This is a genomic window from Corallincola holothuriorum (genome assembly GCF_003336225.1).
Taxonomy (GTDB): Bacteria; Pseudomonadota; Gammaproteobacteria; order Enterobacterales; family Neiellaceae; genus Corallincola; species Corallincola holothuriorum.
Genome location: NZ_QPID01000007.1, coordinates 1 through 57,671, shown reverse-complemented (window position 1 = coordinate 57,671; position 57,671 = coordinate 1). Strand labels below are relative to the sequence as shown.

48 protein-coding genes and 1 pseudogene (1 of these 49 running past the window's edge) are annotated in these 57,671 nt (G+C 48.6%); 28 read left to right on the top strand and 21 right to left on the bottom strand.

Translation table 11 applies throughout. The annotated features are described in order from the left end of the window. Positions 1-393, top strand: the 3' end of a protein-coding gene (gene dinB, locus DU002_RS12240; RefSeq protein ID WP_114338684.1) for a DNA polymerase IV. It extends 681 nt beyond the left edge of the window; only the last 393 of its 1,074 coding nucleotides appear in the window; its start codon lies off the left edge, out of view; its stop codon occupies positions 391-393. Positions 394-474: 81 nt separating this feature from the next. Here the strand turns inward: dinB and DU002_RS12235 are convergent, their stop codons facing one another. After that, entirely contained in the window at positions 475-1,932 is a 1,458-nt protein-coding gene (locus tag DU002_RS12235) for an aminoacyl-histidine dipeptidase (protein WP_114338683.1), read from the bottom strand. Between the two features lie 447 nt (positions 1,933-2,379). Between DU002_RS12235 and DU002_RS12230 the strand changes: the two genes are divergently transcribed. From DU002_RS12230 to DU002_RS12220, 3 genes are read left to right on the top strand one after another with little or no spacing between them, the layout of a single operon-like run. Then, complete coding sequence (locus DU002_RS12230) at positions 2,380-3,678, top strand: NCS2 family permease (protein ID WP_114338682.1); 1,299 nt, start codon at positions 2,380-2,382, stop codon at positions 3,676-3,678. A 26-nt stretch (positions 3,679-3,704) separates the two neighbouring features. Then, a complete protein-coding gene (gene gpt, locus DU002_RS12225; protein WP_114338681.1) occupies positions 3,705-4,184 on the top strand; it encodes a xanthine phosphoribosyltransferase in 480 nt (159 codons plus the stop codon). 20 nt (positions 4,185-4,204) lie between these two features. Next, the gene (locus DU002_RS12220; protein ID WP_114338680.1) at positions 4,205-5,446 is read left to right on the top strand and encodes an alpha/beta fold hydrolase; all 1,242 of its coding nucleotides are present in this window, start codon (positions 4,205-4,207) and stop codon (positions 5,444-5,446) included. On the opposite strand, the gene DU002_RS12215 is transcribed toward DU002_RS12220, so the two are convergent. Continuing rightward, positions 5,427-6,929, bottom strand: coding sequence for a GGDEF domain-containing protein (locus DU002_RS12215; protein WP_114338679.1), 1,503 nt, complete (start codon positions 6,927-6,929; stop codon positions 5,427-5,429). The two genes, DU002_RS12220 and DU002_RS12215, sit on opposite strands and share 20 nt — an antisense overlap. A 363-nt stretch (positions 6,930-7,292) precedes the next feature. Between DU002_RS12215 and proB the strand changes: the two genes are divergently transcribed. Then, positions 7,293-8,411: a glutamate 5-kinase gene (proB, locus tag DU002_RS12210; protein WP_114338678.1), complete on the top strand. Its 1,119-nt coding sequence runs from the start codon at positions 7,293-7,295 to the stop codon at positions 8,409-8,411. A gap of 9 nt (positions 8,412-8,420) precedes the next feature. Next, positions 8,421-9,686: a glutamate-5-semialdehyde dehydrogenase gene (locus tag DU002_RS12205; RefSeq protein WP_407642943.1), complete on the top strand. Its 1,266-nt coding sequence runs from the start codon at positions 8,421-8,423 to the stop codon at positions 9,684-9,686. Positions 9,687-9,741: 55 nt separating this feature from the next. Here DU002_RS12205 and DU002_RS12200 read toward each other — a convergent pair whose 3' ends face one another. Continuing rightward, positions 9,742-10,620, bottom strand: a complete 879-nt coding sequence (locus DU002_RS12200) for a U32 family peptidase (RefSeq protein WP_114338677.1) — start codon at positions 10,618-10,620, stop codon at positions 9,742-9,744. A 13-nt stretch (positions 10,621-10,633) separates the two neighbouring features. Beyond that, positions 10,634-11,629 (bottom strand): ubiquinone anaerobic biosynthesis protein UbiU, encoded by a 996-nt coding sequence (gene ubiU / locus DU002_RS12195; RefSeq protein ID WP_114338676.1) that lies wholly within the window; start codon positions 11,627-11,629, stop codon positions 10,634-10,636. Positions 11,630-11,763: 134 nt separating this feature from the next. Here ubiU and ubiT point away from each other — a divergent pair, with 134 nt between their 5' ends. Together ubiT and DU002_RS12185 are read left to right on the top strand one after the other, a co-directional pair. After that, complete coding sequence (ubiT, locus tag DU002_RS12190) at positions 11,764-12,279, top strand: ubiquinone anaerobic biosynthesis accessory factor UbiT (RefSeq protein ID WP_114338675.1); 516 nt, start codon at positions 11,764-11,766, stop codon at positions 12,277-12,279. A gap of 194 nt (positions 12,280-12,473) precedes the next feature. Beyond that, positions 12,474-14,600, top strand: a complete 2,127-nt coding sequence (locus DU002_RS12185; protein WP_114338674.1) for an alpha-amylase family glycosyl hydrolase — start codon at positions 12,474-12,476, stop codon at positions 14,598-14,600. A 93-nt stretch (positions 14,601-14,693) separates the two neighbouring features. On the opposite strand, the gene DU002_RS12180 is transcribed toward DU002_RS12185, so the two are convergent. The 5 genes from DU002_RS12180 to trhP form a co-directional block, all read right to left on the bottom strand. After that, on the bottom strand, positions 14,694-14,954 hold the full coding sequence (locus DU002_RS12180) for a YfhL family 4Fe-4S dicluster ferredoxin (RefSeq protein WP_114338673.1): 261 nt from the start codon (positions 14,952-14,954) through the stop codon (positions 14,694-14,696). A 220-nt stretch (positions 14,955-15,174) separates the two neighbouring features. Continuing rightward, a complete protein-coding gene (locus DU002_RS12175) occupies positions 15,175-16,635 on the bottom strand; it encodes an efflux transporter outer membrane subunit (protein WP_114338672.1) in 1,461 nt (486 codons plus the stop codon). 1 nt (position 16,636) lies between these two features. Continuing rightward, a complete protein-coding gene (locus DU002_RS12170; protein ID WP_114338671.1) occupies positions 16,637-19,810 on the bottom strand; it encodes an efflux RND transporter permease subunit in 3,174 nt (1,057 codons plus the stop codon). Between the two features lie 9 nt (positions 19,811-19,819). Next, positions 19,820-21,046 (bottom strand): efflux RND transporter periplasmic adaptor subunit, encoded by a 1,227-nt coding sequence (locus tag DU002_RS12165; protein WP_158538045.1) that lies wholly within the window; start codon positions 21,044-21,046, stop codon positions 19,820-19,822. A 307-nt stretch (positions 21,047-21,353) separates the two neighbouring features. Beyond that, positions 21,354-22,766 (bottom strand): prephenate-dependent tRNA uridine(34) hydroxylase TrhP, encoded by a 1,413-nt coding sequence (gene trhP / locus DU002_RS12160; RefSeq protein ID WP_114338669.1) that lies wholly within the window; start codon positions 22,764-22,766, stop codon positions 21,354-21,356. 199 nt (positions 22,767-22,965) lie between these two features. On the opposite strand from trhP, the gene DU002_RS12155 reads away from it, so the two are divergent. Both DU002_RS12155 and DU002_RS12150 read left to right on the top strand, forming a co-directional pair. After that, positions 22,966-23,811, top strand: coding sequence for an HDOD domain-containing protein (locus DU002_RS12155; RefSeq protein ID WP_114338668.1), 846 nt, complete (start codon positions 22,966-22,968; stop codon positions 23,809-23,811). Positions 23,812-23,865: 54 nt separating this feature from the next. Next, on the top strand, positions 23,866-24,711 hold the full coding sequence (locus DU002_RS12150) for an HDOD domain-containing protein (protein WP_114338667.1): 846 nt from the start codon (positions 23,866-23,868) through the stop codon (positions 24,709-24,711). A 73-nt stretch (positions 24,712-24,784) separates the two neighbouring features. Here the strand turns inward: DU002_RS12150 and rdgC are convergent, their stop codons facing one another. The 4 genes from rdgC to DU002_RS12130 form a co-directional block, all read right to left on the bottom strand. Then, on the bottom strand, positions 24,785-25,702 hold the full coding sequence (rdgC, locus tag DU002_RS12145; RefSeq protein ID WP_114338666.1) for a recombination-associated protein RdgC: 918 nt from the start codon (positions 25,700-25,702) through the stop codon (positions 24,785-24,787). A gap of 75 nt (positions 25,703-25,777) precedes the next feature. After that, positions 25,778-26,416: an MBL fold metallo-hydrolase gene (locus DU002_RS12140; RefSeq protein ID WP_114338665.1), complete on the bottom strand. Its 639-nt coding sequence runs from the start codon at positions 26,414-26,416 to the stop codon at positions 25,778-25,780. A 50-nt stretch (positions 26,417-26,466) separates the two neighbouring features. After that, complete coding sequence (locus DU002_RS12135) at positions 26,467-27,105, bottom strand: outer membrane lipoprotein (RefSeq protein WP_199405233.1); 639 nt, start codon at positions 27,103-27,105, stop codon at positions 26,467-26,469. A 428-nt stretch (positions 27,106-27,533) separates the two neighbouring features. After that, positions 27,534-29,228: a sensor histidine kinase gene (locus tag DU002_RS12130; RefSeq protein ID WP_114338664.1), complete on the bottom strand. Its 1,695-nt coding sequence runs from the start codon at positions 29,226-29,228 to the stop codon at positions 27,534-27,536. 471 nt (positions 29,229-29,699) lie between these two features. Between DU002_RS12130 and DU002_RS12125 the strand changes: the two genes are divergently transcribed. From DU002_RS12125 to mgtE, 7 genes are all read left to right on the top strand, one after another. Beyond that, positions 29,700-30,734: a porin gene (locus DU002_RS12125; protein ID WP_114338663.1), complete on the top strand. Its 1,035-nt coding sequence runs from the start codon at positions 29,700-29,702 to the stop codon at positions 30,732-30,734. 165 nt (positions 30,735-30,899) lie between these two features. Beyond that, the gene (locus DU002_RS12120) at positions 30,900-31,904 is read left to right on the top strand and encodes a porin (protein WP_114338662.1); all 1,005 of its coding nucleotides are present in this window, start codon (positions 30,900-30,902) and stop codon (positions 31,902-31,904) included. A 3-nt stretch (positions 31,905-31,907) separates the two neighbouring features. Then, positions 31,908-32,132 (top strand): hypothetical protein, encoded by a 225-nt coding sequence (locus tag DU002_RS12115; protein ID WP_114338661.1) that lies wholly within the window; start codon positions 31,908-31,910, stop codon positions 32,130-32,132. Positions 32,133-32,317: 185 nt separating this feature from the next. Further along, positions 32,318-33,007 (top strand): phosphate regulon transcriptional regulator PhoB, encoded by a 690-nt coding sequence (gene phoB / locus DU002_RS12110; RefSeq protein ID WP_114338660.1) that lies wholly within the window; start codon positions 32,318-32,320, stop codon positions 33,005-33,007. A gap of 13 nt (positions 33,008-33,020) precedes the next feature. After that, entirely contained in the window at positions 33,021-34,349 is a 1,329-nt protein-coding gene (phoR, locus tag DU002_RS12105) for a phosphate regulon sensor histidine kinase PhoR (protein ID WP_114338659.1), read from the top strand. 103 nt (positions 34,350-34,452) lie between these two features. Continuing rightward, positions 34,453-35,424, top strand: a complete 972-nt coding sequence (locus DU002_RS12100; RefSeq protein WP_114338658.1) for a PstS family phosphate ABC transporter substrate-binding protein — start codon at positions 34,453-34,455, stop codon at positions 35,422-35,424. A 264-nt stretch (positions 35,425-35,688) separates the two neighbouring features. Further along, positions 35,689-37,056 (top strand): magnesium transporter, encoded by a 1,368-nt coding sequence (gene mgtE, locus DU002_RS12095; RefSeq protein ID WP_114338657.1) that lies wholly within the window; start codon positions 35,689-35,691, stop codon positions 37,054-37,056. Between the two features lie 3 nt (positions 37,057-37,059). On the opposite strand, the gene DU002_RS12090 is transcribed toward mgtE, so the two are convergent. The 3 genes from DU002_RS12090 to DU002_RS12080 form a co-directional block, all read right to left on the bottom strand. After that, positions 37,060-37,521 carry an NUDIX hydrolase gene (locus DU002_RS12090; RefSeq protein ID WP_114338656.1) on the bottom strand — a complete coding sequence of 154 codons (462 nt, stop codon included), beginning with the start codon at positions 37,519-37,521 and terminating at the stop codon, positions 37,060-37,062. A gap of 76 nt (positions 37,522-37,597) precedes the next feature. Further along, positions 37,598-39,670 (bottom strand): polyphosphate kinase 1, encoded by a 2,073-nt coding sequence (gene ppk1, locus DU002_RS12085; protein ID WP_114338655.1) that lies wholly within the window; start codon positions 39,668-39,670, stop codon positions 37,598-37,600. 113 nt (positions 39,671-39,783) lie between these two features. Beyond that, positions 39,784-40,284: a glycine cleavage system protein R gene (locus DU002_RS12080; RefSeq protein WP_114338654.1), complete on the bottom strand. Its 501-nt coding sequence runs from the start codon at positions 40,282-40,284 to the stop codon at positions 39,784-39,786. A 234-nt stretch (positions 40,285-40,518) separates the two neighbouring features. Here DU002_RS12080 and DU002_RS12075 point away from each other — a divergent pair, with 234 nt between their 5' ends. The 11 genes and pseudogenes from DU002_RS12075 to DU002_RS19635 all read left to right on the top strand — a co-directional run bounded on the left by DU002_RS12075 (position 40,519) and on the right by DU002_RS19635 (position 53,862). Further along, entirely contained in the window at positions 40,519-42,759 is a 2,241-nt protein-coding gene (locus DU002_RS12075) for an ABC transporter permease subunit (RefSeq protein ID WP_114338653.1), read from the top strand. Positions 42,760-42,773: 14 nt separating this feature from the next. Next, complete coding sequence (pstA, locus tag DU002_RS12070; protein ID WP_114338652.1) at positions 42,774-44,426, top strand: phosphate ABC transporter permease PstA; 1,653 nt, start codon at positions 42,774-42,776, stop codon at positions 44,424-44,426. A gap of 34 nt (positions 44,427-44,460) precedes the next feature. After that, positions 44,461-45,285: a phosphate ABC transporter ATP-binding protein PstB gene (gene pstB / locus DU002_RS12065; RefSeq protein WP_114338651.1), complete on the top strand. Its 825-nt coding sequence runs from the start codon at positions 44,461-44,463 to the stop codon at positions 45,283-45,285. A 36-nt stretch (positions 45,286-45,321) separates the two neighbouring features. Further along, on the top strand, positions 45,322-46,032 hold the full coding sequence (gene phoU / locus DU002_RS12060) for a phosphate signaling complex protein PhoU (RefSeq protein ID WP_114338650.1): 711 nt from the start codon (positions 45,322-45,324) through the stop codon (positions 46,030-46,032). Between the two features lie 373 nt (positions 46,033-46,405). Beyond that, positions 46,406-46,612, top strand: coding sequence for a hypothetical protein (locus DU002_RS12055; protein ID WP_114338649.1), 207 nt, complete (start codon positions 46,406-46,408; stop codon positions 46,610-46,612). A 176-nt stretch (positions 46,613-46,788) separates the two neighbouring features. After that, complete coding sequence (locus DU002_RS12050) at positions 46,789-47,226, top strand: DUF3019 domain-containing protein (RefSeq protein ID WP_114338648.1); 438 nt, start codon at positions 46,789-46,791, stop codon at positions 47,224-47,226. 9 nt (positions 47,227-47,235) lie between these two features. Next, entirely contained in the window at positions 47,236-47,958 is a 723-nt protein-coding gene (locus tag DU002_RS12045) for a response regulator (protein WP_233496492.1), read from the top strand. Between the two features lie 9 nt (positions 47,959-47,967). After that, positions 47,968-49,254 (top strand): sensor histidine kinase, encoded by a 1,287-nt coding sequence (locus DU002_RS12040; protein WP_114338646.1) that lies wholly within the window; start codon positions 47,968-47,970, stop codon positions 49,252-49,254. Between the two features lie 194 nt (positions 49,255-49,448). Then, positions 49,449-51,707, top strand: coding sequence for a prolyl oligopeptidase family serine peptidase (locus DU002_RS12035; RefSeq protein WP_114338645.1), 2,259 nt, complete (start codon positions 49,449-49,451; stop codon positions 51,705-51,707). Between the two features lie 5 nt (positions 51,708-51,712). After that, the gene (locus tag DU002_RS12030) at positions 51,713-52,606 is read left to right on the top strand and encodes a hypothetical protein (RefSeq protein WP_114338644.1); all 894 of its coding nucleotides are present in this window, start codon (positions 51,713-51,715) and stop codon (positions 52,604-52,606) included. A gap of 192 nt (positions 52,607-52,798) precedes the next feature. Then, a pseudogene (locus tag DU002_RS19635) lies at positions 52,799-53,862 on the top strand (glycosyltransferase family protein). Positions 53,863-54,075: 213 nt separating this feature from the next. Here the strand turns inward: DU002_RS19635 and DU002_RS12015 are convergent. The 5 genes from DU002_RS12015 to DU002_RS11990 all read right to left on the bottom strand — a co-directional run bounded on the left by DU002_RS12015 (position 54,076) and on the right by DU002_RS11990 (position 57,487). Then, a complete protein-coding gene (locus DU002_RS12015; RefSeq protein WP_114338641.1) occupies positions 54,076-54,381 on the bottom strand; it encodes a hypothetical protein in 306 nt (101 codons plus the stop codon). A gap of 127 nt (positions 54,382-54,508) precedes the next feature. After that, the gene (locus DU002_RS12010) at positions 54,509-54,979 is read right to left on the bottom strand and encodes a hypothetical protein (RefSeq protein WP_114338640.1); all 471 of its coding nucleotides are present in this window, start codon (positions 54,977-54,979) and stop codon (positions 54,509-54,511) included. 500 nt (positions 54,980-55,479) lie between these two features. Beyond that, positions 55,480-55,680, bottom strand: a complete 201-nt coding sequence (locus tag DU002_RS12000; RefSeq protein WP_114338638.1) for a DUF1737 domain-containing protein — start codon at positions 55,678-55,680, stop codon at positions 55,480-55,482. Positions 55,681-55,995: 315 nt separating this feature from the next. Next, a complete protein-coding gene (locus DU002_RS11995; protein ID WP_114338637.1) occupies positions 55,996-56,355 on the bottom strand; it encodes a hypothetical protein in 360 nt (119 codons plus the stop codon). Positions 56,356-56,836: 481 nt separating this feature from the next. After that, the gene (locus DU002_RS11990; protein WP_114338636.1) at positions 56,837-57,487 is read right to left on the bottom strand and encodes a carboxylesterase family protein; all 651 of its coding nucleotides are present in this window, start codon (positions 57,485-57,487) and stop codon (positions 56,837-56,839) included. Positions 57,488-57,671: the final 184 nt, after the last annotated feature.

Genomic DNA, 57,671 nt, shown 5'->3' with positions numbered 1-57,671 from the left:
TTATGGCAAAGAAGCTTTGGTATAGATAACCGTCCGGTGGATGGAACTCATGTGCGTCGCTCAGTCGGTGTCGAAACAACATTGAGTAAAGATATATCTACTTTTCAACAGTGTCAGGAGGTTGCAGCTAATCTGCTACCTGAACTGCTACAACGCTTAGATAAACATGATCCCAAACGCCAGATCCATAAACAGGGTGTGAAGCTAAAGTTTGATGACTTTCAACAAACCACGGTTGAACAAACCACGTCGCAAGTGAGACAGAGCTTGTATCTTGATCTACTGAAGAAGGCTTATGCACGGGCTGAAGGCAGAGGGATCCGTTTAGTGGGGCTCAATATTGGTTTACCGGAAGTGAAAGAAGGTGCCAAACAGTTACAGTTTGAGTGGTGATGCCGGTGGCTTTGTATGCCTTAACTATTAATAGGGCTGGGAATAATCCAAGCCCTATTTGTGTGCCTTAGGGAGCAGAGGTTAGGCCGCAGGGATCGCTGCGAGTACACCTTTGAGCAGTGTCCAATAGTCATCAACACTGGCTATTTCTACTTTCTCATCTGGCGAGTGAGGGAAGCGAATAGTTGGTCCAATGGATACCATATCCCAATCAGGGTAAGCCGCTTTAAACAGGCCGCATTCGAGACCTGCGTGGATCACCATAATGTTTGGCAGTTTGCCAAATAGCGCTTGGTAGGTTTCACGTACCGTGGTCATGGCAATAGAGTTGGTATCCGGCTCCCATCCAGGGTAAGCACCATCAAAACTAACGCTGGCACCGCTGAGTTCGGCGATTGCTGCGTGTTGCTCAGCAATTTGCTGGCGGCCAGTATCGTTAAGCGAACGTATTAGGCATTGCACAGAGACCGTATCTGCCTCTGTCCGAACAACGCCTAGGTTGGTTGAGGTTTCTACCACGCCTTCAATGCTATCACTCATACGAACCACGCCATGGGGCAGCGCGCAAAGTAAATTTATCAGTTGTTGGCTACTGGTCTGAGACAGTGGCACAGTGTCGCTGCTCACCCGGCTGACGGCGAGGCTCATGGTCGGCTCTTTTACTGATAACAGCTGTTGATGCTGACTGAAAAAAGCCTCTGCTTTAACTTGTATCTCATCCTGCTCTGTAGCGAACACCCACAGTTCACAATCTGCTTCACGGGCGATGGCGTTGCGCAGGCTACCACCGCTAAAGTTGCTCACCTGCAGCGTGTGCTGTTGGCCTATATGTCGAAGCAGTTGTGCCATTAGTTGGTTTGCTGTACCGCGACCAAGGTGGATATCACAACCTGAGTGGCCGCCTTTGAGCCCTCGCAGCTCAAACTTCATTGCTGCCATCTGGCCTGATGCAACTTCCCGCTCTATCGGTAAATTGAAGTTGGCATCAACACCGCCAGCGCAGCCCATATAGACTTCACCGTTTTGCTCTGAATCGGTGTTGATCAGGATTTTGCCGTTAAACCAGCCTGGTTGCAGGTTAAAGGCGCCCGTCATGCCGGCTTCTTCATCAATCGTTAGCAGCACTTCGAGTGGGCCATGGGGAACATCGTCACTGTCCAGTATGGCCAGGGCAGAAGCCATACCTATGCCATTGTCCGCACCTAACGTGGTGCCATCGGCAGTGACCCATTCGCCATCAATGTAAGGGCGGATCGGATCCGTGACAAAGTCATGGGTACTGTCACTATTTTTTTGTGGCACCATATCCAGGTGAGCCTGCATCACCACGCCTGCTCGATTTTCCATGCCTGCTGTGGCGGGTTTAGATATCTTTAAGTTGCCTGTGGCATCTTCATCTACTGCCAAGCCTTTCTCTCTTGCCCAATGCTGGATCCAGAGTGACAATTGTTGTTCATGTTTTGATGGGTGGGGAATAGCGCAAATCTGTGAGAAAAAATGCCAAACAGGCCCGGCATTGCTGGTTTCTAATTGTTTCACTGGAGGCTCCTAACTGGCTCTCTGTGTGCCATTTAGATCGATTCTACGTAACCCTTGATCATTGAACCAGAGGGATGAGCCATCTCTGTGGTTAAGAGGGTGTTTACTTTGGTGAACACCCATCGCTTGTTGGCTTACTTTGCTAGTGTTTATTTGGGTCTGCGTGGGTGGCTTTTGGTTGGCTATGCTTTGTTTTATCGTTAAGCAAAAGGGAGCATCTTTTGGCCTTTGTTGACACATGTCAAGCGTGCCTATTGAAGCTCACGGCTAGATCGCGATAATGGCGCACCATCAGCGATGTGTTTTATTACGCTCGCGAAACATTCGATCCTCATCTATATCTAAATCTACACGTTTGGATCGCACATATTAAAACGAATAACAAACCTGACAGCCTCCGGTTGCCGGGATTTTTTTATAACTTAAAGACAGAACAGGAAGCAGACGATGCTGGAGAAGTTGTTCCAACTTAAGGCCCACAAGACCAGTGTGAAAACTGAGGTGGTTGCCGGAATTACGACGTTCCTGACAATGGCATACATTGTTTTTGTGAACCCTAATATTTTGGAACTGGCTGGCATGGACAAGGGAGCGGTGTTTGTTGCTACCTGTCTCGCCGCTGCCATTGGTTGTTTCATCATGGGCTTGTTGGCTAATTATCCTATCGCACAGGCGCCTGGCATGGGGTTGAATGCCTTTTTCACGTTTACCGTTGTGATGGGTATGGGTAAAAGCTGGGAAGTCGCATTGGGTGCGGTATTCCTGTCTGGTGTTCTTTTTGTCCTGCTTAGCTTATTTAAGATACGCGAGTGGATAATCAACTCCATTCCGCAGGTGTTAAGGGTCGGCATTGGTGCCGGTATTGGTTTGTTTCTGGGCCTTATCGCACTCAAAAACGCGGGGATTATTGTTGATCACGGTGCCACGTTAGTAACCCTTGGTGACGTCAAAACACCTGGAGTGATCCTTGCTACGCTTGGCTTCTTCCTCATCGTTGCCCTAGAGTATCGTAAGGTAAAAGGCGGTGTCATGATCGCGATCCTTGCTATCACTGCGATCTCATTCCTGTTTGATGACAAGCAGGTTTATCATGGTCTTGTTTCTATGCCGCCTTCTATTGCGCCGACGTTTGCTCAGCTCGATATAGCGGGGGCGTTTGATGTTGCTATGATCAGTGTGATTTTCGCCTTTTTGTTTGTTGATCTATTTGATACCGCTGGCACCCTCACAGCCGTTGCTCAGCGCGGTAACTTAACTGATGAGAAAGGCAACCTTCCGCGTTTAAGTAAAGCGCTGCTGGCCGACTCCTCAGCGACAGTTGCCGGTGCTGTTCTGGGTACTTCAAGTACGACAAGCTATATTGAAAGTGGTGCGGGTGTAGAAGAGGGTGGTCGGACAGGACTGACAGCCGTAGTGGTTGGTATCTTGTTTTTGCTGGCGCTGTTTTTCGCACCGTTGGCTGGCATGGTGCCCGCGTACGCGACCGCCGCTGCACTATTTTACGTTTCAGTACTGATGCTTTCTGGCTTAGCTAATGTGAAGTGGGATGACCTGACTGAGTCAGCGCCTGCTGCAGTGGTAGCCGTGTTGATGCCTCTTACTTTTTCTATTGCGAATGGTATTGCCTTGGGCTTTATCAGCTACGCAGTTATTAAGGTACTTAGTGGCCGTCATAAAGAGGTCAATGTTGCTATCTGGGTATTGGCTATTTTGTCAGTGATTAAGCTGGCTTTCGTCCCTCACTAATAGAACACTGCGATCAAGAGGACGCTATGAGTTTTAAAACCAACAAAGAATTTTTTGTCTCATGGGAAGAGTTTCATCGTGCCACCAGAGAATTGGCGTTGCGTCAGCTGCCTGCTGACCAATGGAAAGGCATTATCGCAGTGACGCGTGGTGGCCTGGTTCCTGCGGGGATTTTGGCGCGAGAGTTGAATATTCGCTATATCGACACCGTTTGTATCTCCAGTTATGACCATGACTCGCAGCGTGAACTAAAAGTGCTGAAGGGTGCAGAGACCTCTGACGGTGAAGGTTTCTTAGTGGTTGATGATTTGGTTGATACTGGCGAAACCGCGAAAGCGATCCGCGAAATGTTCCCTAAAGCCAAATTTGTGACTGTATATGCTAAGCCTCAGGGCAGCCCTTTAGTGGATGAGTATGTTGCCGATGTGGAGCAAGATACTTGGATCCAGTTCCCTTGGGATATGCAGCTAAATTACATTGCACCAATTGCGGAATCGGAAGCGTAGCCTATTCAGGAGCAAAAGTTATGACGTCGATGATGGATATGAAGGAAGACAATGTTGCCGCAAGAGTGGGTGTGCAACGGAGTAGGGTAGCTGAAACATCGACGGTCAGCGGTGCGCGTGATAAAAGTTGGATCCCACCAGAGGGGTTACATTGGTACCGTGAGCATAGGTTCCTGCGTTGGATCATGGCTGGGGCAGACCCGATTGTGGTTCAGGAAGTGCTGGCGAAAATTGCGGCGTCGGATAACCCCCGTAGTTTTGATGCTTTGCTCGACACCGTTGAAGGGTTTCGTCCCGGAAACTGGGTGTTTGAATGGAGCCAGGAAGCCGCACGTTGTCAGGCGCTGGCCAAAGAGGTCGTAGCTAGCGATCATTTTGCTGCCCGTGACCACCTGTTGCGCGCTTCGCTCTATTACACCATTGCTAGTTACCCTCATCTGCGAGGTGATCAGCTAGCCCAAGAAGCCCGTGTCCGATCTAACCATGCGTACCGTGAAGCGGGGCGCTGGTTTCCTTGTCCCTTGCGGGTGCTAGAGGTGCCTTACAAGGGCCAGAAGATTATCGCCAGTCTTCACCTTCCGCATGACGACTTTCCACCGCCAGTGGTGATTGTGTGTGGTGGTGGCGATGTGTTGCAGAACGGTTTTTTTCATCTTTTCGACGATGTCTTACGCCCCGCCGGTTTTGCTATGTTGACGGTGGATATGCCTGGAGTTGGTTACAGTGAACGCTGGCCAATTAACGAGGATATCTCGCGTTTACATCAAGCCGTCCTTGAGTTTTTGCCATCATGCCCTTGGGTTGATGATAAGAAAGTCGCGATGATCGGTTTGCGAATGGGCGGGAACATTGCTACACGCCTTGCTTATCTTAAGCCTGATTTACTTAAGGCCGTGGTGAACATTGGCGGCCCGCTGCACGAGTTATTTGTCAATGGGCGGATGACGTCAATGTTGTCGCCGATGCTCAAGGATCAGATAGCCTCCCGCCTCTACACTGATGTAAAAGAGATAAGTAACTTTGCTGTAAAAGCGCAAACATTCTCTTTGGTGCGTCAGGGGCTTCTATCACGAAAGTGCAGAGTGCCGATGTTAGCTGTGGGTATGGAAGCGGACGAGCAGTTTCCTGAGGATGATATCAAACGCATGCTTAACGCAAGCCGCGAAAACAAACGCCTAATGGTCGATAGAGCGGATATTATTCACAGCATGGAGCAAGCGTTTACCCAGAGTGTCGCTTGGCTTAAACCTTATTTGACGTAACGCTGACCTGGTTACCGCCCTTGCTTTTCGCTTGTACCAAAGCGTGATTGGCTTGGGCGAGCAGTAGTTCAATGGTGCAATTCCCTTCCGGCAGCATTGGCAGGCAACCTATACTAATCGATAACATTTTATGCTCGGAATCGGCGTGAGGAATGTTTAACTCACTTATTGCTTGCAGCAATTTATCACCAACTACTTTAGCGCCAGCACCATCAGTGTCCGTGAGGATGATGGCAAATGTGGCGCCGCTGAGTCGAGCAACCAGATCTGTGGCTCGATGAAGATTGCCTTCCAATGTTTTAGCCACCTCTTTAAGAGCGGAGTCCCCGAGAGCAACCCCATATCGTTCGTTGAAACTCTTAAACATATCCAGATCGCATAGGCCGAAGCAGAGGTAATTGGAAAGCTGCTTAGCGCGTGACCACTCTTGTTCGAGAAACTCTTCCAACCTTTGCCTATTGGCCAGCCCGGTTAGTGTGTCAGTTTTGCTCAATAACTCGACTTGGTGTGAAAGCTTCAACAGGCGATTATCTTGCTGTTGGATATGGCGCATTAACAAGTTACATTCGCGGGTCAGACCATCGCCTACGGTGATAGTAATTGGGTGGTGGTAGTCACTTTCGATATTTCTTTGTTGTAGTGCTTTTTTTAGTTGTAGTTGAGGCTGGATGAACTGTTTTAGGATGAGCGTGGCAGAGATCACCAAAGCCACGAGCCAGCCTATCAACAGACAGATTTGTGCTTTGGTTAACCCGCTAAAGGGTAGCGTTGTTGGTGCGCTGACCTCCCACAGCATCAAGGGGGTATCACTGCTGTCGGCGATGACCCAACGTAATTTGTCGGACATTCGTACTGGAGAGCGTTCGCTGTAAGGTATCAATGATGCGGCAGCACGTCGCAGAGAGCCAGGGGTGCTGTTGTCATGCAACCAAATAGCATTCAGCGGTAGAGACCAGTGTGTTTGCCAAGTGTTTATTCTGGCGGCTGTCCAAAGCTGTATCGCGACCACTTGTTGTGATAACTCATTTCTTGCTTTTACAACTAGGGCGGCTCCCGATGGTGTATTCAACCAAACAGGATGTTCTGAGCTGCTATCGAAGGGTTGGTTGAGGATCTGACTGAGCAGGAGAGTAAGCCTTTCTGGGGCTATCTGTTGATTGGAAATAGGCTCTTTACCTGCAGTAAGTAAAAGCTGTTGTGTGCTGTCCAGCAGCCATGCTGCATCGAATGTTTTATCATGCCAGCCTTGGTTTATTTGGCGTTGAAAGAAATTGTTATCAAGCTGAGCGGCGTTTTGCTTAAGCTGAAAGGAAGTGGCTTTAAGCGCTAACTGGTAGCGCTCTATGGTTGCGCGATCTAAGGTATCTTGTGTCGCTATTTCGGTGGGCTGCAACCAGAAGTAGCGGCTCGCCAATAAGGTTATTAAGCCAACGGCAAATGCTAAAACGAAAATTCCCAACAGCCTTGTGGTGAGCCTGCTCATTCATTGGATCCTATAAAACCATCATGCTAAATATAGCCTGATATTGGTTTTCTTAAACTAAAACCTGTTGTTAGATCCGAGCGTTAGCAATATCACTGACTATTTTGGCCATTTATCCATGTTTATCGGGAAAAGCCGTCTGTTTCTGGCTCTTTTTAAATTGGGCTGCAACTCGCCCGATAACTCAGCAATTTTATGTCGTAGTGCGGATTGGCAGTTGTTAGCCTGAAGTGGTTGCTGATGCTCTGAAGAGCAATATTTTTTCTCGCCGGCGTTCGCCTATTGCATGCCCCCCTTTAGTCGCAGTATCCTGCACAACTTCCTTATTGGTAAAGTAACCTTTACAGCGAGTAACAGGATTAGATGGGCGAATTAGCATCAAAATACCCAACCATTGTTGTCAAGCTGGGCACCAGTGTGCTTACCGGCGGCAGTCAGTTGCTCGATAAGGCGCATATGGTTGAGTTAACGCGCCAAATAGCTGCTTTGCATAAAGCGGGTTGTGAAGTGGTGTTGGTATCGTCTGGCGCAATTGCTGCAGGCCGTGAACACCTCAACTTCCCCACCATAGCCGATAATGTGGCGTCGAAGCAGATGCTGGCTGCGGTTGGACAGAGCCAGTTGATACTTACTTGGGAGTCTTTGTTCAACTTATATGGCCTGCACGTGGGGCAAATGTTGCTAACCCGTGCTGATTTAGAAGATCGTGAGCGCTACCTGAATGCACAGGACACGCTGAAAACGTTATTGAAGCATCGCATTGTTCCGGTGATTAACGAAAATGACGCGGTGGCGACAGCAGAGATAAAAGTAGGCGACAATGATAATTTATCGGCGTTGGCTGCGATCTTGGCGGATGCCGATCTGCTGCTGCTGTTAACTGATCAACCCGGGTTGTTTACTGCCGATCCTAGGAGTAACCCTGACGCTAAGTTAATTCGGGAAGTCGAGACTATCGACGAAACGCTACGGAGTATTGCAGGCGACAGTGTGAGTGGCCTGGGTACGGGGGGCATGGCAACCAAGCTACAGGCGGCTGATGTAGCAAGGCGCGCGGGGATTGATGTCATTATTGCTGCTGGACACCACCCTGATGTCATTACCGGAGCCTGTGGTGGTGAGTCGGTGGGAACCCGTTTTGTGGCACATCCAGCCCCGTTGGATGCTCGGAAGCAGTGGCTATTTGCCGGACCAAAGCAGAGCGGCTCTATTCATATCGATGCCGGTGCGGTGAAAGCGATATGTAATCAGGGCTCTAGTCTGCTGCCCGCGGGGATCGTCGCTCTTGAAGGGAGTTTTTCCCGCGGTGCCCTGGTCGCTTTGTGCGATGAAAAGGGGTGCGAAGTGGCACGTGGGATCAGCCGTTACGGCATGGAAGAGTTAAAGCAGATCATGGGTTGCCATTCAGAACAGATCAGTGAACGTTTACAAATACATTTTGGCCCGGTTGTTGTTCATCGTGACGACCTGGTTTTGATTTAAGCGCAGAGGATGCAGATGAGCGTATTGCAAACCCTTGGTCAACAGGCCAAGCAAGCCAGTTATGAACTGGCAACCGCCTCAACTCGGGCGAAAAACAAAGCGTTGATGGCGATCGCCGATGGTTTGGTGACACATCAGACCGAGATCTTGACCGCTAATAACAAAGATATTGAAGCGGGGCGTGCTAATGGCTTGACCGAGGCGTTGCTCGACCGTTTGTTGTTAGATGAGTCTCGTCTATCCGCGATCGCTGCCGATGTTCGCAGTGTCGCCGAACTCGCTGACCCCGTGGGTGAAGTGATCGAAGGTCGCTTGCTGGAGAATGGCCTGCGGTTAAGCCGCCGCCGCATCCCTGTCGGTGTCATGGGAGTGATCTACGAAGCGCGCCCTAATGTGACTATTGATGTCGCAGCCTTGGCGTTGAAAACTGGCAACGCTGCGATCTTGCGAGGGGGAAAAGAGACTGTTCACTCAAACATGGTATTAACTCGTGTTGTGCAACAGGCATTGGCTGCCGCTGAGTTACCTATGCAGGCGGTGCAGTATATTGAAAACCCCGATCGTGCTTTGGTTGCTGAGCTGCTGCGCTTGGACAATTATGTAGATATGATCATTCCTCGCGGTGGTGCAGGTCTGCATAAGCTCTGTAAAGAGCAGAGCACTATTCCTGTGATCACCGGTGGTATTGGTATCTGCCACCTATATGCCGATGCATCGGCCGATTTGGAAAAAGTGGTTGATGTCGTTGAGAACGCCAAAGTTCAGCGACCAAGTGTGTGTAATGCCCTCGATACGTTACTGGTACATGAAGCGGCGGCTGCGGAGTTGCTGCCTGCACTGGCCGAGCGTTTGGCACAGTCAGGCGTTGAGCTTCGTGCTTGCGAACAGAGTTTGCCTTTGTTGGCTGGCAGCAGCGCAAATGTGCATGCTGCAGGAGCTGAAGACTTTGATCAGGAATGGTTGGCATTAATCTTAGGGATTAAGGTTGTTGCAGATCTAGAAGCGGCGCTGATGCATATTCGCGAGCACAGCAGTGAACATTCTGATGGCATTCTAACCAACGATATGGCGAACGCGACAGCCTTTGTTAATGGCGTGACGTCGGCAGCCGTTTACGTGAATGCTTCAACACGTTTTACTGATGGTAGCCAGTTTGGCTTAGGTGCTGAAGTAGCGGTTAGTACTCAGAAACTGCATGCCAGAGGTCCAATGGGTTTGGTTGAGCTTACCACCTATAAGTGGGTGATCGAGGGCGACTATACCGTTCGCTCGTAACAGGTATCTGTTATCGTGAATAAGGCAGCGTGAGCTGCCTTTTTTATTGTGCGCTCTATTGGCTTTGCACCATCCCAGCGAGGCGGTGCCAATAGCCATTACACTCATCAGTAGATAAGGGTGAATGAATGGGGGCGGTTAGCTGCTGTTTGAATGCCGAGACCAAAGGTGCAATATCCATCTGTTGCGGGCTGATGCGGGCGATGTCAACTTTCCCCACCATGTTTGGTATTTCGTTGAATAGGTTGTAACTGAGCCCTGATTGGGTTTCCAAGCCATTAAGGGTAAACAGACGTTCACCTTCCTGGCTATGGACTGCACGTCCTTGGGGATAGTTCAGGCAGCATTTTTGACATTTATCTTTGGGACGATCTTCAGAGCGTGCAGTAAAGCAGCGTGCAGAATAGGCTAGGGGAAGGTGGCCATGACTCTGGACTTCTACTTCAAACTGCTGCCTGATACCGGCGTCTTCCGCTTGTTCTAGCAAGGTGTATAGCCAGTCTGATGATAGCTCTACTGGCATCACCCAGCGGCTCATGCCCATGGCTAACAATCGCTGCAGGGCACTGAGGTTGTAACAATTGATCTGGCTGCCCACCACGAATGGAAGTTTGCGCTCGCTCATCTGTTGTACTGCGGCAATATCATTGGCCTCTACCAATAGCTCACCGTTATCGCAGTAGCGTTGCAGCTCTTTCAGTTCCGATTCTGCGGATATCAGTGCCAGTGTCGATAGTACTATCTGCTTGTTGCTGTTATTGGCCAACTCTTTTGCGAGTGAGAACCATTGTTCGCTGTTTAACTCTCGGCGTTTACTGCATACCACCTCACCGAGGTAGACAATATCTGCCTCGCTTGCTATCGCTTGCTGATAGAAGGCTTCTATTTCTGTTTTAGGCCAATAATAACGGACTGGGCCAAGTGAAATCTGCATTGTTCTGTTCCTGTTACTGCCAGGCTTTGTGATAAGGACCCAGGGTGGTTTGATAGCCTTCGGACAACTGGCTAAGTTCGGCCATGCCCTTTGGATCGGGTTGATAGGCTTTGCCAACACGCTTCGCTTGGTCTATCGCCTCGCGCCATACTTGCGTTACCTTTGCCACATAGGCAGGGCTGCGTTGTCGCCCCTCTATTTTTACCGCGGCAATGCCTGATTGCAGTAAGTCTGGTAATAGCTCTAAGGTATTGAGACTTGTGGGCTCTTCCAACACATGATAACGCTGACCATCGACATCAAACCGGCCCTTGCAAAGTGTTGGGTAGCCGGCATTTTCATCTTGACCAAAACGGTCTATCAGTACTTTATTCAGTCGTACGTCTAATTGATCGTCTCTTGATTCCCAGCGAACGAACTTAGCGGGAGAGCAGGCGCCTGCGGTATTTGGGCTCTCTCCTGTCATATAAGAGCTTAAATAGCAGCGTCCTTCAGACATGATGCAGAGACTACCAAAAGCGAAAACTTCCAGTTCTACATCGGTGGCCTGAGCCAACTGTTTTACCTGTTTAATAGACAGGACTCGGGGTAATACGACCCGTTGCACACCAAATTGCTGTTGATACATGCGTATCGCATCGGCGCTCGTGGCTGATGCTTGCACTGACAGATGAAGCTCTGCATCTGGGTATCGATTAGCGGCATAGTCAAGCACACCGATGTCGGCAAGAATAAGGGCGTCAATACCGCTGGCTACGGCCGCATCTACAGCATACTGCCAGCGTTTTTCAGCGCCTGGGTGGGCGAAGGTGTTGATAGCGATCTGAACTCTCTTGCCCCGTTGATGAGCATAGGCGATACCTTGTTCGAGTCGCTTTTCATTAAAGTTCAGACCCGCAAAATGACGCGCGTTGGTGTCATCTTTTAACCCTAAATAGACGGCGTCAGCACCATGGTCAATGGCGGTCTTCAACGCTGGCAAGGTGCCAGCTGGGCACAATAACTCCATGTTTTTGTCTCTATCGAACACAATTGACTGCATTGTAGGGAGCGGCAGCCGTGTTCGGTTTGACCTGAGGCAGCTTTTGCTTGGCTAAAGCTGCTTATACTGCGCAACAGAAAAATCAAATAAGCAGGTTAACTATGTTGCCCCTTAAGTTACGCGACTGGATTGTCAGCCATGGACCGGGATTGGTTCGTCGGCCACTCAGTGTTACTCCCTTTGCTGTTTATAGGCCGTTGCTGGCAAAGGTATTAGATCAGCTGCTGGCTGAACCGCTGGCTGAAGGGGAGTTAGATTTCCTTGAGGGACGTTGGTTAAAGATCGACATTTCAGACCTTGGCATGGAATTCTGTCTTAGTGTGTCGAATGAACAGCTGAAATTGTCGTCAAACATTCCTGATAGCGATGTCATTTTTTCGGCGCAACTAAATGATTTAGTGCTGATTTCTGCCCGAAGAGAAGATCCTGATACCCTGTTCTTTCAGCGAAAGCTGAAAATTGAGGGGGACACAGAACTCGGGTTAGAAGTGAAAAATTTATTGGCCCAGTTAGATATGGAATTGTTGCCTGGCTGGTTGCAAAAATCGTCAGAAACCGCGGCAGACTGGGTTGAATCAGCTAATCGCCGCCAGTTGATAGAGAGTGACCCTGCTTAGTATATGGCTAAAAAAAGCGCAGTTTTATGACCTGCACCTATTGATTTTTGCGTTTTATTCGTTCCAGCATCGATAGTTTTTGCGCCAGCTAGCAATTATTAAATATGAGCTACCTCACATTTACAGTTCATGGTTAAATGGCTGCCAATTTTGTGACAATTGTAATTTTTAGCGGCTAAATCAGAGGACGCAGTATGAAGTTCGAAAAGTCTTTATTAGCATTGGCGCTCGCCGGTGTGTTGACAGCATGTGGTGGTGGTAGCAGTGGCGGTGGTGAAGAGCCGCCGGTTGTAGAGCCGCCTATTGATCCGCCCGTCGGTGACGTGGTTGACATCTCAGTAGAGCTTGCAAAACGTCCTTTAGATGAGCGTCTGTCATGCTATCAAGGAACGGGTGAAGAAACCTGTAACCTGCGCATATATCAAGTGATGGTTGAAGCTTTTATTGATGGCGACACTAACTTTGATTACAACACCGCTTATGGTAACAGCCATCATAAAGGTGATATTCAAGGGATCATCAATTCACTAGACTACATTGAGTCTTTGGGGATGAACGCTATCTGGCTGACCCCAGTGTTTCAATCAAACACCTCCGATGCGCGCTTAAATGGTACCGGTTATTTCGCTGGTGACTACTTCACTGTTGACAACAATTTTGGTACCAAAGAGCAGCTGAAAACATTGGTCGACGAAGCGCATGCTCGCGGCTTGTATGTGTTCTTGGATGGCGTATTTGGCCACCATAGCGGTAATACAGCAGGCTCGCCTGAAGGGCGAAGCCTGAGCACTGACGGTCCTGCGCAGGGCAGTGGTCAGGAAGCTGTTTACCCAGATGATCTGGACTTCTACATCGAAGTTGCTACCTATTGGGTGAACGAAATTAAGATTGATGGCTGGCGTTTAGACCAAGCTTATCAGGTGCCTGTAGAGTATTGGGATAACATTCGTACCGCCGTAGAAACCGCCTCTGCTGGTGTCACCTATACCAATAAAGATGGTGTAGAGGTTAACCCTCTGGGTTACATGGTTGGTGAGATCTGGCGCAGTGCCGGAGAGATTGCTAGCCAAGGTTATGGCACTGAAGCTGCGCCCGCGTTGCTTTCTAATTTCGACTTCCCAGTTCGCTACTCCACCGTGCAAACATTTGCTGTGGATGAAGGTGGTACAGGGGATCGTCCTGCGACTCACCTTGATACAGGTATGATGCAGTTACTGGCATACCCAGATCATGCTCAGCCTAACCTGATGATCGGAAACCACGATATTTTACGTTTTGGCGATCTATTACAGCGTGGTAATTTGGCTGAGCCTGATGAAGCGGAATATTGGGCACGCCACAAAGCAGCATTTGCGTTTATGGCTGCTTACAGTGGTCCTATTACCCTGTATTACAATGATGAAATTGGCTACGAAGTACCGGGTTTTGCAGACCAGGTGAGCAATACGACATGTGCTGACCAAGGGTTATGTGACGATCACGTTGCTCGTACCAGCGGACGCATTGAAGGTGTTCCGACGTTGGTGGGTGAGACACCTGTAGAGTTGACTGCTGAAGAAGCCGATCTTAAGCAATACGTTGCTGACATCATGGCTATAAGAGCCGCTAATCCTGCGTTATATAACGGTTCTCGTACGCATATTCACTCAGATGAATATATCTATATTGATCGTAAAGACGCTGGTGACAATAACGTATTGGTGATGGTTAACACTAAAGGTGTTGAAGCTAACGTTACTATCCTCGGTACTGCGATCGGAAGTGATGGCCAATTGGTCAACTTGATGAGCGATGCTGCAGTTGAGATTGCTGCCGGCGAGTACGCTGTTACTTTACCCGCGTTTGGTACAGCGTTTTTCGATATCACATCACCGACAGCTGAAGGTCCATCGTTAGGTGATGGTGATAACTTGGTTGGTGAAGGTCCGCTGGCTGATTGTTCTGCCGCTGATGCTGGAGAGGTTGGTCCCCTTGGCATGGATATGTTTATCCGTGGTAACTACGAAGGTGGAGATAACTTCGGTGCAACCCCTGATAGCCACAAGTTCGCCTACAAGGGTGATAATATCTATCAAGTTGTTGTTGATGAAGCTCAGCCAGCAGCGTTTGGCTTCAAGTTTGCGGATGCAGGTTGGAGTGCTGAGTTTGCTGTTGAAAATTCTGGTGCAGTAAATATCGGTACCGAACAGACTATGGCTCCAGCTGTGGGTGCAGGTACAGAGTCAACGATCTTCATCCCAGAAGCCGGTGAATACGTTTATAGCTTCCGCATCAATGCAAGCAATGATGGCGGTGAGTTGATGGTTAGCAAGTGTGAGTAATCACTGTCGCTAAACACTAAAAAGGAGGCTTCGGCCTCCTTTTTTAATGCTTGTTTTAGCGTGTCAGATTGATAGCCTAGGCGCGATATTTAGCTAGTTTGGTTCTATGCCGTATAGCTTATCGAATTTTGCCCATAGCTGTTCCTCCGTATCCGGGTGTGCGGGATCAGGAATAATGCAATTTTTAATCGGGCAGACACTGACACAGGTGGGATCATCATAATGCCCCACACATTCGGTACACTTCTCGGGATCTATCTCGTAGATCTCCTCACCCATGGCGATCGCTTCATTCGGGCACTCCGGCTCACACATGTCGCAATTGGTGCAGGTATCGAGGATTTTTAATGCCATATCAATAAACTATGTTCGAATAAAAAACGGTTTGGCGATTTATGTGAGGCATTGTCTCAGATCTACTTAGGCTAATCTCACTTTTTTGATTTTAAGCTGCCGATTGCTCAGGCGAAGAAACTTATCAATGAATAAAACTCACAGTGTTTTCGGCCACATAGGGTAACAAAGCAACCCGCGTGGGGTGGGTTGCTTCAGGCCTGCGTAAACCGAACAGCAACTATAAGATAGGCTGTTGTTCCATCTTTTCTTCTACGTTAACAGTTTCAGTGGCTGTTGCGGCATCATCAACCCAGCCGCCGCCCATTGCTTTGTATATGTTTATCAGCGATGTGTAGTGAGAGACTTGTGCATCCACGGTGATCAACTCAGCATCAAATAGCTCTGTATTGGCGTAGAGTACATCAAGGTAACTCGCGACACCGCTTTCAAACCGCATGGCGGCATACTTTGCATATAGGCGCAGTGCCAACGTTCTTTTCGATTGCGCCTCGTAAGTTCGTTCGTTGCTACTGGTCGATACCAATGCATCATTGACATCGCGGAATGCGTTAATAACCGCTAAACGGTAACTGGCTTCTGCTTGATTTCGTCTGGCTTCTGCTGATTGGATTTGGCCTTCTACCCGTCCGAAAGTAAATATTGGACCGGTGATATTAGCGCCAAGGTTCCATGTCTTTGCCGAACCATCAAGCAAGTCATCCAAGTCGGCACTCGCCAATCCGAGGGCGCCGGTTATCGATATATCGGGGTAGTAGAGGGTTTCTGCTACGCCAACTTCTGCATTTGCGGCGACCAGGTTCTGCTCGGCTTGCATTAGGTCTGGGCGGCGGGTCAGAAGCGTCGACGGTAATGATGAGGGTACTTTGGGTAGCTGCATCTCATCCAGCTCTTTACCCCTGACAATCCCTTCAGGGTTTTTACCTATCAAAGCAGCCAGCAAATTTTCTTGCGCTGCAATTTGAGCTTCAAGTTGCGGTATAGATGCGATGGCTTGTTGATATTGGGAGTCAATTTGCGCCACTTCCATCATCGAAACCGTACCGTACTTATGTCTGAGTTCGAAGATATCTAGGCTTTGCTTGTAGCTCTCGGCTGTTTCATTGGCGATGGTCAATTTGCGATCTAAACCTCGCAGATTGATATAACTGGCAGCTACGCCGGTTATGACAGACATGATCACGCCACGTCGACCTTGCTCAGTTTCATACACTCTCGCGATCGCGGCTTCATTTTGGCGTTGCACGCGGCCAAACAGATCCAACTGCCAGGTAGCCCCCAGTGCAGCTTCGTATTGCGAGTAGTAAGGGTCTGAGCCTGGTGTGAAACCATAGGCTTCTTTGGATATTCGATTGCGTTCGGCACCACCGTTATAGCCTATTTCGGGGAAAAACTGCGAACGGGTTGTGCTGAGTAAGCCCAAGTATTCTTCAACTCGGCTGGCAGCGATCTTTATATCTAAGTTTTCCGCTAAAGCGAGATCGATTAACCGATTTAGTTCGGGATCATTAAATTTTAGCCACCACTTCTGATTGACTAGCTCAGATGCCGAGCTGTAGTCCATTCGCCACGCGTCGGGTAGTACTAAGTCGGGGCGTTGATAATCTGGCCCGAGGGTACAACCTAACAATAAGAACGTAGCTAGCCCGGCACTCAGGTAAAGCTGTTTGAGAGGTCTCATATTAACTCCCCTCCTGTTGACTGGGGGTCAGCTCTTCTGGCGCATCATGCTCTTCTGAGCTCTTCGAGAATTTATGACTCATGGTTTCGATCAGCACGAAGAACAGAGGCACGAAGAAGGATGAAATCAGTGTAGAAGCGAGCATTCCGCCAATCACCCCGGTACCGATAGCGTGCAGGCTATTCGCCCCTGGGCCAGTCGCAATGGCCATAGGTACGCAGCCAAGAATAAACGCCAATGAAGTCATGATGATTGGTCTGAGTCGTGCGCGTGCGCCCTCAACGGCGGCTTCAACTAGATCCATGCCTGAACGGTAATTGTCTAAAGCAAACTCAGTGATCAAGATGGCATTTTTCGCTGAGAGCCCGACTAATGTCACTAGCCCGACCTGAAAATAGACGTCATTTTCCAGCCCTCTGCCCCATGTCAACAGCAGTGCTCCACAGATGGCAAAGGGAACCGCCAGCATTACCCCAATGGGCAGGGTCCACATCTCATATTGTGCTGCCAAGATGAGGAACACCATGATGAGGCCAAAGGCAAAAGCAATAATGGCGGTGTTGCCTGCTTGTTTTTCCTGGAACGCTTGTCCTGACCACGCGTAGTCATAGCCCGATGGCAATACTTCGGCGGCAACGCTTTCCATTGCCGCGATTGCTTGACCAGAGCTATAACCCGGGCTTTGCGCGCCGGTAATTTTTGCTGAGGGGAAACCGTTAAACCTGGGCAACATGTTGGGGCCTGAAATAAAGCGATGGGTGGCAACCGCTGATAATGGTATCTGGACACCGGTCGTTGATTGCACATAGATATTGGAGAAGTCGCTGGGATCATCTCTATATTTCCCTTCGGCCTGAATAATGACCTGCCAGATCCGCCCAAATTGGGTGAACTGAGAGACATATTGGGAGCCAAAGTAGGTGTTAAGCGTCTGGTAGATATCTTCTATTGGCAGCTTCATCAGCTCTGCTCTGGCACGATCGACATCAAGGTAAAGTTGACGCTCTGTTGCTGAGAATGAGGTGTTCATACCCGCCAGTTCCGGACGTTTTCGCAATGCAGTTAAATACTCTTGAACAACCTTTTCTAACGCTTTTGGCGTACTGCCACTTTTGTCCTGAATATAGAGCTCAAAACCACCGGTAGTGCCTAAGCCCGGAAGGGAAGGTGGGTTGACCAATACGCCTATACCATCATCAATACCCGCTAAATTTTTGCGACTTCGATTGAGGACATCAAAAGAGCTCATGCCAGGCTCTTTGCGCTCCTCGAAATTCTTTAATTGCAAAAATAGTACGCCACTATTTGTACGGTATTGGGAGTCAATAATGCTGTAGCCATTGAGCTGTGCGATCGCTTTGAGAGCGGGATCCTTCATTGTCCGCTCAACAATGTCGTCATTCACTTTTGTGGTTCGTTCAAGACTTGCTGCATCGGGTTGCATACTGACCCCAAACAGATAGCCCTGATCTTCTTCAGGAACAAAGCTCGTGGGTAATATTCTAAACAATGCCACGACGGCGAAAATAACCCCAAAAAATATAGCGATGCCTATGATCCGATGATTGATCAACCACCTGACGCCAAGGATGTAGATATCAGTGAATTTTCCGAAGTATTTTTCGAAGCCGACAAAAAATGCATTTTTCTTTTTGTCTTTATCCGGTGGTCGGAGAATGATGGCGCTGAGCGCTGGTGATAGGGTTAAGGCGACAATCCCGGATATCACCATGGCGATGGCTATGGTGATGGCAAACTGTTTATACAGGGTACCCGTCATGCCGCCCAAAAATGCAATCGGCAGGAACACAGAGGAGAGTACAAGTACAATAGAGACAAGTGCACCGGTAAGTTCTTGCATCGCCTCTTTGGCGGCCTCTTTTGGTCCTAAGCCTTTGGTTTCCATCTTATGTTCGACCGCTTCGACCACAATAATAGCGTCATCCACGACTAAGCCGATAGCCAAGATCATGCCAAACAGGGTCAGCATATTGGTGGAGAAATCCAACCCGTAAATACCTATATAAGCACCAATAATTGCTACAGGCACAGCGATGACAGGCACAATCGTTGCCCGCAAGCTTTGCAGGAACAGGAATACCACTAGTACAACGAGTACAACGGCTTCGAAAAAGGTATGAACGACTTTTTCAATGGATGATTTAGTAAATTCAGTCGTGTCTAAAACAATCTCGTATTTTACGCCTTTGGGGAAAGTTGGCTCCAGCTGCGCGAGAACCTCTTTTACCCGCGCAGATGTCTCGAGGGCATTGGCGCCAGGTTGTTGATAGACAACAAGAGACGACGACGTGATGCCATTGGTTTTCGTGGTCAGTGAATAGCTTTTTGAGCCCAGTTCGCTTTTACCTACATCGCGAATTCGGACTATTGCGGCATTCTCTTCATCGCCCGAGCGGATATTGATGTTGTCAAATTCGCTGGGTTTTACCAGCATCCCCTGACTGGTGATCGGGAAGTTTTGTATTGTTCCTTCCGGAGCGGGGTTGGCTCCCAATTGGCCTATACCAAAAGTTTGGTTCTGGCCGCTGATAGCATCAACAACTTCGGGTACCGTAATACCCATCTGTGCCATCCGGTCGGGTTTGAGCCAGATACGCATAGCCACATCTGGCAGAGGAAATACTGTCGATAAGTTAGCCCCTGGCAAGCGCTTGACGGCATCCCAAACGTAGAGATTCACGTAGTTGTCCAAATCTACTTTGGTGATCTCTTCATTCTCACTGGTAAAGCTGATCACCATCATGAAAGATTGCGAGACTTTTTGCGTGGTAACCCCTTGGGCACTGACGGAAGCGGGCAGCTGCGGCAGGGCTTGGCTCACTCGGTTTTGAGTGTTTACCTGGGCAATATCTGGATCCGTGCCAGGCTCAAATGTGACGATTAGCGACATATCACCAGAGGATGAACTACTGGAGACCATATAGATCATGTCATCGACACCGTTGACCTGTTGTTCAATCGGTGCCGCTACCGTATTGGCCACCACTTCCGCGGTCGCCCCTGGGTAGTTTGTTGATATGGTTACTGTTGGCGGCGCAATATCGGGGAACTGTGCGATCGGCGTGGCTGTCATCGCCATCGCCCCCGCAAGCACAATAACAATTGAGATGACCGCTGAAAAAATAGGGCGGTCAATAAAAAAACTTGGTCCCATGGTGACTCCCTATTTACCGGCCGCTGAATCCGCTTTTGGACTACCTGTCTTGCTCTTTGCATCACCCGATTTGGCTTTGGGGATGTAGTGGAGAGCTTTGACTGGCATCCCGGGACGAATAGCTTTAAAACCATCAACGATAAGACTGTCACCTTCGTTGAGGCCGTTCTCTACGATCCAACCATCACCTACCCATTCACCTGTGGTAATAGGTCGCTCCTCGACCAAACTTTGATCATTGACCAATAAAACGGCTTGTCCCTTAGCGCTTTGCTGTACAGCTTGTTGTGGTACGACGATAGCGTTAGGACGTATGGCACCGAGTAGATTTGCCGAAACGAACATTCCGGGACGTAAATGAAAGTCAGGATTGGGAACGACCGCTCTCACTTCAACGGTACCGGTCTTTGAGTCGTAAATTGGCGAGGCAAAATCTAGGTAACCAGTGTGAGGGAAAATTGAACCATCAGCCATGACGATTTCGAAGCTGAATTTCTTACCGGTTGGGGTGGTGATGAGGCCTTCATCTTGTTGTCTTTGGTAGTCTTCCATCTCGTTTTGAGAGATGGCAAAGTTAACCCAGATAGGATCTAGTTGTGCCACGTAGGAGAGGTTTGCTGACTCGCTGACAGAACTTAGATATGCCCCTTCTCTTTGTTCGGCTGCGCCAGTCAGTCCGGTTGCCGGTGCTTTGATGGTGGCATAGCTCAAATCTAAATCTGCGCTAGTGACGTTAGCTTTGGCGGCAAACACGGCAGCTTTTGCGGCTTGCTGTTCGCCAATCGCTGTATCTAGGTCACTCTGGCTCATGGCATCGGCTTCTGCCAGTGGCTGGATCCGTTTCAAATTGGCTTCAGCTGTCCAGAGTCTGGCTTTGGCCGCCTCTAGCTCACCTTTAGCGGCATTCAGCAGGCTAATGAAAGGGCGTTTGTCCATTTCGAACATGACGTCACCCTCTTTTATGAGTGTTCCCTCGTCATAATTTATCTTATCGAGAAAGCCTGATACCCGTGCCACAACGGCGACTTCCCTCGAACTTTCTATCTGTGCTAGGCGGGGGATCTTGAATGGTACGGTCTTGGTGGTGACACTGATAACTTTGACTTCATGGGGAGATGGGGCTGGTCGTGGAGCGTTATCGCTACAGCCCTGTAGCAAGCTTCCTAAGCCAAAAAAAGCAATGAAATAACACCACCGCTGACTGAGACAATTCCTGTTTTTGAGTTTTCTAGCCACGACCTCTTTCCTTGTGCTAATGCCTACACAAATGTTCGTAAATATAAGGTTAGAACAATTTTTCTGTATTTCTCTAAATATTGTTGATTTTTAAAACAAATAAGTAATTTAGAGTCGCTAGGTAAGGGACTTGGCGGAGCAATATAAGGCAAAGAAAAGTGAGTACGGTGTGGAGAGTGCTGAGAAACCGCTGCTGAGAGTATTGGCTACTAGCTTGATATGAATAAGAATAGGAGTGCGGTTGTTAGCGCGCTAACTATTTAGCGCGCTTGCTGATTTAAGTGCTGCAAGTGTTCTTGTTGCCGTATTAAGTTGCCTGAGCGAAAGGTTGGCGGGTGTTTTCGCTCTCTTGCAAGTTGCGCATCAGGATCCCGAAGCTAACATCTATCTCTTCGGGGATCGGCAGGTAGACGGTATATCCTGAGCCAGGTGCAACGCTCATCGCCTCACCTTTCGCATTTTGCATCTCTTCCAGTGTGAAGGTCAGGTTACCCTCAGGTGTCATCAGCTCTATGCTATGGCCGATCTCAAACTTATTTTTGACTTCGACTTCGACTAAGCCTGTTTCTGCGTCGCGGCCGGTTATCTCACCAACAAACTGTTGAGTTGTACTGACTGAATGACCGTACTCGTAGTTCTGCGTTGCACCGTGGCGATGACGTTGAAGAAAGCCTGGTGTATAGCCGCGGTGAGCCAGATGTTCCAGACTCGTCATCAGATTGGGATCGAACGGCTTGCCAGCAACAGCGTCGTCGATTGCCTTACGATAGAGCTGAGCAGTACGGGCAACATAATAGAAGCTTTTGGTACGTCCTTCGATTTTTAGCGAATGTACACCCATCTTGGTTAGTCGTTCGACATGCTCAATGGCACGAAGATCTTTCGAGTTCATGATGTAGGTGCCATGCTCATCTTCAAACGCTGGCATATATTCGCCTGGACGCATCTCTTCTTGTAGCAGGAATATTTCGCTGCTGGCTGGGCCTTCACCTAATGTTGCGTCAGCTTGCTGTGCGGTGATTTCCTGCACTGCAATAGCCTCTTGCTGACGTTGTGCTTCTTTTGGATCTACGGCGACAACATCACCGGTTTCTGTTTCCTTCGCTTCGTGGGCATCGTATTTCCAGCGACAGGCGTTGGTACAGGTACCTTGATTGGGATCCCGTTTGTTGATGTAACCAGACAACAGACAGCGGCCAGAATAAGCCATACATAGTGCGCCATGAACAAAGACTTCTAACTCCATCTCTGGCACATGTTGGCGGATCTCTTCGATCTCATCGAGGGAGAGTTCACGGGACAGAATGACGCGCTCAATCCCTTGGCTTTGCCAGAATTTAACGGTGGCATAGTTCACCGCATTGGCTTGCACCGACAAGTGGATCGGCATGTCGGGAAAGTTCTCCCGCACCATCATGATCAAGCCTGGATCTGACATGATCAGTGCATCAGGCTTTAGTGCGACGACTTCGCCGACATCTTTAATGAAGGTCTTCAGCTTACTGTTATGGGGAGAGATATTGCACACAACATAGAGCTTCTTGCCAAGCGCGTGCGCTTCATCGATCCCTTGCTTCAGAGTTGGAAGATCGAACTCGTTGTTGCGAACTCGCAAGCTATATCTGGGTTGCCCTGCATAAACCGCATCTGCACCATAGGCGAAGGCGTAGCGCATGTTTTTAAGGCTGCCTGCGGGGGAGAGTAATTCTGGAACGAACATGGGCGCAATAACTCGTGTGATGACCGGTTTAGGGCGGCGAATTCTACACCTAAGGCGCATTTTCAGCAACTCGGCTGGTTAAATAATCACCACCTTCATATCCTGTGAATTAGCTCCCGAACCCAGATGTCATCGCTGTGTTAACATGCGCCAAAATCAGCTTTGGCTAACAGTTTCAATAAGAATAGAGAACCTTTGAATGTCCGCAGAAGAAGCCCTGTTTCACATATTGGAAGCCCAGCTGGAAAATGACGAATTGGTGTTACCTTCATTGCCTGAAGTGGCTATTCAGGTGCGTGATGCTGTTGATGACCCTGACAGTACATTGGCTCAGATAGTCGATGTGGTGAGTAAAGATCCTGCGCTAAGTTTACGCCTTATCCGTATTGCTAACACCGCACATTATGCGCGAGCGGCTAATGTGTCGACGTTGAATGCGGCTCTGCATCGCATAGGCATGCGGGCGATTAAGAACATTGCCATTGCCATGGCGCTGGAACAGTTGTTTGTCTGCAAAAATGACATTGTTCGTATTTATATTGAGCGAGCGTGGCATCAAGCTGTCGATGTCGCTGCGGCTTCAACGGCGGTGTTTGCGAACTATCGTGAAGACCATCGTAGTAGCACTGTGTCGGCTGATACTCTGACGCTGATGGGACTCATTCATAATATCGGGGTGTTGCCGATCTTAGCTGAAGCGCAGCGTCATGATGACGTTTTTGCTAATCCTACCTTCTTAGATCGTGCTATTGCTCGATTCGGTGCCAGAATTGGTGGCGCTATCATGAAAAAATGGGGCTTTGGTGAAGAGTTTGCTCAGTTAGTACGTGATTGGCGTGATATGTCTGTTCAGCCAACCGCTATTTCCTATTTGGATTTCGTGCGGGTTGGTGCAATCTATGCCAAGGTTTCGAAGGATGAGAAGTTAGTGGAGAATATTCTGCAACTGACGGCTGAAAAAGGGATTTTCCAAGAGGGTGAGTCGCCGTTTGAACATGAGATGTTCATGACCCGTTTCCGTGAAATAAAAACAGCTTTTGAATAGTACTAAGGTATATCTTCATTCCTTAGCTAAGTTTCTGAATTTCGAGAACTATATATGTCGTCCGAAAATACTTTGTTAGACAACCTGCTTGAGCAGATTAAAACTGACGCACTGGTGCTACCGACGCTACCAGAGATCGCGTTGCGCGTGCGTGATGCGGTTGATAACCCTGAAGCGAGCTTACACAGCATTACAGATGAGATCGCTAAAGACCCAGCGTTAACTGCGAGCATGATCCGTATTGCTAACAGTGCGTTTTATGCTCGAGCGGTGAAAGTAACGAATCTAAATGCTGCGGTGAATCGCATTGGTTTGGAGCAGGTGAAGAATACTGCAACATCGATGGCGATGAAGCAGATGTTTATTTGTCAGAACGACGTGGTGTTTGATTACTTTGATCGCGCTTGGTGTGACTCGGTTGATGTCGCCAGTGCCGCTGGTGCTATCTTTGCCGCTTATAAGCTTAAGCACCCGGGCACGGCATTGGAGAGCGATACTCTCTGTCTGATGGGGCTTGTCCACAATATTGGTATTTTGCCTATCTTGGCGGAAGCGGAGAAAAACGCTTCCGATTTAGCGAACCGTGGTTTTCTCGATCAGGCGATCCGTAAGTTAACTAAGCACATCGGTGTCGCCATCATTAAGAAGTGGGACTTTGATAAGTCATTCGCCATCGCTATCGCCAAATGGAATGCGGATGATTACGAGCCGAAGAGCGTTGATTATATAGACTTTATCCGTATAGGCGCAGTTTATGCTGGCTTGTTAGGGCAGGGTAAAGCGCAGGCCGATTTGTTACAGCCCTATTTGGAAAAAGGGGTGATCGAATCGCTGGAGCTATTTGATACTGACGAGTTTAAAGAGCGTTTTGCTGAAACACAGGAAGCGTTCAGCGCTTAACTACTGTTCTTGGTGACAATAAAAAAACGCGCTGTTCAGCGCGTTTTTTATTGTCTAACGCAGGGCGTTATGACTATTCGGTGTCGTCGCTTTGTTCGCCACCCAGTGCTTCCAGCAACTCAGGAATAAAGTTTGCCAGTTCCCCACACATTAATAAGAAGTCGGCATCAAATTTAGCTGCAGCATCTACATCGTCGCTGTTGCCGCTCTCTTCTCGCAATAGGTCATTGAACTTGAGTCGTTTTATCACTAACTCTTGCTCTAGCAGGCAAGTCAGGCGTTCGCGCCAATCGACAGCTAACTTAGTGACCATCTTGCCCGCTTCGAGATGAGCGAATATCTCGTCGCTGGTTAGATCTTGTTGCTTACAGCGGATAACCCCGCCATCTTCCTGGGTATCTCTTAGCTCTGCTTCTTCAAGCAGGCTAAAGCCTGTTGGCATCGGGCCATTTTTCACCCAATCTGTCATGCAGGCGGCGGGATTGGTGTTGCTGGCTAGAGGGACGACGGGCAATGAGCCGACCGTCTTACGCAGAAGCGATACCAGTTCATCGGCTTTACCGGCACTGGAGGCGTCGACAATCAGTAGATTCTCTTGCGGTGAGACATAGGCAAACGTCTTTTGACTCCGAGTAAAGGCGCGGGGCAGCAGTTGCATCTCAATCTCTTCTTTGAGTGTCTGCTGCTCTTTGCGTGGGACTGGGCGTCCTTGTGCTTCCTCTATCTCGGCGACTTTGCTATCCAGTGCTTCTTTGACGACCGCAGACGGCAGTACGCGTTCTTCCCTGCGCATACATAGCAACAGGTTACCGCTGGCAGCGTGCAATAGGGTGTGACCGTGACGGCCTAAAGGCGCAACCCAGCCTAACTGTTGCCGGTCCTGGCTGCCACATGGAGTGAAGGCAAATTCGGCCAGGGCTTTTTCCAGTGATTCTTCATTCAGCTCGCAAGGGCGGCTGAATCGATATATACGCAGGTTTTTAAACCACATAGTTATTCCAATTCAGAAAGGCTTGTATTAAAAAACGGGGCTTATTGAGCCACAGCAATGCCAGTTCAGCAAGGCTCAGCCTCGCACAAATTGATTTGTCCGGCGTTCTTCGCCAAAGGTTGATTCAGGCCCATGACCGGGAACAAAACGGATATCATCACCCAAGGGCAACAGCTTTTGCTTAATTGAGGCGAGGAGGGTCGGAAGATCCCCTTTCGGAAAATCAGTTCTGCCAATGCTGCCACGAAACAACACATCACCGACCCAAGCGGTGGCGCTAGGCTCATGGTAAAAAACGATATGTCCCGGTGTATGCCCTGGGCAATGTAGGACTTTTAAGGTTTCATTGCCGACGGTGACGGTGTCGCCATCGTCCAACCATCTATTGGGCTCGAATGTATCAACCTTGGCAAAGCCAAACATCTGACTTTGTTGCGGTAGTGAATCGATCCAGAATTTGTCATCCAGGTGGGGGCCTTCAATGGGAAGACCGCTGGTTTGAGTCAATGTTGCAGTGCCACCAATATGATCGATATGGGCATGCGTCAGCAATACCTTGCTTAGTGTCAGATGTTCGTTTTTAACTGCTTCTAACAGACGATGTACATCGCCACCGGGGTCAATGAGGGCTGCTTGCATGGTATCGGTGCACCAGAGTAGCGTGCAGTTTTGGGCAAATTGGGTGACAGGAATGGTTTTGTATTTTAGAGCCATTATTGGTTTCTCATGCGGCAGTCAATGCTGCCGCATGATAACAAATTTGCTTAACCGTTGTTTGATGCTTTCTCTGTGGTGCTGCTATTAGCATCTTGATTTGAGCCGCCGATATCGCCACCCCCAGCATCGTCACCTGTTGTTGGTGTGCCCCCGCCGGTTGAACCGCCTGCGGTGCCTCCGCCACCCGAACCGTCGGCTTTGAAGTTGCTGTAGTTCTCGAGTTTATTGACGCGGGTAGAGCTGCCTTGTTGCAATATCTTTACCCAATCGCCGGATGCCACAGCGTCAGGTTTTTCAGGGTCAAATGCCTGTACCACAGAGATAATATCGCCACTCTCTAAACGTATGGTGTATTCATGACCCTGCTTGGCGGTTAATGATTCCTCCGCCATTGCGCCAACGGTTGCGCCAACGACTGCCCCGACGACAGCAGCGATATCGCTGCCTTTGCCACCGCCAACTGATGAACCTGCGATACCACCTACGGCAGCACCGGCTAAGCCACCTGCACCTGATTTAGTACCTTCAATATTCACCACCTGAACATCGAGGACTTGACCAACGCGAACCTGTTGCACTTTTCGTGCTTCTTCTCGGTTGTAACTGGTACCGGTTTGTGAGCTTGGTGCACACCCCGCTAAGAAAGTGACCAAGGTGGCCATACCAACAATGAGAATTTTACGCATCAGCGTTCTCCTGAATAAATCTATCTAAATCTAGTGTGACCGATTGCAAGCCTCTGTGCTAGCTACAAACTGTTACATTAGTTGTCTATTTTGCTAATTGAACAGTGTCTTTACCTACATCATTTCGGTTGCTTGAACTGCCTGCCGCGCCAGTTGGAACTCGTCATGTATTAAAGTGGTGTTTAAACTGTTCGTTCGTTACATCAAGGTGAAACGACTCAGTTTGAGGGGTGGGGCAAAAATAGCTGTTTGTTAGCCCACTTGTTTATTCCGCGTGCGTATCGGCGTACCTCATTGAATTGTGATGTCGCTGGATATAGCTAGCAGACCTACTTATATGACGCATAATCCAATCGAGCCTCCTTTCCCGTATACCTATCAAAATCGTTCACCACAGCGGGTAGCTCGCTGATTATCAAAAAGGCGTGCTATTCACTGCTGATAGGGAGGGTGATGGTATAGCTTAGCCCCTCACCCTGAGGGCTGGTGGCCTGAACGCTTCCTTTTAGCGATTGCGTAATAAGGTTATAAAGAATATGGGTGCCCAAACCACTGCCGCCGTGTCCTCGGCGCGTAGTAAAGAAAGGATCGAATAGCTTGCGAAGGCTTTCCTGATCTACGCCAGTACCTGAATCGCGATAGATAATTTGTACCTGCCCATCGACCATGGCGATATCGATAAAAATATCACCGCTGCCAGTGTCATTGAATCCATGGATCAGAGTATTCATGATGAGGTTGGTAAATACCTGTGACAGCGCACCCGCGCGGCAATGAAGCACAAGGGTTTCTGGACAATTGATATGAAAACGGGGCGCTTGCCGTTTCAGTTTGGGCTGCAGTGACTTTATGACCTCGTTGATATAGCTTTTTAGATTGAGATCCCGGATCAGCTCGCTGGTTTGGTCGACAGCCACCTGTTTAAAGCTGGCGATCAGTTCTGCTGCGCGGTTGAGATTGGTTGAGAGCAGCTGCGTGCTTTGCTGAGCGTCGGTCAAAAATTCGGCTAGATTGCTTTGTGTTAAGGTTTTGTCGCTAAAACGCTGTTGTAGCTCTTTAACTCTGTCGTCTAGGTAGGATGCTGCGGTAACTCCCACTCCAATAGGGGTGTTAATTTCGTGTGCGACTCCTGCCACTAACCCACCCAATGATGCCATTTTTTCTGATTCAACCAGCTGGGCCTGGGTTGCTTTTAGCTCTTGTAATGAAACGGCCAGCTCCTCTTGTTGCAGCTTCAGCGCAGCTTGATGCTGTTCCAATTCACTTTTTTGCCGGTCGACTTCAACTAAAGTGCGGCTTAGTGTGGAGGTTTTTTTGGCAACATCTTGTTCCAATCTTAGATTTTGTTCATCTAATTGCCGGTTGGCGTCGATCAGCTCTTTCTGCGTCGAATCCAGCCCTTCTTTGTATTCCGCAAGTTGGTCAATCATCTGATTGAAACTGCCCTCTAACAGGGTCAGTTCATTTTTTTCATCACCACTGAGTTTTACTTTAGCGGCACCAATATCTTCTAAGTCCAAATCGCTGATCTGTTGAGTCAGCTCGGAGAGAGGTTGAGTCAAAAGACGATTAAACACCATCATGACAAGGAATATTAAGAAAAGGGTTTTTATCAGGGCGTTGCCGACCAGAAAGATAAGGCTGACCTTAATTCGATCTATCACCACATCTCGGCTGGAGTATATGGTGACATCCCCGAGCAGGGTGGCACGGCCTGAAAATTCAAAAACAAGGGGGAAAGTAAAGCCAAATAGCCCATGGCTGCCTTGTTGTAATTGTGGTGCAGTCAGTTGTTCGGCGAGCGGTAACGCGTTTGCTGTTAGTTGCCTGCCGATCTCAATCATCGCTTTTCCGCTTTCGTCTCTTATCACGACGCCTTCGATCATTGGCATAGCAACAAGGCCCTCTGCGATAGTGCGAGCTTGCTGTACGTTCAGTTCCCAGATCGCCCGGGTCAAACTGGCGCTAAAGGTTTTTTGGATCGTTTCCAGCTCGCCCGTGATATAGGATTTGGTATTGAAGTATTCAACGGCGACCTGGCCGCAGGTCACCAAGAAAGTTAACACGAAGTAGATCGAAAGCACTTGGTGCAGAAGTTTTCGGGAAAGACTGTTGATCTGCATGGCTACATCCATCGCCCAAAGTAATGAAAACGAGTCCTCGTATCTTATTTAATCAATTGTGGATAATATTCTCTGTTTCGCCAAGGGAAGAATGTTAAAAACAGCTAGTTGATCAAACCCTTGCAGCCTTTTATCCCGAACGAGGACAATACAGCCTAACGGTTCCCCTATCAGCGCTATTGCTCGTGTGACTATTCTCAATTTGCAACAAGCCGTCATTTATTGCTCCGATGGCGACAGAATTATCCTGCCCAATTCAGCATTCAATAAAAGTAATGTTTTGATATTAGTCATAAAAATGAATTTATTTATACCGCGTTAATTTGTCTTGACTAGTTTTAACAAAATGGTGACGACTGACATCAAACTGTCACAATTGCCTGACAAACTCTGTCGCATCCGAAGCCAAGGCTTTGATAAGAGCTTTCGGAATTTGAGAAACCAACAAATTTTTTATAAGGGATAGTTACGATGAAGCACTTCGCGAAAACTGTTGTTGCCGCTTCTTTGACCATGGCGTTTGCCGCTCCGGCATTCGCGGTTGCTCCGGTCACTGTTTATGGTAAAGCTAACGTTTCCATTCAAGCTGCAGACGATAAAGGCACTGACGGTTCTGAAATGGAAGTTAAGAGCAACGCATCACGTTTTGGTATCAAGGGCGGCGTTGAGTTGATGGATGACCTGCAGGCCATCTATAAGTACGAATTCCAAATTAACCTGACAGACGACAACGCAGGTAATAGTAGTGATGACAACCTTAAGTCACGTAACCAGTACGTTGGCTTGAAAGGTTTCTTCGGTGAAGCTGTGATTGGCCGTAACGACACCATGCTCAAGCAGTCGCAGGGCAAAGTGGATGTTTTCGGTGACCTTGAAGGTGATATTAAAACCTTGTTCCAAGGTGAAAACCGTGAAGGCGACACAATCTCCTATAAGACACCTAAGTTTAATGATTTTCAGTTAGGTTTCACCGTTGTTTCTGAAGACAACAGTGCTCAGGAAGATGATAACGGCGACACTAACTTTGGTTTCTCTTCTGCTATCACGTATGGCGATAAGAAGCTGAAAAAATCTGACCTGTATGCTGGTTTGGCAATGGACTCTCAAGTCGATGGCGGCTGGGACATCATCCGTGCAACCGTTGGCTACAAGTGGGAAGACTTGAAGTTAGGCTTTATTGTGCAAAACCAAGAGCAAGATAAAGATTGGGGTGGTAACGGCGAAGACCAGACCGGCTTCATGCTGAGCGCTGCTTACACCATCGATGCTTGGACACTGAAAGCGCAATACCAGACGATGGAAGATGCTGACGGCGCGGGTAAATACTCAGAAGGCAACGACGCTTCTGCTATCAGTGTCGGCGCTGACTATAAGCTGGGCAAACCAACCAAAGTATACGCTTACTACACGATGCGTGATTGGGATGACGCCGAGTATGAAAATGCTGGCGGCGATATGGAAGATGACGAGTCTTACTTCGGCATCGGCCTTGAGCACAAATTCTAAATCCTGCTTTAGACGGATTTAAAGAAAGAAACGGGAGCCATTGGCTCCCGTTTTTGCATTCCAAAAGCTGACTCCCTCTGGAAACTGTTACAGGTCAATTGGCAATGTGACGTTTTTGTTACTATCCCTCGAAATATTGTTATTTGATTTGATGAGGGAGTTCCCATGGCCATACGCCTGTTACCTGCGCTGCTACTTTTGGCTGCGACACCAATCAGCCAAGCGGCACCAACGCTTTACGGTAAGTTAAATTTAGCGGTGCAACAGAGCGATGATGGCACCACCGCCCGTGGTAGTTACTCTGAAGTCGCCAGTTATGCTTCTCGTTTTGGCCTTAAGGGCGACAGTGAACTGGCTGATGGCTGGGGTGTTTTCTATAAGCTTGAATTCCAGGTCAATATTGATGATGACGAGGGTGACGCGTTGGATTCACGGGATCAGTACGTCGGCTTGTCGACGCCGGCGGGTGACGTGATGATTGGGCGTCGCAACACCATTTTCAAAGAAGCCAACAACGGTGCCGATCAGTTCGGCGATGTTGAAGGTGATATCAAGTACCTGTTTGCCGGTGATAACCGGTTAGGTGACAACATCACCTGGAAATCTCCGATTTGGAATCAGCTGCAGTTGGGTGCCACCGTTATTATGGGCGACAACAGCAAGCAGAAAGACAAAGAGGACGGTGATGAAGGTTATAACCTCGCGCTGTTCTATGGCGATAAATCGCTTAAAAAGCAGCCGCTGTGGGGGGCTGTTGCCTATGAGGATGGGGTTGCCGGTTATAGCAATACTGTGCTGGTAGGGCGCGCTGCACTGGGTGATTGGCAATTTGGTGCAATGTGGCAAAACACCGAAGACAGTGAGAGCAATGATGATGAATCAGGTTATATGGTCAATGTTGCTTATTTGATGGAAGCTTGGACGTTTAAGGCTCAGTATATGGCCTCCGATCTTTATAAAATTGGCTACACCAAGCGAAAAGATGAAGACGGTAATAAACTAGGCTTCCAAAGCGGCAGTAGTATAGGCGTTGACTATAGTTTCAATAAGACAACGTCAGCGTATCTTTGGTACACCATTAATGAAAAACCAGAGAGCAGCTACCGTGACACGGCCGTGCAGAATGACGATGCCAGCTACCTTGCTTTGGGAATGATCCATAAATTTTAATCCATGGCTGTTGCCCTTCACGGCATTCTCGATGAGTTGGTAAAGTCTCATCTGGTGCGTTGGCCAACGGTATCGTCTACTGGGCAATCCGGTGCCGATCCTGATTTGGTGGCGAAAAAGAGCGATGAACCTCCCCGCGAAAACAAGGGGAGTAGCTTATCGGCAGGCGCGGCGGCAGGACTTATTACTGCCGCGCTGGCAGCTTTGATTGCCGAATTAGGCAGCTAACAGCAATTTATCTACTGCGTCACCGTTAGTTTTGTGACTTATTAACATTTGTCATAAAAGTGAAATCTATTAGCCTGATAATCTTTCATTAGAGCGACACCTCTACGTTTTGAGTAGGGTGTTAATGAAATAGCTGGCGTGCAGGGATGAACTTGAAACGCTCAGTGGACAAGAGAGGAAGGTTAATGGCAAGGCGCATTCTGGTGGTAGAAGATGAAGCACCTATTCGTGAGATGTTGTCTTTCGTATTGGATCAGCATGGCTACCAGGTGGTGGAAGCAGAAGATTTCGATTCAGCACTTTCACGTTTAACCGAACCCTATCCTGATCTCATCCTCCTTGACTGGATGTTGCCTGGTGGCAGTGGCATTCAGCTTGCCAAGCAGCTTAAACGTGACGATATTACCCGCCAGATCCCGATCATCATGCTTACCGCTCGTGGTGAAGAGGAAGATAAAGTGCGCGGCTTAGAAGTGGGGGCCGATGATTTTGTCACTAAGCCCTTTTCGCCGAAAGAGTTAATGGCGCGCATCAAGGCGGTTATTCGCCGCGTTAACCCCACCAGCTTAGATGATGTGATTGAAGTACATGGATTGCGTTTGGATCCGGTCAGTCATCGTGTCACGGTTGATGATGATAGCTTGGATATGGGACCGACAGAATTTAAGCTGTTGCACTTCTTTATGACCCATCCAGAGCGAGTCTATAGCCGGGAGCAGCTATTAGATAATGTCTGGGGAACGAATATTTATGTTGAAGACCGCACCGTTGATGTTCATATTAGGCGTTTACGAAAAGCGATCGAGTTGTCCGGACATGATAAGCTTATCCAAACTGTTCGTGGAGCTGGCTACCGTTTCTCCACCCGTATTTAGTTGTAATGGCTGAATGGATAATCGCTATAAAGCAGCGCGCCTGATAAGCACGCTGTCACTTTTTTACGCTGGGGTTATTTTACTGGGCTTGCTCACCGGCCTACTTATCGAGCTGTTGCTCGTTGCTTCGATTGCGTTACTTGTTTGGCACTACCTTAATCTTAATCGTTTACGCCATTACCTCTGGCAAAGCCGTCGTTTTGCCCCTCCCGAAGGCTCTGGTAGTTGGCGTCCAGTGTTTGATGGTATCTATAAACTGCAGATGCGCAATCAACAGCGCCGCAGCCAATTGGGCGAGTTAGTTCGCCGCTTTCGTGAAGGTGCCGAGGCGTTGCCAGATGCGGTTATGCTGATTGGCCAACATCATGTGATCCTATGGTCTAATACTCAGGCCCATGAGCTACTTGGCTTGCGTTGGCCGGAAGATCGCGGGCAGCGGATCGATAACCTGGTACGGTCACCAGAGTTTGGTCATTTTATTCGGGCAAGAAATGACAAAGAACCGCTTATTCTCACATCCCCCATTGATACCCAGCGGCAATTAGAGATGCGCTTGATGCCCTACGGTGATCATCAACGGCTGTTAGTGATCCGCGATATTACTTTGTTGGTGCGCTTGGAAAATATGCGGCGGGATTTTGTGGCTAATGTTTCCCACGAACTGCGCACACCGCTGACCGTGGTTAAAGGTTATTTGGAGATGTTGTCAGACCCATCGCAGATGGATCCTGCGATGTGGCAGCAGGTGCATCGTATGTTGGTCTCTCAAACAGACCGGATGGACAGTTTGGTGTCACAATTAACAGAGCTTTCAAGTTTAGAGTCTGCCCGGCAGTCAAAGGGCAGTCAGCGTATCGACGTTAGCCAATTGCTCGCTATTGTTGAGCAGGAGGTCGACGCTGTATATCGCGACAAACAGTTGCAGGTGACTTTTGATGTAACGCCGGGCATTGATATGTTTGGTGAGCCGAGGCAGATGCGCAGTGCCTTTTCCAACTTGATCTTCAATGCCGTTAAATATACCCCGGCTGGTAGGCATATAGAGGTGGTATGGAAAAAGGTGGCAGCCGGCGCACTGTTTTCAGTTAAAGACGACGGCGATGGCATCGAACCTGAGCATTTATTGCGACTCACTGAGCGTTTTTACCGTGTCGATAAAGCCAGATCGCGCGATACTGGTGGCTCAGGCTTAGGACTTTCCATTGTTAAACATGCACTTGGTAACCATCAAAGCGAATTGAAAATCCGTTCAACCGTGGGTAAAGGCAGCTGTTTTAGCTTTGAGATCCCTGCTCACCTGCTCGATAGCCGACGTATTTCCGAACAAGCTAACGAAAGTTAGTGCCTGTCATAAAAGCGTAACCTTGCAGTCATAGAGTTGTCATCAGAGCGCCAGATACTTGAGCGCGATTAGAGCTTGGGACGACCCATAAACGGAGTACACAATGAAACTGAAACATCTGGTTGGCGCTATCGGTTTGACGGTAGCAACCGCATTTTCTGCAAACGTGGCTGCACTAGACGCCGAACTGCCTAAGTATCAGAAGACTTCTGGTATCTCTGGCAACTTGTCAACAGTCGGCTCAGATACGCTGGCCAATATGATGACCTTTTGGGCTGAAGAGTTTAAGCGCGATTATCCAAACGTAAACATTCAGATCCAGGCGGCGGGTTCTTCTACTGCGCCACCTGCACTGACTGAAGGCACTTCAAGCTTCGGCCCAATGAGCCGTAAGATGAAAGACAAAGAGATCGCGGCATTTGAAAAACGTCATGGCTACAAGCCAACGGCTGTTCGTGTTGCTATCGATGCTTTGGCTGTTTTCGTACACAAAGACAACCCTATCAAAGGGCTGACTATCCAACAGGTTGATGCCATCTTCTCTAGCACGCGTAAGTGTGGCGAAGTCACTGACGTTAACTCTTGGGGCGACTTGGGCCTGACTGGTGACTGGAGCAAGAAAGATGTTCAGTTATATGGTCGTAACTCAGTGTCTGGTACATACGGTTACTTCAAGAAAAAAGCCCTGTGTAAAGGTGACTTCCGTAACTCTGTGAATGAGCAGCCTGGTTCAGCGTCTGTTGTTCAGTCTATTTCCGCTTCATTGAACGCGGTAGGTTACTCAGGTATCGGTTACATGACTTCTGGTGTACGTGCAGTGCCACTGTCTAAGGATGGCGTTAACTTCATTCCTGCCGACATCGCTAATGCAGCGAATGGTAAGTACCCACTGTCTCGCTACCTTTATGTGTACGTGAACAAGCACCCGAATCAGCCTTTGCCTCCAATGGAGCGTGAGTTCTTGAAGATGGTTCTGTCACAGACGGGTCAGGAAATCGTAGAGAAAGATGGTTATATCCCACTGCCTAACAAGGTTGTGATGGCCGACCTGAAAGCACTGGGCATCGATCTGTAATCGCTTACCACTGCTTTGCAAACAAACCCTGGCTTCGGCCGGGGTTTTTTATTTGCCCTACCAGCGTCACAAGTTGGTCATTAATTTCACGGTTAGCGTGGCTGTATCTTATTGTTAAAGCACAGGTAACAGTGCCTGAGATATTTTGCGGCGGTTGATGCAACCTCCGCTGCGAATAGTGGTCTTCTATTAACTGAGTTGTGGCCAGTGTGTTTAGCCATTGGATGCGAGTCGACTAGTTAGCGCGGTAAGGGGAGGAGTATTATGAGCGACAAGGTGACCAGAGAAGCCCAAATCGCCCGTGACGTGGGTATTGTCGAAGCGGGGCTTGATAGCGGTTCACTGAGTAACGTGCGCTACCTGCTCAATTTTAGCCTGCCCCCTGCTGATATTGCGGATCTGATCGAAGCCAGTACACCGCAAGAGCGCCAGGTGATCTGGAAGTTGCTTAAAGAAAAGCATCGTGGTGAAGTGTTGTCTGAGCTGGCTGAAGATGTTGCCGGCGACTTTTTGGAAAACATGGCACCGAAGGAGTTGGCAGAAGTAACCGCCGATCTCGATACCGACGATATCGCTGATATCCTGCAACAACTGCCCGCTACATTAACGGCTCAGGTACTGCACTCCATGCGCGCGCAGGATCGCCAACGCGTTGAGCGAGTCCTTGGATACAGTGATGATGTGGCGGGTGGTTTAATGAACACGGATACCGTGTCAGTTCGCCCCCATGTCACGGTAAAAACCGCATTGCGTTACTTCCGCCAGCTGCCAGCTCTACCACAGATATTCGATAGCCTGCTGGTGGTTAATACAGATGATAGGCTGCTTGGCAGCGTCTCCGTAAACTCCCTATTAACCGCAGATCCCAGTACCGAAATAAAAGCTCTAATGGATGAGGAGCCGGTCTCTATTAATGTCGACATGGCAAGCATGAAAGTGGCATTGCTGTTCGAAAAGCGGGATCTGGTATCTGCTCCCGTGGTGGATGGTGACGGCTGCTTGCTTGGTCGGATCACGGTCGATGATATTGTTGATCTGTATCGTGACGAGGCAGAGAACCATATTATGGAACGCGCTGGCATGGACGCGGAGCAGGATACCTTTGCGCCAGTGATGAAGACTCAGCGCCGCCGAGCCGTTTGGCTGTCGATCAATCTGGTGGCGGCATTTATGGCAGCGGCGGTGATCGGTCTATTTGAAGCGACGATAGAACAGTTTGTCGCCCTAGCGGTACTGCAACCCATTGTTGCCAGCATGGGAGGGATAGCAGGTAATCAGTCATTGGCCATAATGATCCGCGCCCAAGTACTGGGGCAGATCAATCGCGGTAATATCGGCTGGCTGTTTTCCCGCGAGGTGAGGGCGGGGCTGCTGAATGGCGTACTGTTCTCTGTCTTGGTCGGAGTCATCGCCTGGTTCTGGTTTGAACATGCCGCTCTGAGCTGGGTGATCGCGATGGCGTTGGTGGTGAACCTATTTATTGCCGCAGTAGCTGGAGTGCTAACGCCGATGCTGTTGCAGCGCTTCAAAATTGATCCAGCGTTAGCTGGTGGAGTTTTGGTGACCACGTTGACCGATGTGGGTGGATTTTTTACCTTCCTAGGCTTGGCAACCATCATATTGGTTCATTGATAACTAGCTGGCTTGCTCCTGTGTGTGGAGTTGGTTGACCATCCGCAGCAATATTTGTTTGAGGTGGCGACACTGCACAAGTTGCAATGCTTTTGGAATAGAGACAATGCAACGCTGGCGTTGCGCTTGTTCTGGCCAGCTGCGCAGTAACATGGTCACTTCCATGGGATAGAACTGTAACTGTCTTTGCCTGCCACCCGTGAGCCGTGAAAAGCTTTTTGCATGACGCTTAGCCCCGACGATGCCAAGTAGGCCGGCCTCTTCATAGGCTTCGGTACGGGCAACCTCTTTATGACTCAGGTGGGGTTCGTCATGGCCTTTGGGAAAGAGCCATTTTTTTTTATTACTGCGGCTGGTAATGAGCACAACTTTCAACTCATTACGATCGAAAACGAAAGGTACGACGCCGAACTGAACATCAACCAGGGGGGAGCGAGAATCTTTGGGCTGCTTTGTATATTTCATACCGCGTACCGTTAGCTGTCTCAGGCTAGCCTGTTCTTGCTAGCATTATCTACCCCCGGCCATAAGGCAAGTTTATTTAAGCACCTGCTTTATTTTGTTCGACCGCCTTCAAATATTCGTAGGTGGCTATTTGTGAACGGATCTTGCGGCGGTTACCCCGCGGCTTGTATTGGTTCGATTGCTCTTTATCAATGATCCTGGCTTTGGTGGTATCTGACCATTGGATATTTAAAATATCGATGATCTGTTGCTTCAATGCTGGGTCATAAATTGGACATCCCACTTCTACTCGGCGATCAATATTTCGTGTCATCCAGTCAGCAGAAGAGATCCAAACGGCCGGTTCGCCTTCATTTTCAAATACGGCCACCCGAGGATGTTCCAAAAAGCGATCGACTATTGAGATAACCTCGATATTTTCGCTCAGGTTAGGGATCCCTGGGATCAGCGCACACATGCCACGCACAATCATTCTGACTTTGACACCTGCGCTACTGGCTTTATACAGGCGGTCAATGATCCCTTTATCATCAACATTATTAATTTTCAGGAAGATGCTCGCTTTTAAGCCTCTGGATGCCGAGGAGATCTCGCGGTCTATGGCGCGATAGATACGGCTCCGGCTGTCCGTAGGGGAAACCACCAAATGCTTGAAATTGAATCGTTTATAGCTATGAATGATAAATTCAAAGACGCTTCTTACTTCTTCGGTGATCTCTTCGTTGCAGGTGAACAGACTGAAATCAGTATAAATTTTTGCGGTTTTTTCATGGAAGTTGCCGGTGCCAATATGGGCGTAGCGCATCAGCTTGTCACCCTCTTTACGGGTAACCAAACAGAGCTTTGAGTGGCACTTCAGTGATGGCACACCAAAGTCCACTTTAACCCCTGCCTCGGTTAGCGCCTTGGCCCATTCAATATTGGCTTCTTCATCAAATCGCGCTTTGAGCTCAACTATCACCGTGACCTTTTTGCCATTTTCAGCTGCATCGATCAGTGACTTAACGATACGGCTGCGCTTGGCTAAACGATAGACACTTAGCTTGATGTCTCGTACCGCAGGGTCGATTGCTGCCTGGCGCAGAAATTCGGTGACATAACGGAACTTGTGGTATGGATAATAGAGTAGGATATCCTTTGCTTTGATGGCGTCAAAAGCGGTGATGTGGCTGTCAAAGTCATGGCTGTTAACGGCCGGGAGTTTCTGGTGTTCCAGATAACTACGGCCAATGTTTGGAAAGCCAATGAAGTCGCGGAAGTTGTGGTAGCGACCTCCGGGGATTACTGAGTCAAAGTTGGAGATACCGAGCTTAAACTTAATCAGTTCAACCATCGATTCCGGCATCTCTCGGTCATGGACAAAGCGCACTGGCTCAGCGGTAAGACGCTGCTTTAAGCCTTCAGACATCTGCTCCATTAAAGATTGGTCGATATCATCTGACAGACCATACTCGGCATCTCGGGTCATCTTCATCGAGTAGGCGTGGCAGGTTTCGTACTGGAAAAACGGTGCAAATATCTGGTCTAGGCAATAGCGGATGATGTTATCTAACAAAATGACGTTTTTGCGCTTTTTGCCTTTTTCTCGTGGCATCTGCACAAACCGCGGGGCGTCATCGGTAGGGATTTCGATCACAGCGTATTTTACTTGCTCGGGGCTGCGCATCTCGGCGATCAGATAGGTCAAATCATCTTTCAGGATCTTTGCCAAGTCAGTACGACGGTCAACAATAATGGGGGCGATATAACGGAGTAACTTGTCGCGAAAGTACTGTTTCAGCCAAAGACCCTGTTGTTCACTCAGTTGGTCTTCATTGATCAGAAAAATATTATGTCGCGCCAGCCCTTTAATCACATCGGTATAGATGAGATCAAAATCCTCCTGCAATTTGAGCACTTTGGTTTGGATCTTGGTGAGCAGGTGTTGGGTTGGGTTGGCGTCGCCTTTACTGACTTTACTGATCAGCAGGCGGCGTTTTACATCGGCCACCCTGACGCGGAAAAATTCATCCAGATTATTTGAAAAAATGCCGAGAAAGCGCACTCTCTCGACAATCGGCACCGACTTATCCGCCGCTTCCTGCAGAACCCGCTCGTTGAAGCTTAACCAGCTAAGTTCTTTCTCGACGTACAAATGATCGATGCTCATTGTTACTCCTAGTTATTTCCGCACGGATACCGTTGCTACCGCGCCATGATCTTTGAGAGCTATGACATATTTATGACAGCCACCCAGTTACTCTAAATATAGATCCTGTTTGCTTAAGAGCTTTCTATATCAACCATCAGATCATCGGCGATCGCCTCTAATGCATCAGTAAGTTGTTCTTCATCAAGTCCTGCTGGCAAACTGACTAATGTGTCAGCCTTAAACAGTGGTTGCCCCCAGTTTGGCGCGCTCTCGTAACGTGTTTCTAAGACTAAGACGTTGGCTCCCAAGCCGCTGACGGTTTTAGAGATATCCTGCACGATGCCGGGGCGATCGTTGGCGGTCACCATCACCTGAATGCGCTTTTCTTGTTTCTCTGTGGTGATGCCATCTGCGACCTGTACTTGCAATGACGTCAGTTTAGATAATTCGCTTTTCAGCGCATCGACCTGGTCATCGGCGATAGTGACTTCGAGGATCCCAGCAAACAAGCCTGCCAAGTGCCGCATACTACTGGCTTGCCAGTTGCCACCGTGGTGCAAAACCAAGTCTGACACCTTATCCACAATTCCAGGGCGGTCGACGCCGAGCAGGGTGATTACCAGTTGTTTCATCTTGTCATCTCTTTTACATATTGAACATTCATTATTGATTTAGACAGGCGAGGTGTCCAGCAAGGCTTTGTCTGTTCCTTTGTTGTAACTCAATAAATTTTAAGAAGAAAGATATATCCCTTTTTAGTCCTTCAGATTTTTCTGATGAATTTGGAGGGGTAAGAGGCGTTAGTAACAAAACTGTAATACAAACGTCATATACTCTGCGCCATCAAACTATGGGTGAGGTTTTCCATGGCTGCCAATTCGGTGCCGATATTTCGGAGCAGTCGACGTCGGCTGTTTAAAGACAATTTAGCGCGCTTTGGCGTGACTGGCGGTGGTTTGATGGTGCTAGTCGCGTTATTGCTTATCTTTTTCTATCTGCTGTATGTGGTACTGCCGATCTTTACGCCAGTCGACATGGAACAGAAGTTTAAGTTCGAGGTGAATACTGAAGCGAACGTCGTTTCTCTTGGCATCGAAGAGCAAGCCGAGATCGGCTATCGCTTTGCTGCCGATGGCCAGGTGGCGTTTTTTGCTGCCCGAGACCTGGGTGAGAGAAAAGCAGGCGACGAGATCTATCATCATCAGGTCGTGTTGACTGGGCCAATGACCGCCTCTGCGGCTGTGCCTACGGGCGATGAGATGGTGGCGTATGCCGACGCAGCAGGGATGGGGGTTATTGTGAAACCACAATTTCGTACCTCTTTTCCGAATGATGTGCGCGTATTAACGCCAGAGATGTTCTATCCGCTTGGCGACTCGCCTTTGCTGTTTGACCCGCAAGGCGCAGCAATTGAAAAGCTGGCGGTGGCACTGGACGATGAGTCTGCCAGTGTGGTCAGTCGCACCTCGGATCATCGTATTGTATTGGCAGCCTTTAGTGCTGAAGAAGACTTCCTCACCGAAGAAGTGGTGTGGACCCCTAGTCACGCCAAGATTGATTCGCAACTGAATACGGTACAGCAAATGCTGTTAACGCCGGATCAGAACCACCTGTTTATCCGTGGTGATAATCGGATCGAGGTGTGGAATTTGCGTAATTTGGCAAAGCCAACGCTGAAGCAGGTGATTGACCTCCGCAGTAAAGCGTCTGATGTCTCTACCATGGGACTGTTGACGGGTGCTTCCTCTTTGTTAATCGGCTACGACAATGGCGATATCAGCCAGTGGTTTGAAGTGAATGGCGAGCAGGGGCGTAAGTTCCAGCGTATTCGCGGCTTTAAGTCCGATGGTGCGGTGACCGAGTTTGTCTCAGAGAAAGGCCGTAAGGGCTTTATGGTGACCACGGACACAGGCAATGTTGCTATTTACCACACCACGGGTCAGAGCCGTCTGTTTGAACAGCACTTTACTGCCAGTTCTGCAGAGGCACTAACGCTTGCGCCTCGCCATAATGCTGCACTGCTGGAATATGATGGAGATATCTACTTCTTCGATGTTGAAAACGAATATCCGGAAGTCACCTTCAGCGCGTTGTGGACCAAAGTCTGGTACGAAGGCTACCCAGATCCGCAATACGTTTGGCAATCAACGTCTGGCAGTGATGAGTTTGAACCCAAACTGTCGTTGATGCCATTAACCTTCGGCACAATTAAAGCGGCGTTGTACGCCATGTTAATTGCAGTGCCTATTGCGTTGGCTGGTGCTATCTATACCGCTTATTTCATGACACCAAGTATGCGTACCTGGGTTAAGCCAACGGTTGAGATCATGGAAGCGTTGCCAACGGTTATTCTCGGCTTCCTGGCTGGGCTTTGGTTAGCTCCCTATATCGAAGATAACTTGCCGGGGATTTTGGCGATTCTCATCTTGGTGCCGTTTGGCATCCTATTGTCGGCATACCTGTTTAACCTGCTGCCTAAAGATATCACTAACCGTTTGCCTGATGGTTGGCAGGCGGCGATGTTGGTGCCTGTGGTTATCTTCTTCGGCTGGGCAGCGTTCGCGCTTAGCCCTGGATTAGAAGATCTGTTATTTGAAGGTAACGCCCGTGTCTTTATCACTAATGAGTTAGGGATATCTTTCGACCAACGTAACGCGTTAGTGGTTGGTTTAGCGATGGGCTTTGCCGTGATCCCTACCATCTTCTCGATTGCCGAAGATGCTGTGTTCAGTGTGCCCGGACACCTGTCAAACGGTTCATTGGCATTGGGTGCCACACGCTGGCAGACATTGACTCGCGTGGTGCTATTAACCGCAAGTCCGGGGATCTTCTCGGCAGTGATGATGGGACTGGGCCGTGCCGTGGGTGAAACCATGATCGTACTGATGGCCACAGGTAATACGCCAATGATGGATTGGAGTATCTTCCAAGGCATGCGAACGCTTTCTGCCAATATTGCGGTAGAAATGCCAGAAGCAGAGGTAGGTAGTTCTCACTACCGGATCCTGTTCCTGTCAGCGTTTGTACTATTCGTGTTGACCTTCATCTTCAACACCATATCTGAATTCGTGCGCCAGCGGCTGCGTGAAAAATACAGCTCGATGTAAGGGAAATGACCAAGATGAAGAATTGGATAAAGTCAGGTTCCCCGTGGATCTGGATGACAGGTGGTGCAGTCAGTATCTCGCTGGTCGCTGTTATCGGTTTATTGTTGTTGATTGCATGGCGCGGTTTAACTTTTTTCTGGCCTGCAACCATCTATGAGTTTGATTTGCGCCAACCGAACGGCGAAATCGCCACTGTGATTGGTGAGATCCATGATCAGGAGCTGGTGCCTGCCTCTCGTCTGCGTCAGGCTGGGGTTAAGCTAGAAGGCTACGATGAAGAGTTTGTGACTCGTTATCTAGTAAAAACAGGTAACCGTGAGTTTGTTGAGTTGGACTTTCGCTGGATATTGGAAACCAACATTGTTGAGCGTCGTGAGCCCAAAGGCATTGCTGTGTTTGAGCGCTCGAAGAACGGCAACTTCTATGGCTTCCCTGAGCAGCTATTGGAAAATGGCGAGCCCGTGGTTGCCAAATCCGTAGCGACAGAGCTGGAAGCTCGTATCGAGCGCTCGGTGATGCTGAATAATCAGGCGTTGGATCTGCAAAACGGCGTGATCGGCAAGATCAACTATGAGCTGGAACGTATCCGTTTGGAAGAGCGTGGTCTGGAGCTGAAAGAGCAGTTAACAGCTGAAGCCAAGGCGGGTTTTGAGGCTCGCCGCACAGAGCTGCGTAATGAGTACCAGCAGCATGAAACAGACCTGTTTGCTTATCGTGATCAGATGCGCCGTGACGCCATTGTGGTGCGTGATATGCGCGGTGAGCAGGTCAATATCAACATGCAGTATGTATTGGATGTCGCTTATCCTAATGCGATGAATTGGCCGCAAAAAGTATGGCGCTGGATGGTGCAGGTGGCGAAATTCGTCTCCCACGACCCGCGGGAAGCCAACACCGAAGGCGGCGTGTTCCCTGCCATCTTTGGTACCGTATTTATGGTGATGCTGATGGCGGTGATTGTGACCCCATTTGGCGTAATAGCAGCGATTTACCTGCATGAATACGCGGGTAAAAACTCGGTCACCAAACTGATCCGCATCGCAGTTATTAACCTTGCCGGTGTGCCATCCATTGTTTATGGCGTATTTGGTCTTGGCTTCTTTGTTTATATGTTAGGTGGCTCGCTGGATAAGCTGTTCTATCCTGAAGCGCTGCCGTCACCTACCTTTGGTACGCCAGGTGTACTCTGGTCTGCCTTAACCTTGGCCATTTTAACCCTGCCAGTGGTGATTGTATCGACAGAAGAGGGCTTGTCTCGTATTCCTAGTGCGATACGTCAAGGTAGCTTGGCACTGGGCGCGACCAAAGCTGAAACCTTGTGGCGGATTATTCTGCCAATGGCCAGCCCGGCCATTATGACCGGATTGATCTTGGCGGTGGCACGTGCAGCCGGTGAAGTAGCCCCCTTGATGTTGGTAGGTGTGGTGAAAATGGCACCGACACTGCCTGTCGACGGTAACTTCCCGTTTATCCACGTGGATCGTAAATTTATGCACCTGGGTTTCCACATTTATGATGTGGGCTTCCAAAGTCCTAACGTTGAAGCGGCGCGCCCGTTGGTTTACGCCACTTCGTTCCTGTTAGTGACCGTGATTGTTACATTAAACCTGACGGCGATTTCAATTCGAAATCACCTGCGGGAAAAATTCCGCTCGCTTGAACACTAGCCCGGACTGATTAGAAGATTTTTGAGGTATAAAGATGATTGAAGTGAAAACCACCTTAAAAGCAGGTTCAAGCGAAAAGCTGGATCTGATGAATATGAGTCCGGAGCAAAAAGCACTGGAAATTAAAGGGTTGGATCTGTTCTACGGCGACAAGCAGGCGTTGCATCAGGTCAGCATGAGCATCCCCAAAAACCAGGTGACCGCGTTTATTGGTCCTTCTGGTTGTGGTAAGTCGACACTGCTGCGCTGCTTGAACCGAATGAATGATCTGGTGGACAGCTGTCGCATTGAAGGTGAGATCCTGCTCCACGGCCATAATATCTATGACCGTAATGTGGATGTGGCAGCCCTGCGCAGCAACGTTGGCATGGTATTCCAGCGGCCTAATCCGTTCCCGAAATCGATTTATGAGAACGTGGTATACGGCTTGCGTCTTAAAGGCGTAAATGATCGTCGTCAGTTAGACGAAGCGGTGGAAACAGCACTACGTGGCGCAGCTCTGTGGGACGAAGTTAAAGATCGTCTGCACGACAACGCTTTTGGTCTGTCCGGTGGTCAGCAGCAGCGTTTGGTGATCGCCCGCGCCATTGCGATTTCACCTGAAGTATTGTTGCTGGATGAACCAACCTCAGCATTGGATCCGATCTCAACGCTGACCATTGAAGAGCTGATTAACGATCTGAAGTCGCAGTTCACCGTGGTGATCGTTACGCATAACATGCAACAGGCGGCGCGGGTCTCAGATCAGACCGCTTTCATGTATATGGGCGAGCTGATTGAGTATGCTGACACCAATACCCTGTTTACTACGCCAGCAAAGAAAAAGACCGAAGATTATATTACCGGTCGTTACGGCTAATTCTGATTAACGTATGGATCTGCTTGGAGCAATCCCATGGAAACTATGAACACGTCAAAACATATTTCAGGCCAGTTCGATACGGAGCTGGAGAACATCCGCAATCAGGTATTAACCATGGGCGGATTGGTTGAGCAACAGCTGCGCGATGCCTTGTTAGCGATCGAAGAGAACGATATCGAATCGGCGAAGCAGGTGCGTAAGAACGACCGACAAGTTAACCAGTTCGATCTGGATATCGATCGTCAATGTATTCAAATCATCGCCAAGCGTCAGCCTGCGGCGAGTGATTTGCGTTTGATGGTCGCCATCAATAAAACCACCGCCGATTTAGAACGTATTGGTGATGTCGCTAAGAAGATCGCCAAAGTAGCGATGGAAGGTGAATACGACAAAAAGCAGCTGCAGCTGATTGCCAGTCTGGATAGTCTGGGCCGTCATGTCTGCGACATGCTGCATGATGTGCTTGATGCATTCGCCCGTATGGACGTTGACGCGGCATTAAAAGTACATAAAGAAGACAAGCGCGTTGATCGTGAATACGAAGGTATTTTGCGTGAAATGGTGACCTACATGATGGAAGACAGCCGCTCAATTCCCAAGGTATTGGAAGTGATGTGGGCGGTACGTTCATTAGAGCGTATCGGTGACCGTTGCCAGAATATCTCTGAGTACATCGTCTACTGCGTGAAGGGTAAAGATATCCGTCATGCGCCGAGCTCGGAAATCGATGAACTGCTGAAGTAGCCATGAGCTAGGTGATTTGGAATGGATGAAAAAGCCTCTTTTTTAAGGGGCTTTTTACTGCCAAGAGCTAATTCTGAACTCAGCGTCGACGAGATGAAGAAAGCTGAGATTAACAAGAGGTCGTTGAATCTTTGAAACAGGTTTGCAATACCCTCTATGTCACTTAGGGTATTGCTTCAAAGCAGTAAACCAGTTCCGCCTTCGGCATAAAAGGCCATCCTGCGCAGGATGGCTTTTTTCACTAAATATTCCGACGACTTAACGAAAGCGCAGTTGAAAGCTATGCAAAGTGGATTGGTAACGTAAGCTTGAGTTTCTCTTTCTACTGTTAACCTCCTTTTTGAGCGTAACAGTTTCAATTAAGGCAACCGCTTTGAAAATCTTTACCCTTACAGTTCTCTCCTTTGCTATTTCGTTGTTGTCGGCTTGCTCGCCAGCTGAAAAGGTTGCGAGTAAAAAGTCACAGGTGATTATTCCTGACTACCAGCTTGATGCGTTAGAGAAGGCCAAAGGTGTCGAACAGACGGCTAAAGAGGCTGAGGAAGCCCGTAAAAAAGCTTTGGCCGATGCCGGTGCCTGATTTTGTATCACACGTTAACGTATTTCCAGTCATTGCGGTTATTCGAGCTTAGCTTCGTTATTCCGTGAAGCCTCTCACGTTGGTTTACTTTCTTCATTAGCGGCTTATTGATAATGTCTTTAATTATTTCCAGCTTATTGGGAATCGCGTCTTTATCTGTCTAACAGGGATATGTTATGCATGGTTGCTGTCAGTGTCTGCCCCGGTTTTTTTGGTTGTTGGGCTGCTTGTTATCCTGCGCTGTGTTTGCTGATCAACCGCCACCGCTGACTTCCGCACCTCGCCCGATTATCACTAGTTCACAATGGCTTATCGCCACGCCAGACAAATGTGTGGTAGCGAAACAAGGCGATCCTTGCAAGGCCAGTGTGGAGCTGCGTTGGCAGTTGGCTATACCGGGAGATGTCTGCCTCTATCTTGTTGGTAATGAAAACCCTATTCAATGTTGGCGTAACCGTCAGGCTGAGGTTTATCAGCTTGAGGTGAATTCACCGCAAAAGCTCGATTTCAAATTGACCCGCATCGTCGACGGTCAGTTATTGGCGGAAGGCTCAATAGAGGTTGTGTGGCTACACCAGCCAACAGCTCAGAAATATCATTGGCGTGTTTTTTAGGAGCAAATGGTGATTGAGGGGAAAAAGATCTTGCTGGTGGAGGATGACATCGCCTTGGCCACTTGGATTGTTGAATCACTGATTGAAAATCAGTTGTGTGTTGAGCATGTAGCGCGTGGAGATCTTGTGCTTTCGGCGTTGTCGTCATTTCAGCCCGATTTAGTGATCCTTGATGTGATGTTGCCGGGAATAAATGGTATTGAGGTTTGTCATCAGATACGCCAGACATCGGCGGTACCTATCCTGTTTCTTACTGCACGTGCTGATGAGTTTGATGAGGTGTTGGGGCTTGAGGCCGGCGCCGATGACTATGTGATAAAACCGGTACGGCCGCGGGCTTTGCTAGCAAGGCTCTCAGCCTTGCTAAAAAGAGTTCAGCCACCAGCCATTGATACGACCAACTTGGTATATGGCGCGTTGGAATTGGATCAGTGCGCGAAACGTGTAATTTACTGTGGCAATGAGATTTCGCTTTCTACCAATTTGTTTGATTTTCTTTGGTTTCTTGCTCGTCATGCGGGAGAGGTTGTTGATCGTGATCGTGTATTTCAAAACCTAAAGGGGCGGGAGTACGATGGTATGGATCGCCGCTTTGACGTCATGCTGTCGACGCTACGCAAGCTGTTTAATGATGATTCACAGCAGCCGAAAAAACTTAAGACAGTCTGGGGAAAGGGCTACTTGTTTGTTGCTGACGCCTGGCAAGTAGAATCATTCCCAGATGAAGTATAAGGCGCAGCGATGAGGCGTTTATACCTCAGTATTATTGTTACCGTGCTGGGCTCTTTGTTTCTGCTGGGGTGGGGGCTAGATCAGCTGGCTGAACATCCAGACGATAACTCCCGTGATCTCGCTGTTTATCGCAATTTAGCCGATGGTTTGTCATCGCAATTGGCCAACGACAGATCAAATAGCTTGATGACCGCCACTAGAAAACTTGGCGAGCAGTTTGGTGTGAACTTGTCGTTGGATGAAATGAGCAGCTTTGCCTTTCCTGATGCGGAATTAGAAAAATTTTCTGCTCCCGGTGGTGTGCTATTAATGTCTAGTGCCGGTGCACATCTATATAAGACGATCCCTAACCACCCCGAAAGATTGCTGCAATTGCAAATACCATCGCAATTAAACGAACCTAGCGCATTTGATTTTGTTATGACCGCGAGTCTTTATGGCGGCCTTAGTCTGGTTTTAGTGCTCTGGTTGCTGCCTTTGACTCGTCGACTTTACCTGCTAACTCAGGCGGCAACTAAGATCGGCAAGGGTGATTTCCATGTGCGCATGGATATCACGCGTTTTTCCTATATAAATAGGTTGGAAAAGCGCTTTAATGCCATGGCGGAGCATATCGAGAAGCTGTTATCAGATAATCGATTGCTCACCCAGAGCTTATCCCATGACATCCGCACGCCGATGTCTTGTTTGCGTTTTGGTTTGGATGCGGTGATGGATACCACGGATGAGGCCAAGCGTGATGAATTCTTGCAACGCATGGACACCGAACTGGCGCATATGGAAGAGATGACGGCAGCTTTTCTTAGCTATGCCAGTATGGAACGTTACAGTCGGCAGCTTAAGTTCAAACGTCAGCCTCTGAATAAACTCGTTGAAAATGTGGTTGTCGATTGCCAGCCATTGGCACGCCAACATGGCGTGGCACTAGATGCGTCTCTGGCGATAGAAGATAGCCGCTATATCTATGATTTTCACTGGTGTTGTCGTGCTTTGCAGAACTTGTTAAGCAATGCTATCCGGTATGCAGATAGTCGAGTGAATGTTGCTGTCATTGTCGCAACGGATGCAATGCATATTTGTGTCGAAGACGACGGTAAAGGGATCCCTGACGAAAAGATGAAAGCGGTTTTCGACCCCTTTTTCAAGCTCGATGCCGATCGTTCACGTGAGCAGGGGCACTTCGGTTTAGGCTTGGCCATCGCTGCCAAAGTGATGCTGTGGCATTATGGCAATATCAGTGCATCTCATTCGAAACGGTTAGGCGGAGCTAGTTTGACCATGAGGTTTCCTAACTAAACACTTGCCTTACGAGTATTCGCTTTCTGCTGTTGCACGTCGATCACTTTCTTACATTTCCTACACATATCTACAACGGATAGTCTTGACGCCCCATGGTGTTATGAACTTAGCCGCAATGCGCTGACTGAGCAGTAAGGGATCGCTTCGGGTTCAGTGTTGAGTTGCAGGCCTTGTTCACAAAAGGACTCATCATGATAACGAAAATAAAAAAGTCACAAAGTGCCTCCTTAGGGCATTTACGGCCGCTTAAGTTCATCAGTGTGATATCGATTCTGTTTGCCATCAGTTGGTTGGCCTGTGGCGTCGCGCAAGCCGATGTTAAGTCACCGGCCGTGAAGCTGCAGGCGCCCAATGCGATACCTTTGCCTGTGGCAAAGCCACTACCTACCACCCGGATGTTCCATGGCAAGCCATTGGTGGATGAATACTCCTGGCTGATCGATACTGACTTCCCCCAGGTGAATGATGCGGCAATACTGGATTATATCGCCGCAGAAAACAGTTACTTTGAAAAGGTAATGGCGTCTCATCGCGAGTTGACCGAAAGACTGATCGCTGAAACGAAGCAGCGTACGATATTAGACAGCAGAGAACCGGGGCACGAGTTCCGCCAAGGTGACTTTATTTATCGGTCTGTGGCGCTAGCAGATAGCCATTTCAAGCAATGGCAGAGAAAGCCGCTGAATGGCGAGTTGTTTAGCACTATTTTTGATGAATCAAAAATGGTTGCCTCGGAAGCCGGAGAGAGCATCCATCAGCTTTACTTTAGTCCCGACGGGCGCTATGCCGCTTGGGGTAGCTATCAACAGGATATCTTTGCTTCGCAGCTGCAGTTTTACGACATCAGTAACCAGAAAAAACTTAAACAGAATATTGCTGGCGGGCTGCCTTTATATGTGTGGGCGCAGGATAGCCAATCGCTGTTCTATCCATTTGTTACCGAGTCTGGTCTTTATCAAATCCGTTTGCATAAGCTAGGCACAGATCCTGTGAATGACAATGTTCTTTTTCGGGAGACGCGGCAGGCATTCCGCAATGAACTTTATCCTAGTGTGTCGGGGGATTATGCCTTTCTCTACCGCGGTGCTAATCGCAGTCTGCAGGTGATTGCTTTTTCGACTAAGTCACCGGAGCAAGCGCCAGTTCAGATCTCCAACATTAAACATAATGTGATGAACTATATCGATCACGCTAATGGCACGTTCTATATGCGCAGTAACGATATTAATCGTAGTTATCGTATTGCGGCCGCTAAGGACACCGGCAACGGCCCAGGCTCATGGAAAACTTTACTGGCTGGGGATGATGATCTGCAGCTTAAGCGCATGGTGCCGTTTGATGACTTTGTTGCGGTTGAAGCCAATCGGCTTGGACAAAGTGAGATAGTGATATTGAGAGAAGATCGCGAACCACAATGGATAAAATTTCCTGATCAGGCTTATACCGCCACGTTGGCAAAGCAGCAGGATCCTGCTAGTCAGCAAATTCGTCTGAACTACTTTTCTCTGACTACGCCCAAATCTCAGGTGGTTTATGACATGGAACATCAAGCCCTAACCGGGCTAAGTCGGCTAAACATCGATATTTCGCTATATAAAACCGAGCGTATTCAAGTCACGGTGAGAGACGGTGTGCGCGTCCCTGTTACCCTGTTTTATCGCGACGATCTAAAACAGCAAGGTCAGCCTTTGCATTTGACGGGTTTTGGTGCTTTTGGCGAGACCGGGGAGGGCTGGCCACGGGGCTTTAAGTTTGCCAACGAACGCTTCAGTTTACTGGACCGTGGCGTGATGTATGCCATGGCCCATGTGCGCGGCGGGGGCGAGTTAGGGCCTAACTGGCAGCGCTCAGGTGAGCAGATGCAGCGTAAAAATAGCTTTAATGATTTAGTTGATGTCGCTAATGAACTGATCGAACAGCAGTACACGCAAGCGGGCAAAATCAGTATCGCTGGCGACAGTGCCGGTGGCATGTTAATGGGAGCCGCACTGAATCAAGCGCCGCAGTTATGGTGTGGGGCAGTGCTTAATGTGCCCTGGGTCGATCCGCTGTCGGAGATGCTGGACACGGAAAACGCTGAGGTTGAATGGATATGGAGCCTGTTTGGTAATCCATTACGTTCAGCTGAGGTGTTTAACTATGTCTATAGCTATAACCCGTATGATCAGATCCGTCACCAAGCCTACCCACCGCAACTGATCACCACGCGCTGGACTGACAATACGGTGCCTTACTGGCACGCTGCCCGTTGGGCGGCACGTATGCGTGAGCGTAAACAAGACAATAACCTATTGCTGCTCACCACGCGCAGCGACGGTAATCATTTCGGTGGTGCTACGCCAGAGAAAGATAGGTATGAACAAGCGCAAGAGCTTACCTTTTTGTTGATGGTACATGGGTTGACTGAGGTTGCCCCTGCTCCGTTACCTAAATTAAGCCAAGAGGAGTAGGTATTATGGCTAGATATCTTATTTACCTCTTGGTAGCGCTATGCATTGTTGGCTGCGTTTCTGGGCCGAAAAAGATGACGCTGGCACAAGCCGAATATCAACCCTACGGTGATTATGTCGGCAAGCTGGGGGATAGGGAACTCCACTATAAGTGGGATACCGCCGATCCTATGTTGCATTACCTGCTGCTGGCGAAGAAGCTGAATACGCTGCCAACTGACAGTGACCGGCGCGCCTACCGCTATCAGTCGAAGTCTCTCACCTTGGAGATCGTTGATAACCAATTCGTGATTGATGGTAATCAGAAATGGCTGAAGCAGATGGATGCCGGATGGGACGATCGTTTCAATACGAACTATATCCGAGCGCATAATGCCATGCTGTCAGGCAGCGCGGTGATGGGCTGGCAGGTAGAGCATCGAGGAGATAACGCGGAACAGATGCTGGATACCGATTTTCCCCGTGCCTTAGGGGTGGCGCAGCAGTTGATGAGGGAATTGGGGCTTAACTGCATCATTAGAGGCTATAGCGAACAGGAGCAATATCAGCAAGCCGCAAGTTATGTTGAACGCTATCGCGGTGTGCATCATTTTCGTCACTACGCTTGTGGTGAGTTATCGCTATCTGTCATCACCACCGTTCAACCGGATCTCTCATCTACTTATTCGTTGGTGAAGCTGCGTGGTAATGATGAGAAAGCGACAGGCCTGGCGGAAGTGAAACGTGGCTATGAGCAGTTTAAGAGATGGGATTTTGATGGCTATGCTGCAGCATACAGCTATGCCACCAGTGACTACTCGGAGCGGGTAGCGACCTGGGCAAATGGCGTTGAGCGAATATTACCCTTGATGCGGCGAAAGTGCCCCTGCCGCTTATCAGTGGCAGAGCCAGCTTTGTGAAAGAGGATTGTTGGGCTGGCAGTCAGCTGAGCAACATCAGTATGTGCTGACTAATTGGATCGTTGTTTTTGGCGGGTGCGTATCGGCAGACCATTAACTTAGGGGTCACTCGCAGGAATAGTGAGTGGTTACTAGAAAACAAACATTGCCGTGCAGTAACATGACCGGATCGAAACACGCAGGGAAAGATTGATGGCGAAGATTATCTACGGTGTATCAGGGGAGGGCTCAGGTCACTCCTCTAGAGCGAAACTGATGGCTGCCCACCTTGAGCAGCAGGGGCATGAGTTAAAGCTAGTCTCCTATGATCGCGGTTATCGCAATTTGCACCAGCAGTTTGACGTGTTGCAGATCCAAGGGTTAACCATCGCCAGTGTTGATAACAAGGTATCGAAACTAAAAACGTTGACCGAGAACTTGGCTAACCTGCCTGAAGGCACCCGTGCATTTAACAAGCTTCGCGAGTTGTTTAAATCATTTCAACCGGATTGCGTTATCACCGATTTTGAACCGTGCACCGCGTATCTCGCCAATCACTATGATCTGCCGCTGATCAGTCTGGATAATCAGCACCGCATGCGTTACATGGAATACGCCTGCCCGGCAGATCTAAAAAGGAAGCGCTACTTACCGAAACTATTATTCGCGCCATGGTGCCCAAGCCCTGGTATTCGTTGATCACTTCTTTTCATACCGGCGCGTTGAAAAACGACCATTGCCAACTGTTTCCGCCCCTGATCCGTCCGGCTGCTTATGGCCTTACTGCCAGCAGAGGGGAGCATATTTTGGTGTACGCCACCTCAGGGTTTGATTCGTTGTTGGATACGCTTAGCCTGTTTCCTCGCGAGCGCTTTTACGTTTACGGCTACAACAAGGATGAGGTGGTGGGAAATCTGCATTTCAGATCCTTCAGTGAAGAGGGATTTTTGCAGGATCTTAGTTCCAGCAAAGCGGTGATGGCGACGGCGGGCTTCACCTTGATTAGCGAAGCACTGCATCTTAAAAAGCCCTACTTGGCGTTTCCAATGCAAGGGCAATTTGAGCAGCACCTCAACGCCCATATGCTGGATAAACAGGGGCTGGGAAAAGCATGTTTACAGCCAGACCAAGATGCGATTGCCGCGTTCTTGTATCAATTACCAGACTATGAACTGGCATTAAGCCTATATCAGGGCTGTGGTAATCAGGGGATGCAAGACAAGCTCGACCAGTTGCTAGCCAATGATATGGCGCTGCTTAAATCGTTTAAACGCTAAGCCGGCGGTAGCGGGCGTGGCTCACGTTGATTGAAGCGAGAGCGGCTGGAACGAAAAACAAACGAACGCCTTACCGCGTTTTTTCTGTGAATAAACAGCATTGCCTCGCAATCGATGGCGATTGTTTAGATCGCCGTCTGAGATCTGTTGATGGCGAGTGATGAAGCAAGGTTAAGGCTGGCTAGCGCAGGGGGCAATGTAGTCAGCCCATAGTTACTTCTTGGTTGTCCAAGGCAGCTTCCCACTCAACGCGAGGGCGACAAGAATAATGAGTTGTCCGTAGGCAATATAGTCATCATAAGTGCGGAAAAAGCGAACTCTCGCTCTATACCCTTCGGCAAAGGCTCTTTCTAGATCTGTGACGCCACTCATGGCTAATTCAAAGCCCGCATAGCCACTCACTATCCCTATCAATAGTGCGTTAGAGGCTAAGAAAATCACACAATACCAGCCTACCAGCATGATCCCGCGAAACACCAGTGTCCTTTCATCAGACCGGGGGTTAAAAAGAATACCCAACTCTTACTCCTTAAGTTTTACGACGTCCTATGATGTTGTCGCTACGTGTTTCTCTTTATTTAAAGTCGATGCCAGCGGTTTTAAAAATCGGCATCAATCCAAGCCTAACTTGAGTGACTTGATACTTCTATGCGCTATCACAAACGCGGTAATCAAATCCCTCTGGTATTTCCTGAGGCATCTGGTTGGCTTGGAGATACCCCCAAACAGATATCGCCATAAAGAACAGCGGCAAGCTTAGCAGCGTGAGTGATTTGGCTCTCGCTTTCCGCCCCCTCAATATCTTGGTTGGCGTGTAAACTTTGTGATTTTTCGGGGGATACTGCCCATCGGCAAAAGATTTAACGCCCAGAGGTACCGCCACTGCACCCACTATAAAAGCGCAGATTAATGGCAGCCCAACGAACAGCGAGAACCATAAAACGGTTAAGCCAGCGTAGCCAAACAGGCTATGGCAAGGTGCCGTCTCTGCATACCATCGCACAAAAGGGAAAACCCACTGCTGATGGGTGATGAACACTACTCCGCCCGCCACTATATAAAGCGATACGCGTTTCAGCTTTTCTGGTTTTGAATATTCGTCTGCAAATTCAGTCACACGGGATCCTTAATGGGGAGCTAATATAGCCACACTGGGGCGTTTGTCGGGTGGCGCCACTTGGAGCTCGGAAAACCTCTGACACAATTTATTTGGCATTATTTCGTGCGAATGACATGCCTAACTTTGTCACCGTCAATGAAATCGTATAAAGCCAACCTAGTTTGACCTGTTGAGCCTCAGATTCAATGCCTGAGCAATCTGAATAGCTAGCCTTTAACTTGTAGGTGTACTCTTCGTGTAAGCTATAGGGTGGAGCTACGTGTACAAGAGCTTCAGCGCCTCTGAGAGCGATACTGCCGTTGTAGTCGATTTGCGGATCTTGCACAGTGATTGTTTGATGATCCGTAATGACGGTGTATATAGGGGAGTGCACTCACTTATATCGATTACTCTGATTGTGTAGCGGCTTGATTGAAATAAAAATCTTGGTAAACAGCACACCTACAAAGATCCTAACGAGTATTTCAACGGAGAAAACTGACGGATTATTCATTATTTCAATAAGACCGCAGATCTATGCCTTTGGAGAACTCCTCGTCTGGAACTTCCTTAACCAAAGCTTGGCCAGCGATCGGGCTTTCACCATTAAACGTGAGAGTTGGACTTCCATGCAGCTCCCATCCATTGTTTATTGATTCAGTGACCCGCATACAAAAAGTGACGTCGTCTGGGCCAGTTACAAAGCGGTATAATTTCATCTAATTTCCTTATCTATCTTTAGGCTGGCGTGATTATTCAATTGGCATGTACGCCGAAGGCTGCAACTTGCAAGCGTTGCGTTCTTTTGTACGAGCGCCTCATTTGAACTTAAAAATTGGTTCAAAAATGACGAGTACACAGAAGTATCTGCTGAGAACAATAAGCTATATACCGATGACACTATCAGTGCTCCAATCTGTGTCGCACTGGGGATGAATATGAAACCAGCAGCCCGAATAGTTTTTCTATCATTTAAGTGCGTTCCTGATTCACATTAAACTGCCATGGCGAGCGTACAACATGACTTTGTTTGGCTACAGTGCGGCATACCACTTAGCTAATTCCCGAAGTGCCTGCGGTGATTCTATTTCTAGATACCACACCCTGTTACCTACTTTTAGATTGGGGCAATTCTTATCATTCAAGTTTGAGTTTCTTGGTTGTTTTCGACCATATGGTTCCCCAGGTTTTTCTTGGTTTTTTATTGCTACACCAGGAATTACAGTATTGTATTTTTCTAACCATACATAGAACGCTTCTGTTCGATCGCGCTCTAAGGCAAGTTCTCGGCCTTTTGAGTTTTGAAAAACAGCAATATAGTCAGTCTGTTTCTGTACTCCAGCAAACCGAAGGGTTTCACTAAGAATAATGTGTGCATCTCTTGTATCGAACATTTCGCTGATCCTGATTGAGAGTTTCACGGCGCCCTAAGCAGCCGGAGTAGCGTTGTCTAAAGTTCGCTATTAAAACACACTTTAAACGGTTCAGTGGAGGTACGAGCAGCTTGCAAGCGAACTTTGATGGTTAAATACACTCAATTGTAAAAAGTAGGAGATTGGTAGACGAAACATTATCCGATTACAAATAGCTATCTAATTAGCTGGTTTGATTGTCTGGACTATGCAGGTCTTAACAAATTGCTTGGTGGTCTGCAGAGGCTTAAACCCATATTTGCACGCTTTGTTGGCAAAAATAGGTAGAGTCTTTCCCCCCTGTTTTTTATTGCGCTTCTTTCATGTATCTACATCTTGTGTCGTTATCTTCAGTGGCGTTTTCTCTTTAAAAGAAACGCCCCAACCATGGGCGAATTGAGCTGGCTAAAATAAGGCGCGAAGCGATTAATATCAGCGAAAAGCCTTCCGCGTGGGTTGGCATTTAGCACTTCTCGTGTTCTAGAAACCAACCAAAGAGCTCACCGTTACTGTATGTCTCAGACCAAGAGTCATGACCGGCCTCAGGGTAAAGCGTGAATTTCGCTTTGCCTCCGCAGCTATTTACTGCATCTATCATTCTTTGCGCCCCTTCGGCTGGTACACAGTCATCCTTTGCCCCATGAAACGCCCAAATTGGCAATGAGGTTAATCGAGAGGCGTGCTTAGGATTTGCAAAACTGCAGATCGGAGCAATAGCTGCAAACAACTTGGGATACCTTATCGCAGTTGTCCAACCGCCATAGCCTCCCATACTGAAGCCGGTCAGGTAGATCCTTTTAGTATCGACTTTGTGAGTACTGGAAATATCTTCAATAAGGGCTTTTATCGTTGTCGGATCCCACTGCTCATATTCAGGACACTGAGGTGAAAGAACGATAAATGGCAATTGCTTGCCAGCTTCGATTAAATATGGGATCCCTTGCCCTTTGACTAACTCAAGGTCATCTCCACACTCGCCGGCACCGTGAAGGTGAACGATTAACGGCCACTGACGATCACTTTCTGTGTATCTTTCTGGTAAGTACAACAAGTACTTAACAGAAACCGCTTTAATGATTTCCTTCGTAAATTCATTTGAACAATGTACAGCCAATGAAAAACTCCATTTAGTTTGATGCGGGGTGACCGCCTGTAATGCTAATGCCGCAAACTAGCGAATCCCCTCATAATCCCTAGGAAATTCATAAAAGTAGACGCGCACCCCGTGGTTTGATCTAATTAATTTCGCCAAAAACAAATCCTATCTCACCCTGCACGGAGGCAGTCGGGATGCGCGA

Excerpts from the sequence above, each read along its gene's own strand:
- DU002_RS12230 (WP_114338682.1), top strand. The coding sequence starts at position 2,380 with ATGCTGGAGAAGTTGTTCCAACTTAAGGCCCACAAGACCAGTGTGAAA.
- gpt (WP_114338681.1), top strand. The coding sequence starts at position 3,705 with ATGAGTTTTAAAACCAACAAAGAATTTTTTGTCTCATGGGAAGAGTTT.
- DU002_RS12220 (WP_114338680.1), top strand. The coding sequence starts at position 4,205 with ATGACGTCGATGATGGATATGAAGGAAGACAATGTTGCCGCAAGAGTG.
- DU002_RS12215 (WP_114338679.1), bottom strand. The coding sequence starts at position 6,929 with ATGAGCAGGCTCACCACAAGGCTGTTGGGAATTTTCGTTTTAGCATTT.
- proB (WP_114338678.1), top strand. The coding sequence starts at position 7,293 with ATGGGCGAATTAGCATCAAAATACCCAACCATTGTTGTCAAGCTGGGC.
- DU002_RS12205 (WP_407642943.1), top strand. The coding sequence starts at position 8,421 with ATGCAGATGAGCGTATTGCAAACCCTTGGTCAACAGGCCAAGCAAGCC.
- DU002_RS12200 (WP_114338677.1), bottom strand. The coding sequence starts at position 10,620 with ATGCAGATTTCACTTGGCCCAGTCCGTTATTATTGGCCTAAAACAGAA.
- ubiU (WP_114338676.1), bottom strand. The coding sequence starts at position 11,629 with ATGGAGTTATTGTGCCCAGCTGGCACCTTGCCAGCGTTGAAGACCGCC.
- ubiT (WP_114338675.1), top strand. The coding sequence starts at position 11,764 with ATGTTGCCCCTTAAGTTACGCGACTGGATTGTCAGCCATGGACCGGGA.
- DU002_RS12185 (WP_114338674.1), top strand. The coding sequence starts at position 12,474 with ATGAAGTTCGAAAAGTCTTTATTAGCATTGGCGCTCGCCGGTGTGTTG.
- DU002_RS12180 (WP_114338673.1), bottom strand. The coding sequence starts at position 14,954 with ATGGCATTAAAAATCCTCGATACCTGCACCAATTGCGACATGTGTGAG.
- DU002_RS12175 (WP_114338672.1), bottom strand. The coding sequence starts at position 16,635 with ATGAGACCTCTCAAACAGCTTTACCTGAGTGCCGGGCTAGCTACGTTC.
- DU002_RS12170 (WP_114338671.1), bottom strand. The coding sequence starts at position 19,810 with ATGGGACCAAGTTTTTTTATTGACCGCCCTATTTTTTCAGCGGTCATC.
- trhP (WP_114338669.1), bottom strand. The coding sequence starts at position 22,766 with ATGTTCGTTCCAGAATTACTCTCCCCCGCAGGCAGCCTTAAAAACATG.
- DU002_RS12155 (WP_114338668.1), top strand. The coding sequence starts at position 22,966 with ATGTCCGCAGAAGAAGCCCTGTTTCACATATTGGAAGCCCAGCTGGAA.
- DU002_RS12150 (WP_114338667.1), top strand. The coding sequence starts at position 23,866 with ATGTCGTCCGAAAATACTTTGTTAGACAACCTGCTTGAGCAGATTAAA.
- rdgC (WP_114338666.1), bottom strand. The coding sequence starts at position 25,702 with ATGTGGTTTAAAAACCTGCGTATATATCGATTCAGCCGCCCTTGCGAG.
- DU002_RS12140 (WP_114338665.1), bottom strand. The coding sequence starts at position 26,416 with ATGGCTCTAAAATACAAAACCATTCCTGTCACCCAATTTGCCCAAAAC.
- DU002_RS12135 (WP_199405233.1), bottom strand. The coding sequence starts at position 27,105 with ATGCGTAAAATTCTCATTGTTGGTATGGCCACCTTGGTCACTTTCTTA.
- DU002_RS12130 (WP_114338664.1), bottom strand. The coding sequence starts at position 29,228 with ATGCAGATCAACAGTCTTTCCCGAAAACTTCTGCACCAAGTGCTTTCG.
- DU002_RS12125 (WP_114338663.1), top strand. The coding sequence starts at position 29,700 with ATGAAGCACTTCGCGAAAACTGTTGTTGCCGCTTCTTTGACCATGGCG.
- DU002_RS12120 (WP_114338662.1), top strand. The coding sequence starts at position 30,900 with ATGGCCATACGCCTGTTACCTGCGCTGCTACTTTTGGCTGCGACACCA.
- DU002_RS12115 (WP_114338661.1), top strand. The coding sequence starts at position 31,908 with ATGGCTGTTGCCCTTCACGGCATTCTCGATGAGTTGGTAAAGTCTCAT.
- phoB (WP_114338660.1), top strand. The coding sequence starts at position 32,318 with ATGGCAAGGCGCATTCTGGTGGTAGAAGATGAAGCACCTATTCGTGAG.
- phoR (WP_114338659.1), top strand. The coding sequence starts at position 33,021 with ATGGATAATCGCTATAAAGCAGCGCGCCTGATAAGCACGCTGTCACTT.
- DU002_RS12100 (WP_114338658.1), top strand. The coding sequence starts at position 34,453 with ATGAAACTGAAACATCTGGTTGGCGCTATCGGTTTGACGGTAGCAACC.
- mgtE (WP_114338657.1), top strand. The coding sequence starts at position 35,689 with ATGAGCGACAAGGTGACCAGAGAAGCCCAAATCGCCCGTGACGTGGGT.
- DU002_RS12090 (WP_114338656.1), bottom strand. The coding sequence starts at position 37,521 with ATGAAATATACAAAGCAGCCCAAAGATTCTCGCTCCCCCCTGGTTGAT.
- ppk1 (WP_114338655.1), bottom strand. The coding sequence starts at position 39,670 with ATGAGCATCGATCATTTGTACGTCGAGAAAGAACTTAGCTGGTTAAGC.
- DU002_RS12080 (WP_114338654.1), bottom strand. The coding sequence starts at position 40,284 with ATGAAACAACTGGTAATCACCCTGCTCGGCGTCGACCGCCCTGGAATT.
- DU002_RS12075 (WP_114338653.1), top strand. The coding sequence starts at position 40,519 with ATGGCTGCCAATTCGGTGCCGATATTTCGGAGCAGTCGACGTCGGCTG.
- pstA (WP_114338652.1), top strand. The coding sequence starts at position 42,774 with ATGAAGAATTGGATAAAGTCAGGTTCCCCGTGGATCTGGATGACAGGT.
- pstB (WP_114338651.1), top strand. The coding sequence starts at position 44,461 with ATGATTGAAGTGAAAACCACCTTAAAAGCAGGTTCAAGCGAAAAGCTG.
- phoU (WP_114338650.1), top strand. The coding sequence starts at position 45,322 with ATGGAAACTATGAACACGTCAAAACATATTTCAGGCCAGTTCGATACG.
- DU002_RS12050 (WP_114338648.1), top strand. The coding sequence starts at position 46,789 with ATGCATGGTTGCTGTCAGTGTCTGCCCCGGTTTTTTTGGTTGTTGGGC.
- DU002_RS12040 (WP_114338646.1), top strand. The coding sequence starts at position 47,968 with ATGAGGCGTTTATACCTCAGTATTATTGTTACCGTGCTGGGCTCTTTG.
- DU002_RS12035 (WP_114338645.1), top strand. The coding sequence starts at position 49,449 with ATGATAACGAAAATAAAAAAGTCACAAAGTGCCTCCTTAGGGCATTTA.
- DU002_RS12030 (WP_114338644.1), top strand. The coding sequence starts at position 51,713 with ATGGCTAGATATCTTATTTACCTCTTGGTAGCGCTATGCATTGTTGGC.
- DU002_RS12000 (WP_114338638.1), bottom strand. The coding sequence starts at position 55,680 with ATGAAATTATACCGCTTTGTAACTGGCCCAGACGACGTCACTTTTTGT.
- DU002_RS11995 (WP_114338637.1), bottom strand. The coding sequence starts at position 56,355 with ATGTTCGATACAAGAGATGCACACATTATTCTTAGTGAAACCCTTCGG.